This window comes from Klebsiella sp. GG_Kp173 (genome assembly GCF_040062415.1).
In the GTDB taxonomy this organism is placed as follows: domain Bacteria; phylum Pseudomonadota; class Gammaproteobacteria; order Enterobacterales; family Enterobacteriaceae; genus Klebsiella; species Klebsiella quasipneumoniae.
On record NZ_JBEAFZ010000020.1, the window covers coordinates 1 to 55509 of the forward strand.

Below are 55509 nucleotides of genomic sequence, written 5' to 3' on the forward strand. Positions count from 1 at the left end.
CTCGTCGGGCTCATAACCCGAAGGTCGTCGGTTCAAATCCGGCCCCCGCAACCAACATCATAAACACCCTCAAGGGTGTTTTTTTGTTTCTGCCGCCGGCAACACCTCTGTCGAAAACGGGAACGGCCATTGCCGCCCCCATCTCCTGCTTACCCCTTAGGTAACACAATATTGCTGGCCGCCAGCATGCCCATGCGATGGTACATCGCACAGGCCGCCTCGACGATCGGCATCGCCAGCGCCGCGCCACTGCCTTCCCCCAGCCGCATACCCATATTGAGATACGGTTCTAGTCCGAGGTGCGCCAGCGCGATACGCGCCCCCTTCTCCGCCGAATAGTGGGACGGGATCAGATACGGTTTTACCGCCGGCGCTATCCGGCACGCCGCCAGCGCCGCCGCGTAAGAAAGAAAGCCATCCAGCACCACCGGCAGCCCGCAGGACGCCGCCCCTAGCATGACGCCGGTCATCCCCAGCAGATCAAATCCACCGACTTTGCTCAGCACGTCGAGGCCATCCTTCGGGTCGGGCTGATTAAGGGCGATAGCCCGCCGCACGACCTCCACCTTGTTGCCAACCTTCGCCAGCGGCAAATTGGCGCCAATCCCGACCACCTCCTGCGCATCGCTGCCGGTCAGGACGCTGACCATCGCCGCCGCCGGCGTGGTATTGGCCATCCCCAGTTCGCCGACGCCAAACAGAGTCACGCCCTCCTGCGCCAGCGCGCGGGTGTAGCGCATCACCTCCAGCAGCAGCTCCTGCCCCTGCTCGCGGCTCATGGCCGGGCCGCGGGCAATATTGCCGCAGCCCCGCGCCATCCGCATATTCACCACGCCGGGCAGCGGTTCGCTATCGATCCCGACATCAATCACGTGCACTTGCGCCCCGGCCTGGGCGGCGAGCACGCAGACGCCGGTGGTGCCGCCGGTCATATTGGCGGCCTGGATGGCCGTGACCGCCTTCGGCGAAATCGCCACCCCTTCGTCCCACACCCCATGGTCGGCGCACATCACCAGCAGGGCCTTTTTCGCCACCTGCGGCTGGCCGCCCAGGCCGGGCATTCCCGCCAGCTGCACCGCCAGCGCCTCCAGACGCCCGAGGCTGCCGGGGGGCTTGAGTAAGCCGTCGATGTGTTGCTGTGCCCGCGCCATGGCGTCGGCGTCCGGCGCGGGGATCGCCCGCAGTACCTCGTTTACGCTTTGCATACAGAATCCCTGCCAGGGCTGGCCCGGTCGGCCAGCGATTGAGTTATTTGATTTTGACGCCGATGCCGGAGACCACCAGCCAGACCGCATCCGCCGCGGCCGCCAGGCGCTGATTGACCCGCCCGGCGATATCACGAAAATGTCGCGCCAGGCGGTTCTCCGGCACAATGCCCATCCCCACCTCGTTGGTCACCAGCACGACGTGTGCCGGGCAGCGCTGACAGGCGGCAATCAGCACGCCAATTTCGTCATCAATAGCCCGCTCCATGGCGGCGTAATCCCAGCCGTCGGGGTCGCTGTCGCCGCCGAGCGCGAACAGCAGGTTGGTGACCATGGTGGTAATGCATTCCAGCAAAATCGCCTCCTCTGGGGCGATATCCGGGGTGATCAGTTCATCAAGCTGCTGCCAGCGCTCGGCGGTGCGCCAGTGGGCGGGCCTGCCGTCGCGATGATGCTGGATCCTTGCGGCCATCTCGTCGTCAAAGATTTGCGAGGTGGCGATATATAAAACCTGCGGCGCATCGGCAATCAGCGCCTCGGCATGGCGGCTTTTGCCGCTGCGCGCGCCGCCGGTCACTAAAGTCAGCATAGGGGCTCCTGATGTTGGCGCATGATGGCGTAAATTTGATCGATGGCGATATGTTCGCGCATGGCATCGGCCAGCAGGTCAAACTGGCGGGTTTTATAGCGGGCATACTCCAGGGCGCTGTCCAGCGGCGCCAGCCCTTTGCGCTGACGCAGGCCGTTAACCAGCGCCCGGGTAAATGCATCGCTGTCGAACAGGCCGTGCAGATAGGTGCCGAACGCCAGGCCGTCGTCGCTGACCGCGCCGTCTGCCACTGACTGTCCCGCTTTATGCAGCTGCAGCAGCGGCGCGCAGCCTGCCTCACGGCGCGTCTCGCCCATATGAATTTCGTAGCCACTGACCCGCAGCCCCGCCGCGTCGGCTAACCAGTCCGGGAGGTTAGCCTCCAGGGTCGCCTGCACCTGAGTGGTGGTTTTGCGCTGGGCGAAGTGGGTCACGGTCTTCAGCACCCCCAGTCCGGGCTGGGTGCCAAGGCCAGACTCCACCTCATCGATAATGGTTTCGCCGAGCATCTGATAGCCGCCGCAGATCCCCAGCAGCGGCACCTTGCGCTGCCGGACCTGCTCGACCGCGTGCGCCATGCCGCTTTCACGCAGCCAGCACAGATCGCCGAGGGTATTTTTACTGCCCGGGAGAATGACCAGGTCGGCGTCGGCCAGCGCCTGCGGGTCGCGGACATAGCGCACCCGGACGTCAGGCTGCGCCGCCAGGGCGTTAAAGTCGGTAAAATTGGCGATATGCGGCAGGTGAACGACGGCGATGTCGATATCGCGCCGGTCGGTGCGGTGGTATTTCCCGGCCTGCAGCGCGACGCCGTCCTCATCCTCAAGGTCAACTTCAAGCCACGGCATAACGCCCAGCACCGGCACGCCGGTCAACGCCTCGATCTGCTCGATCCCCGAGCGCAGGAGCGCCACATCGCCGCGGAATTTATTGATAATCACGCCTTTCACCCGCGCTCGCTCCTCGGGCTGCAGCAGCGCCAGCGTGCCGTAAATCGCGGCAAATACCCCGCCGCGGTCGATGTCGGCCACCAGGATCACCGGGCACTGCGCCATTTCGGCCATGCCCATATTGACGATATCGCGGTCGCGCAGGTTAATTTCCGCCGGGCTGCCGGCCCCTTCCAGCACCAGCGCCTCATACTCCCCGGCCAGGCTCTGGTAGACCGCGAGGATCTGCTCGCGCAGGCGTGGCTTGTACTGGTGATAACTCACCGCGTCCATGCTGGTCGCCACCTCCCCCATCAGCACAACCTGCGCCTGACGGTCGCTGGTGGGCTTGAGCAAAATCGGATTCATGCGGACATCCGGGGCGATCCCGGCTGCTTCGGCCTGGAAAATCTGCGCCCGGCCCATCTCTTTGCCATCCGGCGTAATGCCGGAGTTCAGCGCCATATTCTGTGATTTAAACGGCGCGGTGCGCAGTCCATCCTGATAAAAAATGCGGCACAGTCCCGCCACCAGCACGCTTTTCCCGACGTCGGAAGCGGTGCCCTGTAACATAATCGCCAGCGTCATGACGCCTCCTTAATCGCGCCTATCGCATCGTTGCGCATCCGCTGAAAAAACTCCGCTTCGGTTTTACACAGCGGCAGCCCCAGTTCGCTATGAAGTTTCACCAGCCACGGCTGGGTCAATCCCGCCCGGGCCATGGTCTCCGCGCAGGCAAACACCTCGCCGGGCTCCCCTTCGGCCAGCACTTCGCCGTGCCGCAGAACGTAAACGGCGTCGCTCACCTCATAGATCAGATCGATATCGTGGCTGGAGATCACTACGCGCCGCCCCTGCCCGACAATGCGCCGGATGATGGCGATCATCTGCGCCCGCCCGCGGGGATCGAGGCCCGCGGTGGGCTCGTCAAGCAGCAGGTAGCGCGCCTGCAGCACCAGCGCCCCGGCGATCGCCACCCGTTTTTTCTGCCCATGACTGAGGCACTGGATCGGCTGCTGGCGAAATCCCTGGGCATCGACGAGGGTCAGCGCCTCATCTACCCGGCGGGCGATCTCCTCTTCCGCCACCCCGAGGTTACGCAGACTAAAAGCGATATCGCTGTCGATATCGGTATAGAAGATTTGCTGGTCCGGATCCTGAAACACCGTCGCCACCTGCTGGCGCAGCGCCAGTAGGCCGCGCTTGCTGTAGTCCAGCGGTTTTCCCTGCCATAGCACCGCCCCGCTCTGCGGGCGCAGCAGGCCGCTCAGGTTCATAAACAGCGTCGACTTTCCGCAGCCGTTGGCCCCCACCAGGCCGGTCACCGCATGGCGGGAAAAATCCAGCGTCAGCCCTTTAAGCACCGGCTCATCCTGATAGCGAAACCAGAGATCGGTTGTGGCAAGCATACTTATCCTTAGAGGTGAAAATCACCCTGGTACAATTTGATATCCAGCGCCGTGCTCATCTGCTGGTAGCGAATCATCACCCGGGTAAACAGCAGTCCCACCAGCATCGCCAGCGAGCGATAGCCCTGCGGCACGCTACCATAGCCAAAACGCAGGGTTTGCGCGCGGTGAATCGCCATCGCCTCGTCCAACAGAATAAAAATGAAGCGCCAGGTCAGCAGGATCTGCTCCGTCAGCAGCCGCGGTACGCGACCGCGCTTAAGTAAAATAATCAACTGCGGGAAAGGCAGATTGAGCACCAGCCAGAGCGTCGCCGCCATCGCCGCCAGGCTGCGCCAGAAAGTCTCCCCGGCCACGGCCAGCCCCTGGGCGGAAATCCCTATCGAGAAAGCGCCCAGCCGAAAGCTCGCTAACAGCATCTGCGGGTCGCGGCTGACGCTGAACAGAATGGTCAGCACGCCGACCAGCAAAAAGCCAAAGGGCAGCGCCATCCAGCGGCACCAGCGCCTGAATGAGACCCGTAGCAGCCAGCAGGTCAGCGCGGCGGTTAGCGCCAGCGTCAGCGCCTGGCCCCATGCCGGCAGCGTAAAGGCCAGCGCCATCAGCAGCAGCCAGAGCAGAAACTTCCGCTCTGGCGCCACCTGCAGCCAGCGGCTCTGGTAGCTGAGTCGGTCAAACCCGGTCATCACGGCGCTGTCTGCCCCTCGCATATCCGAGAATGTAAAAAATCACCGCCGCGCCCAGCGAGCCCTGCAGGGTAAACAGCAGGCTCTCAATCTCGCCGCTCGCCGGTTCATATAGCGGCTGGAACCAGGGTTGATAATCCGGCGCCACCGCCTGGATCTGGCTCTCCGCTTCGCCGTCCGAGCCGCCAAACTCGCCGCCGTGGTTAATAAAAAATGGCAGGATCATCAGGGCGACCACCATCGCCAACAGGATCAGGGTCTTTTTCATATTAATGTCCCTCCGCGGCGATCAGTCGCCGTTTGGTTAGCTGATCGTAGATCATCACGGTGAGCAACCCTTCCGCGATGGCGATCGGGATCTGCGTCAGGCAGAAGATGCCCATAAACTTGGCGATCGATCCACCTGCTCCGGTTGCCGGATCGGGAAAGGCCACCCCGAGCTGGACGGAGGTGACAAAGTAGGTCATCAGATCCGCCAGCATGGCGCAGAGAAAGACCCCGACATCGCGACGGATCCCCGCCCGACAGGCCAGCTTCCACACCAGATAGCCGACCATCGGACCGATCACCGCCATCGACATCCCGTTGGCGCCAAGGGTGGTCAGGCCGCCATGCGCCAGCAGCAGCGCCTGGAACAGCAGAACGATCGCCCCCAGCACCGCCACTACGCCCGGCCCGAAGAGGATCACCGCCAGACCAACGCCGGTGGGATGCGAGCAGCTGCCGGTCACCGATGGGATCTTCAGCGCCGAAAGAACAAAAATAAACGCCCCGCAGAGAGCCAGCAGCACCTTCTGATTGCTCTCTTCCTGGACGATACGCCGCAGGCGCACCAGGCCGTACCACAGGCAGGGTAAAAACAGCAGCCACCACGCCAGCGCCCACATCGGCGGCAAAAAGCCCTCCATGATATGCATGGCGAACGCCTCCTGTGGGACGATGATCAGCAGAACAGCAGCCGCCAGCCCCCCATACGAAAGCTGCTTCAGCGATTGCACCTGATTCATTACGCCTCCTCCCACTGTTTGTTAACCAGGATGGTCGAGAAATAGGGCAGCGGCTGGTCATCGCTGACCTCGCGCAGGCTGCGCCAGCACTGCTCACCCGGCAGGGTGGCCTCTGACATCATCAGCGCCGCATCCAGCAGCCCCGCCTGCGCCAGCAGCGCCCTTATGCGGGCGAAGCGGCCGTAGACTTTCATCAGAACCAGACTGTCATGCTGGCGCAGCGCCGCGGCAATGTCCGCTTCCGGCGCGGTGCAGGAGATCACCGCCAGCGACTGCTGCTCCATGGCCAGCGGGGTTTTCGCCCGCGCAGCAATGGCGGCGAAGGAGGTAACGCCAGGGACAATCTCCAGCCAGTCCGGGCAGCCAATCCGCTGCAGCAGAAAGACCCAGGTGCTGAACAGCATGGCATCGCCGAGGGTGATAAACCCGACCTGCCTGCCCGCCGCCACTTCCTGGGCCAGCGCCGCGGCGACATCGTTCCACACCGCCTCTTTTTCCGCGCTGTCGGCGCTCATCGGAAAATGGCAGCAGCGGACCTCCGTATGTGCGCCAAGGTACTCGCGCACGATGGAGAGGGCCAGGCTGTCGCCGCCTTTGCGACCGGCTGGCGCATACAGCACATCCAGCTGGCCAAGGATCCGCGCCGCACGCACAGTGATCAGATCGGCCGCCCCCGGCCCGGTGCTCAGGGCGTACAGTTTGCCGCTCATGCTGCTTTCTCCATCGCGTTATTCAGCGCCTGCTGCAGATGGGCGACGAACATCGCCCGCACCGCCGGATTTTCCCCTAACCCGCTCAGCCACGGCGTTGCCGTGATACCGGCGGCGTTGAACAGCGTTTTCCAGGAGTCCTCTTCGTCCGAGGCCATATCGTTAATGGCGTGATCGCCGGCCACCAGCATCAGCGGCATCAGGTGCACGCCGGTCACGCCCTGGCGAGCGAGTTCGTTAATCACGATGTCCACTTCGGGATAGCTTTCCACCGCCCCCACCCGCGCCGGAAACCCCTGCACCGCCATCATATGATCCAGACAGGCGTAGGCCGCGAAGGCGTGGTGGCTGGCGCCATGCCCCATAAATACCACTCGTTCCGTCGCCGCCAGCGGCGGCATCTGCTGGCGCAGGGCCTGCATTAGCTGCACGTAATCGCCATGACCGCTCAACAGCGGCGCGCCCAGCGTCAGACGCTGAAAGCGCGGGCGCATGCTCTGCACTTCGCGAACGATCTTCTCGTACTCGTCGCCGTTGATAATGTGCAGGGACTGGATCGCCACATCCTGGTACCCCTGCTCGGCCAGCTTTTGCAGGGCCTGCAGCGGGGTATCGATATGGATGCCGTCGCGCTGCTGCAGTTTGCGAATAATCATCCCCGAGGTGAAGGCGCGAAACAGCGTGCGGTCCGGGCAGCTGGCGGCCAGATCGCGCTCGCAGGCGGCGATGTTCTTCTCGCGGGTGTCGTGATAGCTGGTGCCAAAGCTCACCACCAGAAGTGCTTTTTTCATATCCTGTTCCTCAAGTCGCCGACAGCCAGCGCGTCAGCCGCGCAGCGAAATCGGCCTGGCTTTGCAGTAATTCATCGCCCGTCACCAGCGGCGCCGGACGGGTAATGACGATGCAGGGGATCCCCGCATCGAGACAGGGTTGTACTTTTTCCTGATAGCCCCCTTCCGCCCCCGAGGCTTTCGTCACCACGACGTCGGCCCGGCACTGGCGATAAAAGGCGGCGTTAAATTCAGCGCTGAACGGCCCGCAGAGGGCAAAGATCTCCCCCACGCCAAATCCCAGTTCGCTGCAGTGCTGAACTACCTCCGGCACCGGCAGCACCCGGGCAAGCAGCGTTTTATCCGCCAGCCCCGCCCGCCATGCCGCCAGATCTTTGCTGCCGGTGGTCAGCAGGATCCGCTCGCCGAGGCGATGGGCTACCGCGCAGGCCTCGTTCAGATCGCCGACGACGTGAAGAAGCGAATGGCGCAGATCGCTCAGCTGCTCCGGCCTTTGATAGCGGCTGAGCAAGACTCCGACGCTGGCGCAGGCGCGTACAATATTCTCGCTAACCACCTCGGCGTAGGGGTGAGAGGCATCGATCACCCAGCGGGTGCGTTGCGCCTTCAGCCACTCCGCCATCTGCTGCCACTCCATGCGCCCGCAGCGTATCTGGCCACGGATAGCGCCGGCCAGCCGCTCGCCGGTGGAGGTCGCCACCGACAGGGTGTAGCGCACGCCGGCGGCGTCCAGCTGCTGACAGATCGCCCGCGCATCGCTGGTGCCTCCGATAACCAGCACGTCGCCGTGGTTCACAGCGCGTAGCCTCGCGGGGTAATCATCAGACCGTTATCGATGTATGTCGCTTTGTTGCCGACGATCACCAGGCTGGTCATATCCACCGGGGCGAAATCCATCTCCCCGAGGGTGGTCAGCCATTTCTCCTGCTTTTTACGCCCGGCGGATTTGACCACGCCAACCGGCGTATCCGCGCTTTTGCTGGCCGCCAGCAGCGCAAAGGCGCGCGCCAGATGCCCTTCGCGGCCGCGGCTGCGGGGGTTGTAAAAACAGATAACGAAGTCCGCTTCCCCGGCGGCGACAATGCGTTTTTCAATCACCGACCACGGCGTCAGCAGATCGCTGAGGCTGATATGGCAGAAATCATGCATCAGCGGCGCGCCGAGCAGCGAGGCGGCGGCGATACTGGCCGTCATCCCCGGGATCAGGCGGACCTCAATGTCCAGCCGCTGCTTATTAACCAGCTCCAGCACCAACCCCGCCATGCCGTAGATGCCGGCGTCGCCGCTGCTGATCAGCGCCACGTTGTGCCCGGCCTGCGCCAGCTCGATGGCCGCCTGGCAGCGTTCAATCTCTTTGCACATGCCGGTTTTGATCACCTGCTTGTCACCGGTAAAGGCTTTTACCAGGTGGGTGTAGGTCTTGTAGCCCACCACAATCTCCGCCGCCTGCAGGGCCTCCACGGCTTCCATGGTCATCATCGCCTGCGAGCCAGGGCCAATTCCGATTACGCTTAACATCAGTGTGTCACTCCCAAAGTAATGGTCACGCCCTGCTCGCGCAGGGTTTCGCCGGACAGGTTTCCCTGACTCAGCAGCCAGGCCACCGGGCCGGAGACGCTGCCGACGCCGACCGTCTCCCGGACAAAAGACGAGGCCGGAAAGCGGTGCTCGTGCTCGCGCAGCGCCTCGGCGCTGAAGGTTTCGAACGGCACCCGGCAGCGATGAGCCAGCTGGCGGAGCCCCGGCTCGTTTGCCTTCAGGCTCACGCTGCCGATCGCTTTCAACGCCAGTGGGTCAAGGCGCTGGGCGGCAAGCTGTCGCTCCAGCAGCGTACTGAGCAGCGCGCAGGGGGTGTCGCGCCGGCAGCCGATCCCCGCCACCACCCGCTGGGGCACCAGCTTCCAGTGAGGTATCGGCAGCGGCGGCAGCGACCGGCGCAGGGTGATGCAGATCAGCGCGTCGAGCGACGGCAAGCGCGTAAGGTTCCTCACCGGAATAAAGCCGCGCTGGTCGCAGCGGCTTAGCGCCTCGGTAAATTCAGCGTCGCACCACAGTCCCACCCGCTTACCGCTCACCAGCATCTGATTGACGGTTTTCACCGTCGCGCGAAAATCGGTCATCCGGGCGTTCAGCTCAGCAGCCAGTGTGTCGAGGGCGGCCAACTCGTTGACGTCGGTTGCGGTGGTGATCACCGGGTCGGCGCCGAGCATCCCGGCGAGATAGCGGGTCAGGGCATTCGCCCCCCCGGCATGGCCGGAGAGCAGGCTGATGACGTGCCGGGCGCGCTCATCAATCACCACCACCGCCGGGTCGCTGAGCTTGTCATTCACCAGCGGGGCCAGCACCCGCACGGCAATCCCGGTGGCGCCGATAAAAATCAGCGCCGAAAAGCTGCTGAACGCCTCGCGGGCAGCGCTGGCAAAGCCGCCGTTGAAGGGGATAAACCCCTCCTCCTGCAGCGCCTCGCTGGTGTAGCAGGTGAGCGGCAGCATCGCCGCCAGCCTTTTTGCCAGCCGCACGCCGCCGGGCGTCAGGCAAAACAGGGCAATGGATTCAGGCTTTACGGTATTCATGGCTAAAATCCGCTGCGTACAGTTTGGAGTAGTGATACTCATCGCCGAGGAAGGGACCGACGAGGATCAGCGCCGTTTTGCGGATCCCGGCGTCGCGTACCTTATCGCCGATGTCCGCAAGGGTTCCGCGGACGGTCTGGCTTTCCGGCCAGGTGGCCTTATAGATCACCGCGACCGGGGTGGTCGCCGGGTAGCCGCCCTCCACCAGCCGCTCCGCCACCCGGTGAATACGCTGCACCGACAGGTAAATCGCCATCGAGGTCTGGTGGCTGGCAAAGGCCTCCAGCTGTTCGCGCGCAGGAACCGGCGTGCGCCCTTCCAGACGGGTAATAATCAGACTTTGCGATACCTCGGGCACCGTATATTCCACCCCCAGCTCTGCCGCCGCGCCGAGGAAGGCGCTGACGCCCGGCACCACCTGCCAGCGGATCCCGCGGCGGGTCAGCTCTTCGCCCTGCTCGCGCACCGAGCCGTACAGCGAGACGTCCCCCGTCTGCAGGCGCACCACCGTTTTTCCCGCCTTCACGCCCGCTTCCATCAGATCGAGGATCTGCTCCAGATGCAGCGCGGCGCTGTCGTGACACTCCGCCTGTGGCGGACAGTAGGCCAGCAGCTCGGTGTTGATCAGCGACCCGGCGTAGATCACCACCTGCGCCTGCTGCAGCAGACGGTAGCCTTTGAGAGTAATCAGTTCGCGATCGCCAGGACCGGCGCCGACGAACCACACGCAATGGGGATCAAAAGTCTCAGCCATGGTTTCCTTCCTTCTGACAGGCGATGACAAAAACGGGATTATGGGGTTTGAAGTAGTGGCCGCTGCCCAGCGTGGTCAGCGATGAGACGTTCAGCTGCAGGCAATCAATCTGTGTAATCCCCCGCTGCTGCAGATAGTCGAGAGCCGCATTCAGGTTCTCCTGCAGGATAAAAGTCATCACCAGACGGCCACCGGGATAGAGCTGCTGCCACGACCAGTCAATGAGCTCGTCGAGGCGGCCGCCGCTGCCGCCCATAAAAATGGCGTCGGCGCGTTCGGTCATCACCATCGGCGCTTCGCCGGGCAGGATCTCAATATTGCCGCAGGCGAAATGCTGGCGGTTTTCGTCCAGCAGCCGGAGAGCCGCGGGGTTGCGTTCGATGGCGGTTACCTGCAAAGAGGGATACTGCAGCGCCGCCTCAATCGACACGCTGCCGGTACCGGCGCCGATATCAATCAGGTGGCTTGCCCGGTGTAGTTCAAGTTTGGCCAGCGCCAGCGCGCGAACCGCCTCTTTGGTCATCGGCACCTTCTCGCCGCGCAGAAAAAGCTCATCTTTCATCGAGGATCACCACCGCGTTCATCTCATATTCGGCATCGACCTCACTGACCGGTAGCCAGTGGATCCGCTCGTTATCCATCGCCAGATTTTCGCCAATCACCATCCAGCGATACCCTTTACCCCGCGCCGCCAGCTGGGCGGCGATTTCCCGCGGCCCGCAGCGCCCGTCGGTCACCATCGCCACCTTGCGCTGGCGCGCCAGCTCATCAAAACAGACGTCCCGTCCGTGGCTGCTGGTCAGCCAGATATCGTTCATATCGATACCGGCCTTCGCGCAGAGATACTGCACCGCGCTGATGCCGGGGATAATGCGCACGCGCTCGATGCCAAAGTGGGCGATCAGCCGCGTGCCGATGCCGTAAAAGAGCGGGTCGCCTGAGGCCAGCACCACCACCTTCTGCGCTACGCGTTCGCCGAGCCAGACCAGCAGTTCGGCAATATTGGCGCCCAGCGCAAACCGTTCGCCGCGAAATCCGGGGAACTGCTCTAAATGCCGCTTACCGCCTACCAGCGCATCCGCGCTGGCGACCGCATCTTGCGCCGCCGGCGTCATCAAATGCAGGCCTGACGGCCCCATGCCGACCACCGTTAACATGACATCTCCCGCGCAATCTCGGCGATCGGCCGATTGCTGCCGAGAACCTTGTTATCAAAGGAGAACATGATGGCGTCGCAGACGGGCGGCGCTTTGGTAAAGCGCAGCATCTGCATCACCCGCAGACAGATGCGTTCAGCAAGATGGTTATAGATAGGCTGAAAACCGTACGCGTCGATGTGCTCCATCGCCGCTTCGGTGGTATCGCATTCGCTCACCAGCTGCAGCAGCGCCAGCGGTGCCCCCAGCAGCGCCAGATGCGCGACCAGCGTTTCCATGCGCGCATCGGCGATATGGCTGTGGGTATGGAAGATCCCGGCGGCGACTTTAATCAACTTGCCGGGATGGCCAATCAGCACGATCTGACGGAACCCGAGGCGCACGGCCTCTTCAATCATGTAGCCGACGAAGTTGCTCATGGTGACCACCACCTGCGAGTCGATGCCCATCTGCTCACGTACGAAGCGCTCGCCGTGGTTCCCCGGCACCAGCACCACGCGCTCCAGTCCGGCGGCGCGTTTGATCTCCAGCTCGAGGGAGAGCGAGCGCTTCCAGCTCTCTTCCGACATCGGGGTGACGATCCCGGTGGTGCCGATAATCGAAATCCCGCCGAGGATCCCCAGCCGCGCGTTATAGGTTTTTTGCGCCCGCACCTCGCCCTCCGGGGCGAAAATCTCTACCGTCGCCCCACGCGACGGACCAATCGCCTCGCGCACCGCCGACTCGATGGTGTGGCGCGGGGTGCGGTTAATCGCCGGGCTGCCGATGGGCAGGCCGATCCCTTTGCGGGTGACTGTGCCGATACCTTCGCCGCCGCGCAGGGTTATCTCGCCGGAGTCGTCGAGCGTCACGCGGGCGAAAATCAGCATCCCGTGGGTGGCGTCAACGTCATCGCCGCCGTCTTTACGGATGGCGGCGATCGCCTGCTGCCCTTCGACGTGCGGCGATTCGACGTTAAGGCACAGGGTCACGCCGGAAGGGGTGACAATGGAGACCTGATGAATGAGGTGCTGGCGCATCACCATCAGCGCCGCGACCTTAGCCGCCGCCGTCGCGCACGAGCCGGTGGTGTAGCCTTTACGCAGCGCTTTGCCGTTGTGCCACACCGGGGCGTCGAAGGATTGCTCGCTCATCGCGCCTCCCGCAGGTGGTACAGCAGGGCGTTAACAATTGCTGCCGCCACGTTGCTTCCCCCTTTGCGGCCGAGCGCAGCGATAGCCGGCAGGCCGCTCTCGCTGAGCGCCGCTTTCGACTCCGCGGCGCCGACGAACCCGACCGGCACCCCCACCACGCCGCCGATGGCCGTTTCGCGGTGTTCCAGCAGGCGAAACAACGCAGTTGGCGCATTGCCAAAGACAAACACTTTCTCCCCGGGCTCCTGCACCGCAATATCCACCGCCGCCATCGAGCGGGTCATCCCCCGGCTTTGCGCCTCGCGCACCACCCGCGGGTCGCTGATATAGCAGCGGCATTCGCCGCCAAAGCGGGCTAACAGGGTTTTGTTGATCCCGGACAGCGCCATGGTGGTATCGGTATACAGGGTACAGGGCCGGCTCAGCGCCTCGCTCAGAGCGATCAGGGCATCCGGAGAAAACCACAGAATATCCAGCCACTCGAAGTCAGCGGTGGTGTGGATCACCCGCTTGATAATCGCCTCGTGCAGCGGGCTGGCGAAACGGTAGTCCGGTCGCGTTTCGGCGATGATCTCGCTGATGATGTCGAAGCTTTTCGCCTCAATCGCCTGCGGTTGTTGTATGTACTGCATCAGGTTCTCCTCAGGCCGCGCCGACCAGCCAGTAGCGCAGGCCGATAAACAGCGCCAGCGCCAGGGTTGACGCCACCCACATCAATCGAATGGTTCGGGAAATATCGTCCACCGCAATGTCGCGGACGGCGTCGCCTATCCAGGGTTTTTCAACGCGCTGGCCGAAGTAGTCGTTCGGGCCGCCAAGGCGGATCCCCAGCGCGCCGGCGACGGTCGCTTCCGGCCAGGCGCAGTTAGGACTGCTGTGCTGATAGCGATCGCGCCAGCCCGTCCGCAGCGCCCGGGCGCCATCTTCCCGACATACCACGGCGGCGAGGCTAAGCAGCAGCCAGCTCAGCCGGGCGGGAAGAAAGTTGGCCACATCGTCAAGACGGGCGCTGACCATGCCGATCGCCCGGTATTTTTCGTGCTTATAGCCGACCATGGAATCGAGGGTGTTGACCGCCTTATAGGCCATGGCCAGCGGCGCGCCGCCCAGCAGCAGGAAAAAGAGCGGCGCGATAATGCCATCCACGGTGTTTTCCGCCACGGTTTCCACCACCGCACGGTTGATCTGCGCCGGCTGGAGCTGTGTGGTGTCGCGCCCGACAATCCACGAGAGCTTGCTACGGCTTTCCGCCAGATCCCCCGCGCGCAGCGGTCGCTCGACGTCCCGCGCCGACTGCGCCAGACAGCGCCCCGCCAGCACGGTGAAGATCATCCATACCTCCACCAGCCATCCCAGCCAGGGGTGGATCCCGCGCGCCAGCGCCAGTACGCCCCAGGCCACAGCCCACGTCAGGCCGGTCACCACCAGCCACATCACCCCGCCGCCAATGCGCAGCGCCCGCTCGCTATGGCAGACCCGCCGCACCACGCACTGGCTGATGTTAATTAGACGACCTATCCAGCGCACCGGATGCGGCCAGTGCGGCGGATCGCCAATGACGACATCGAGTATCCAGGCCACACACCAGGCGAGAAGAGTCATAGCGTCCTCCTTGCCGCCTGCAGCCAGTGGTTGAGCATGGTGGGTCGCTGGGCAAAATGGACATGGAGATAGCTGGCAAAGGCGCTGCCGGACTGCCATCCTCCCTGCCACTGCTGAAGCGTCTTGCCATCCCGCTGTTTACGGCAGGCCAGCACGGCGGCGGTGGCGGGAGTAAAATCGGAGTAATGAAATTCATGGCCGCGCAGCCACTCGCCGGGGGCGGCCAGCAGCGTCTGCTGCTGCGCCTGCGCTTCGCAGTAGCCGAACCGGGTCAGACGCGTCCCCATCCGGCTGTAGCCGGGAATGATATCCGCCATCGCATAGCGCTCGCCGCCGGTGACCTCCAGGGCGGAGCCCAGATACATCAGGCCGCCGCACTCGGCGTAGATCGCCACCCCACGCCGGTGCGCCGCGCGGAGCTGCGCCAGCATCTCCTGGTTGGCAGACAGGCCGGCCGCGTGCAGCTCCGGGTAGCCGCCGCCAAGCCAGATCATCTGGCAGGCCGGCAGCTGGCGATCGCGCAGCGGGCTAAAGCGCACGATCTTCACGCCGCAGCGGGCCAGCAGCGCCAGGTTATCGGGATAATAAAAATTGAAGGCCTCGTCGTCGGCGAGGGCCAGCGTCAGCCCTTCGCCGGCGTCGGCGGCAAGCTGCTCCCCCCACTCGCCGGCCGGCAGGTTCGCCAGTTCGCTGAGGGACAGCAGCCGGTCGATGTCGAGGGTGCGCCCCAGCAGGCTGGCAAAATCCCGCCATGCCTGTTGATTAACCACCGACTCGCGGGCGGTCACCAGCCCCAGATGCCGCTCGGGCAGCGCCACGCCTTCCACGCGCGGCACATAACCGAGCACCGGCGCCTGGCAGTAGCGCTCAATGGCGCTTTTCAGCAGCTGGAAGTGAGTGTCGCTGTTGACGCGATTAACGATCACGCCGGCGATATTGAGGGCCGGATCAAAATGTTGAAAGCCCATCACCGTGGCGGCGATGGAGGTCGAGACCGCTTTGCCATCCACCAGCAAAATCACCGGGCAGCCAAGCTGTTTGGCCATCGCCGCGCTGCTGCAGTAGTTGGGGTCGGTGCCGTAGCCGTCATAGAGGCCCATCACCCCTTCAATGACTGCGATATCGGCCTGCTGCAGCTGGTCGGTAAACAGCGCGTTGAGTATCGGGGCGGGAAGCATAAAGCTGTCGAGATTGCGGGAGGCGACGCCGCTGATGGCGGTGTGCCAGGCGGTGTCTAAATAGTCTGGCCCCACTTTACAGGGTTGCACCCGCAAACCGCGCTGTTGGAGCAAGCTGAGCAGGCCGAGCGTCACGGTGGTTTTGCCACAACCGCTACCGGTACCCGCAAGAATGAACGCACGCCTGGTTGCCATACCCTGTCCTGTTCAGGTGGTCAGAGTATAGCTGCGCGCATGCCTGGTCCTGCGACCACGCACCGCTAAGCCACCCACTTCCCACCGAAGTTGTTGGTCTGTTACCGGCAGGCAGGTCTTCTGGCTTAGCTTCGTTCTCGCCCGCCCTTCCCAATCTTACGATCAGTGGTTTTTACGGGGTCGTCAGCATCACAGCAGCGGGGGCTGCGGGGGATTGACACCCCCTTCCCTGACACCAAACTGGTGTCGAACCTGTCGGTTTTATTCGCCGATGCGCCCTGCATCGGCGGTTAATGTTTCAAGCTTACTTTTACCGCCTTATCCCCCGCCAGAATGACGCCTGCGGAGTGAAGCGGTTTTGAATAATCATCGGTCTCGTATTAACGGACACTCTATCCCATCACAAAAATAAAAACTGGTGTAGTTTATCCCTCGAATATCATTATTTTGTTGCGCTATGACAATTTATTGCTCTACTGTCGTTTTTTTCATTTTATAATGATGAAGATACTCCGGGATATCAAAAATCGGCAATAGCAAAATATTGTCATTTAAAATGACTCAGTTTGTGATCCGGCATTAATTTGCTGACGAAACGCCTGCGGCGTTACCTGATAGGTCTGGCGAAACACTTTACAAAAATAGCTGGTTTGCGAAAAACCTAAATTCCGCGCAATGCTGGCAATGCTCCAGTCGCTGTGGCAAAGCAGCTCTTTTGCGCTCGCCATCCGCTGCTGATTGACCCAGGCGTTAAAGCCGATCCCCTGATATTTTTTAAACAATTTGCTGAAGTAGTACGGGCTGAGATAGACGTGCGCCGCCACCTCCTCCAGACGCAGTTCATCAGAGAGATGCGCGTCGATATAGCGCAGCGCCTTCTTCATTTTGCCATCGTGCGGCGAGGCCGCCCGGCTGCTCTGCGCCGGGTCGTTCTGCGGCGGGTTATCCTTGATAACCACGAAGTTAAGCTGTTTTTTCAGGCAATTCTCGACGATCAGCTTGAGCAGATCCGCAGAGGCGATAACCCGCGAATAGTCCATCTCAGGCACATCGCGGAACGCCTGAACCAGCGCCGGATCGTCCTGCCAGCGGTCATCCACGTTAAGGATGTCCACCAGTTCGATATCGTTGCTCAGACGAACCTGGCCGCAGAGCACAAAGCCCACAAGGTGCCCGGCGATAACCAGCGGAATGGAAAAATCGGTTAACCCGGCGTGGCAGCGGTAGATACAGAGCGCATCGGTTTTCGAGGCCTCGAGGCCGCCGCAGCGGTCGCTCATGCGACAGCGGGAGCTGTGCTGGGGGTGCTGGCGCATCAGTTGGCAGAAAGGGGTGAAGTTAAACAGTTCAGATATTTCATCACCGTGAATATTGACAACCACAACCGCCAGACTGGTGGCCTGCGCAAAATCCTGTGCGATTTTATTAATGAGTTCTGAGTTCAGTGTGCTCGCAGAAATCATGATAAAACCTCTCAGTTAATTTTTTGTTATAAATAAAACATTTCTTTAATATTCACTTCCTTTCATCATCATTTACCGCCAACGATAAAAGAATATTACGATAGCAAAAGTCTCCCATCCGTGGGAGACGTTTTTAGCCAGTTCGTGATACCGGTTCATGAAAATTTTTCGCTATTTCAGCGGATGCATTAATCCTCTAATTTACAGGTATTACACGGTAGATTATTACCAATCAGATAACGATAGATGGCCGCGCCGAGACAGGCGCCGATCAGCGGCGCAATAATCGGCACAATAAAGTACGGTATATCCCTTCCGCCGGTCATCGCGATATCGCCCCAACCCGCCATCCACGTAAACAGCTTCGGCCCAAAATCACGCGCCGGATTCATCGCAAAGCCGGTCAGCGGCCCGGTTGAAGCGCCAATGACCGCCACCAGCAGGCCGATCAGCAGCGGGGCCAGCGGCCCTTTCGGTACGCCGTTGCCGTCGTCGGTCAGCGCCATAATCATCCCCATCAGCATGGAGGTGATCACCACTTCAACCAGCGCCGCATGCCAGATGCTCAGCGATGCCGCCGGGTAGGTGCTGAAAATACTCGCCAGCTGCAGGCTCTCTACGCTGCCGCGCGCGATATGATGGGCGGATTCAAACTCGGTAAACATCGTGCTGTACAGCACATAGGCCAGCACCGCGCCGCCAAAGGCGCCCGCAACCTGTGAAACGATATAGGGGAAAACTTTTCGTCCGGGAAAGCAGGCAAACAGCCATAACGCGACGGTCACCGCCGGGTTGAGATGGCCGCCGGAGATCCCCGAAGTCAGATACACGGCAAGCGAGATCCCCAGCCCCCAGATAATGCATATCTCCCACAGTCCGAGGCTGGCTCCCGCCACCTTTAACGCGCTCAGGCAGCCGATGCCGAAAAACAAAAATAGCCCGGTGCCCAAAAACTCGGCGGTACATTGCGCTTTTAACGAATCATTCATTATGACACCTTCTTAGCAGAGTTCGTGTCCTGACCAGCCAACATCCTGCTGGCAGTAGAGTACAACGGGCACCACTATATGAACTCCCGTCCGCAAATTGTTGGCAACCTGCTGACGGCAGCCTCCGGAAAATTCGGGCATCAATAACAAATTATTGTCATTAAATAACGCAGAATTGCATTGCTCACGCGCGGCTTTCGCCATTATGCCACCACCATGGCATGCAAAAATATTGCTAAAACCAGCTCATCGTTTTCCAACAAACATCACAAATCAGTTTCTCGCGCATAGCAGATAAAATTGAAATCGTCATGAACAAATTTGTAAATATGGAATATACAAAACAAGATAATCACATCAACACAAATAAAAATATTAATTAACATCAAACACTTAAATAAATAAAAGACAATTTTATATTATCCAATACCCACTATTTTTTCACCATCACATTGAAGTCAGCCATTCTTTTTCCTCGCATCTTCTTATAGTCCCCACTATCGGAACACTCCATGCGAGGTCTTTATGCAACAAGAAGCACTAGGAATGGTAGAAACCAAAGGCTTAACCGCAGCCATAGAGGCCGCTGATGCAATGGTTAAGTCAGCAAATGTGATGTTAGTGGGCTATGAAAAGATTGGCTCCGGGCTGGTCACCGTCATCGTGCGCGGCGACGTTGGCGCGGTGAAAGCGGCCACCGATGCCGGTGCCGCCGCCGCACGTAACGTGGGAGAAGTGAAAGCCGTACACGTCATCCCACGCCCTCACACCGATGTAGAAAAAATCTTACCGAAGGGAATTAGCCAATGAGCAGCAATGAGCTGGTTGAACAGATCATGGCTCAGGTGATTGCCCGTGTGGCAACGCCGGAACAGCAGGCCATCCCTACTGAAAACCATCCAATACGAGAGACGGCTATGGCAGAAAAAAGCTGCAGTTTAACGGTATTTGTCGGGACCGCCATTGGCGACACCCTGGGCCTGGTGATCGCCAACGTCGATACCGCCCTGCTGGACGCGATGAAGCTTGAAAAACGCTATCGCTCCATCGGCATTCTCGGCGCCCGCACCGGCGCAGGCCCGCACATTATGGCGGCGGACGAAGCGGTGAAAGCCACCAACACCGAAGTGGTCAGCATTGAGCTTCCGCGCGATACCAAAGGCGGCGCGGGCCACGGTTCGCTGATTATTTTAGGCGGCAACGACGTTTCCGACGTTAAGCGCGGTATCGAAGTCGCCCTGAAAGAGCTCGATCGCACCTTTGGCGATGTTTACGGCAATGAAGCCGGACATATAGAGCTGCAGTACACCGCCCGCGCCAGCTACGCCCTGGAAAAAGCCTTCGGCGCGCCGATTGGCCGCGCCTGCGGCATTATCGTCGGCGCGCCGGCCTCCGTTGGCGTGCTGATGGCCGATACCGCCCTGAAGTCAGCCAACGTAGAAGTCGTGGCGTATAGCTCTCCGGCGCACGGCACCAGCTTCAGTAACGAAGCCATCCTGGTGATTTCCGGCGACTCCGGCGCGGTCCGCCAGGCAGTCACCTCCGCGCGCGAAATCGGTAAAACCGTCCTTGCGACCCTCGGTGCTGAACCGAAAAACGATCGCCCCTCCTACATCTGATACCCGCGAGGCTGATTCATGAGATCGAAAAGATTTGAAGCGCTGGCGAAACGCCCTGTGAATCAGGACGGCTTCGTTAAGGAGTGGATCGAAGAAGGCTTTATCGCGATGGAAAGCCCGAACGATCCGAAACCGTCGATAAAAATCGTTAACGGCGCGGTGACCGAGCTGGACGGGAAACCGGTGAGCGATTTTGACCTGATCGACCACTTTATCGCCCGCTACGGTATCAACCTGAATCGCGCCGAAGAAGTGATGGCGATGGATTCGGTCAAGCTGGCCAATATGCTCTGCGATCCGAACGTCAAGCGTAGCGAAATCGTCCCTCTGACCACCGCGATGACCCCGGCGAAAATTGTCGAAGTGGTTTCGCATATGAACGTGGTTGAGATGATGATGGCGATGCAGAAAATGCGCGCCCGCCGCACCCCGTCTCAGCAGGCGCACGTCACCAACGTTAAAGACAACCCGGTGCAAATTGCCGCCGACGCCGCCGAAGGCGCATGGCGCGGATTCGACGAACAGGAAACCACCGTTGCGGTAGCGCGCTATGCGCCATTCAACGCCATCGCCCTGCTGGTCGGTTCTCAGGTAGGCCGTCCGGGCGTGCTGACCCAGTGCTCGCTGGAAGAAGCGACCGAACTGAAGCTCGGCATGCTGGGCCACACCTGCTACGCCGAAACCATCTCCGTCTACGGTACCGAACCGGTCTTTACCGACGGTGACGACACCCCGTGGTCAAAGGGCTTCCTCGCCTCTTCCTACGCCTCTCGCGGCCTGAAAATGCGCTTCACCTCCGGTTCCGGCTCTGAAGTGCAGATGGGCTACGCCGAAGGCAAATCCATGCTTTATCTGGAAGCGCGCTGCATCTACATCACCAAAGCCGCTGGCGTGCAGGGGCTGCAAAACGGCTCGGTAAGCTGCATCGGCGTGCCGTCTGCGGTGCCGTCAGGCATTCGCGCGGTGCTGGCGGAAAACCTGATCTGTTCGTCGCTGGATCTGGAGTGCGCCTCCAGTAACGACCAGACCTTCACCCACTCCGATATGCGTCGTACCGCGCGCCTGCTGATGCAGTTCCTGCCGGGAACCGACTTCATCTCCTCCGGTTATTCCGCGGTGCCGAACTACGACAACATGTTCGCCGGTTCCAACGAAGATGCCGAAGACTTTGACGACTACAACGTTATCCAGCGCGACCTGAAGGTCGACGGCGGTCTGCGTCCGGTTCGCGAAGAAGATGTTATCGCCATCCGTAACAAAGCCGCCCGCGCGCTGCAGGCCGTGTTTGCCGGAATGGGGCTGCCGCCGATTACCGATGAAGAAGTGGAAGCCGCGACCTACGCCCACGGTTCGAAAGATATGCCGGAGCGCAATATCGTCGAGGACATCAAGTTCGCCCAGGAGATCATCAATAAAAACCGCAACGGCCTGGAAGTGGTGAAAGCACTGGCGCAGGGCGGCTTCACCGACGTGGCCCAGGACATGCTCAACATCCAGAAAGCCAAGCTGACCGGGGACTATCTGCATACCTCCGCCATTATCGTCGGCGACGGACAGGTGCTATCAGCCGTCAACGACGTTAACGATTATGCCGGTCCGGCAACGGGCTATCGCCTGCAGGGCGAACGCTGGGAAGAGATTAAAAACATCCCTGGCGCTCTTGATCCCAACGAGATTGATTAAGGGGTGAGAAATGGAAATTAATGAAAAATTGCTGCGCCAGATAATTGAAGAAGTGCTTAGCGAAATGAAGGGCAGCGATAAACCGGTCTCGTTTCATGCGCCGGCGGCCTCGACTGCGCCGCAGGCAACCGCGCCTGCTGCCGACGGCTTCCTGACGGAAGTGGGCGAAGCGCGTCAGGGCACGCAGCAGGACGAAGTGATTATCGCCGTCGGCCCGGCTTTCGGCCTGGCGCAGACCGTCAATATCGTCGGCATACCGCACAAGAGCATTCTGCGCGAAGTGATTGCCGGTATTGAAGAAGAAGGCATTAAGGCGCGCGTAATTCGCTGCTTTAAATCCTCCGACGTGGCCTTCGTCGCCGTTGAAGGCAATCGCCTGAGCGGTTCCGGCATCTCTATCGGCATCCAGTCAAAAGGCACCACCGTTATCCACCAGCAGGGCCTGCCGCCGCTCTCTAACCTGGAGCTGTTCCCCCAGGCGCCGCTGCTGACCCTGGAAACCTACCGCCAGATTGGTAAAAACGCCGCCCGCTATGCGAAACGCGAATCGCCGCAGCCGGTCCCGACGCTGAACGACCAGATGGCGCGGCCAAAATACCAGGCGAAATCGGCCATTTTGCACATTAAAGAGACCAAGTACGTGGTGACGGGCAAAAACCCGCAGGAACTGCGCGTGGCGCTTTGATAAAGGATAACTCCATGAATACCGACGCAATTGAATCGATGGTGCGCGACGTATTAAGCCGTATGAACAGCCTGCAGGGCGAGGCGCCAGCGGCGGCTCCGGCGGCTGGCGGCGCGCCCCGTAGCGCAAAGGTCAGCGACTACCCGCTGGCGAATAAGCACCCGGAATGGGTGAAAACCGCCACCAATAAAACGCTGGACGACTTTACGCTGGAAAACGTGCTGAGCAACAACGTTACCGCCCAGGATATGCGTATTACCCCGGAAACGCTGCGCTTACAGGCTTCTATCGCCAGGGACGCGGGCCGCGACCGTCTGGCGATGAACTTCGAACGCGCCGCCGAACTGACCGCGGTACCGGACGATCGCATTCTTGAAATCTACAACGCCCTCCGCCCCTATCGCTCGACGAAAGAGGAGCTGCTGGCGATCGCCGACGATCTCGAAAGCCGCTACCAGGCGAAGATCTGCGCAGCTTTCGTGCGTGAAGCGGCAACGCTGTACGTCGAGCGTAAAAAACTCAAGGGCGACGATTAATTACAGGGGCATGTGATGCGATATATAGCTGGCATTGATATCGGCAACTCATCGACGGAAGTCGCCCTGGCGACCCTGAATGAGGCTGGCGCGCTGACAATCACCCACAGCGCGCTGGCGGAAACCACCGGGATCAAAGGCACGTTGCGTAACGTGTTCGGCATTCAGGAGGCCCTCGCGCTGGTCGCAAAGCGCGCGGGGATCAGTGTCAGCGATATTTCGCTCATCCGCATTAACGAAGCCACGCCGGTGATTGGCGATGTGGCGATGGAAACCATTACCGAAACCATCATCACCGAATCAACCATGATCGGCCATAACCCGAAAACGCCCGGCGGCGCGGGGCTTGGCGTGGGCATCACCATTACGCCGCAGGAGCTGTTAACCCGCCCGGCGGACGCGCCCTATATCCTGGTGGTGTCGTCGGCGTTTGACTTTGCCGATATCGCCAGCGTGATTAACGCTTCCCTGCGCGCCGGATATCAGATTACCGGCGTCATTTTGCAACGTGACGATGGCGTGCTGGTCAGCAACCGGCTGGAAAAACCGCTGCCGATCGTTGACGAAGTGCTGTACATCGACCGCATTCCGCTGGGGATGCTGGCGGCAATTGAGGTCGCCGTCCCGGGGAAGGTCATCGAAACGCTCTCTAACCCCTACGGCATCGCCACCGTATTCCACCTCAACGCCGAGGAGACGAAAAACATCGTCCAGATGGCGCGAGCGCTGATTGGCAACCGTTCCGCCGTGGTGGTCAAAACGCCATCCGGTGACGTCAAAGCGCGCGCGATACCCGCCGGTAACCTTGAGCTGCTGGCCCAGGGCCGGAGCGTACGCGTGGATGTCGCCGCCGGTGCCGAAGCCATCATGAAAGCGGTCGACGGCTGCGGCAAACTCGATAACGTCACCGGCGAGTCGGGGACCAATATCGGCGGCATGCTGGAGCACGTGCGCCAGACCATGGCCGAGCTGACCAACAAGCCCAGCAGCGAGATTTTTATTCAGGATCTGCTGGCCGTTGACACCTCGGTTCCGGTGAGCGTCACCGGCGGTCTTGCCGGGGAGTTCTCGCTGGAGCAGGCCGTGGGCATCGCCTCCATGGTGAAATCTGACCGTTTGCAGATGGCGATGATTGCCCGCGAGATCGAGCAGAAGCTCAATATCGACGTACAGATCGGCGGCGCAGAGGCCGAAGCCGCCATTCTCGGCGCGCTGACCACCCCCGGCACCACGCGTCCGCTGGCGATCCTCGACCTCGGCGCAGGCTCCACCGATGCCTCCATCATCAACCCCAAAGGCGAAATCATCGCCACTCACCTCGCCGGAGCTGGCGATATGGTGACGATGATCATTGCCCGCGAGCTGGGGCTGGAGGATCGCTATCTGGCGGAAGAGATCAAGAAATACCCGCTGGCGAAGGTGGAAAGTCTGTTTCATTTACGCCACGAGGACGGCAGCGTGCAGTTCTTCTCCACGCCGCTGCCCCCCGCCGTATTCGCCCGCGTCTGCGTGGTGAAACCGGACGAACTGGTGCCGCTACCCGGCGACTTAGCGCTGGAAAAAGTGCGCTCCATTCGCCGCAGCGCCAAAGAGCGCGTCTTTGTCACCAACGCCCTGCGCGCGCTGCGCCAGGTCAGCCCGACCGGCAACATTCGCGATATTCCGTTCGTGGTGCTGGTCGGTGGCTCGTCGCTGGATTTCGAAGTTCCTCAGCTGGTCACCGATGCGCTGGCGCACTACCGGCTGGTGGCCGGGCGAGGAAATATTCGCGGCAGCGAAGGCCCAAGAAACGCGGTGGCCACCGGTCTGATTCTCTCCTGGCATAAGGAGTTTGCGCATGGACAGTAATCACACCGCCCCGGCTATTGTGATCGCCGCCATCGACGGCTGCGACGGCTTGTGGCGCGAAGTGCTGCTGGGTATCGAAGAGGAAGGCATTCCTTTCCTGCTCCAGCATCACCCGGCCGGGGATGTCGTGGACAGCGCCTGGCAGGCGGCGCGCAGCTCGCCGCTGCTGGTCGGCATCGCCTGCGACCGCCATACGCTGGTCGTGCACTACAAGAATTTACCCGCATCGGCGCCGCTTTTTACGCTGATGCATCATCAGGACAGTCAGGCCCACCGCAACACCGGTAATAACGCGGCACGGCTGGTCAAAGGGATCCCTTTCCGGGATCTGAATAGCTAAGCAACAGGAGAACAGCAGTATGAATAACGCACTGGGACTGGTTGAAACAAAAGGGTTAGTAGGCGCCATTGAAGCCGCCGATGCCATGGTGAAATCGGCCAACGTGCAGCTGGTCGGCTACGAAAAAATTGGCTCGGGTCTGGTGACCGTCATGGTTCGCGGCGATGTCGGCGCGGTCAAAGCGGCGGTGGATGCGGGCAGCGCGGCGGCAAGCGTGGTGGGTGAAGTGAAATCCTGCCACGTGATCCCGCGTCCGCACAGCGACGTTGAGGCCATTTTACCGAAATCAGCCTGATTGATGGCGAATAAGGAGCACCGCGTGAAGCAATCACTGGGATTACTTGAAGTTTGTGGTCTGGCACTGGCTATTAGCTGCGCCGATATCATGGCGAAATCCGCTTCTATCACGCTGGTCGCCCTCGAAAAGACCAATGGTTCAGGCTGGATGGTCATTAAAATTACCGGTGATGTGGCCTCAGTACAGGCGGCCATCACCACCGGTGCACAGTTTGCCGAACAGCGAAACGGTCTGGTGGCTCATAAAGTCATCGCCAGACCCGGAGAAGGGATCCTGCCAGCAGAGGCTCCCCCACCCTCCGTCATGGAACCTGAGCCTGAAGAGTCAGAGACGGCTGATGTCGTTTCTGAAGCGCCAGCAGAAGAGCCCCTCCAGCAACAAGGCGTGGTGAGCTGCAACCTGTGCCTGGATCCAAAATGTCCACGCCAGAAGGGCGAGCCACGCACCCTTTGCATTCATCCCGGCAAGCGAGGTGAAGCGTAATGGATAAACAGCTTCTCGAATCAACGGTCAGTAAAGTCCTCGACGAGATGCGTCTGCGGCCCATTCCGCTGGGGGTTTCAAATCGTCATATCCACCTGTCGGCGTCGGATTATGAACGCCTGTTTCCCGGTCATCCCATCAGCGAGAAAAAAGCGCTGCTGCAGCCGGGACAGTACGCTGCGGAGCAAACCGTCACCCTGGTAGGGCCGAAGGGGCAGCTTAAAAATGTTCGCCTGCTCGGCCCACTGCGTTCGGTAAGCCAGGTGGAAATATCGCGTACCGATGCCAGAACCCTGGGGGTGGCGGCGCCGCTGAGAATGTCCGGCGATCTGAAGGGGACGCCGGGCATTCGCCTGGTCAGCTCTTTTGGCGAACTGGAGCTACCTTCCGGGGTTATCGTCACACAGCGGCATATCCATATGTCGCCGCTCGATGCGCTGATCCTGCGGGTCTCGCACGGCGATATGGTTTCGGTGGCGATTGAAGGCGACGATCGCGGGCTGATCTTCAACAACGTGGCGATTCGCGTGTCACCGGACATGCGCCTTGAAATGCACATTGATACCGATGAAGCCAACGCCGCCGGCGCTGATAACCCGCAGGCCTTTGCCCGGCTGGTAGGCCCGCGATGAACGGCGCAGTTTTGCAGCGCATTGTGGAGGAAATCGTCTCCCGGCTGCAGCGTCGCGCCCATAGCACGGCGACGCTGAGCGTTGCGCAGCTGCGTGATGCCGACTGTCCAGCGCTGTTCTGTCAGCACGCCTCGCTGCGCATCCTGCTCGTTGACCTGCCGCTGCTGGCTCAGCTTGCGGATGCGGAAACCGACGATGCCGCGGCGCGGAAAATTCACGAGGCGCTGGCTTTCGGCATCCGCGTGCAGCTCACCCTGCACAGCCAGCTGCTGCCGGTTATCCCGCTCAAAAAACTGGCGCGCCTGCCGGTGATATTCACCGACGAGCGCGGACTGCCGCTGATCCTGCATGCAGGTTCAGTGCTGAGCTATCGCGACGTCGCGCAGCTGGGCCAGGGGCGTCTGGTTATCCACCGCAAATGCATCGTGACCGCGCTGGCGCGCGAAGCGGCACAGGCGCGGCATATTCAATTCATTAAGCAGGAGTAAATCATGCATCTGGCACGAGTCACGGGCGCGGTTGTCTCCACGCAAAAATCGCCTTCCCTGATCGGCAAAAAGCTGCTGCTGGTGCGGCGGGTCAGCGCCGATGGCGAACTCCCCGCCTCCCCCACCTCCGGCGATGAAGTCGCCGTGGATTCCGTCGGCGCAGGGATCGGCGAGCTGGTTCTGCTTAGCGGCGGCTCCAGCGCCAGGCACGTTTTTTCCGGGCCAAACGAGGCCATCGACCTCGCCGTTGTCGGCATTGTCGATACGCTTTCACGTTAAGGAGCGAATATGGCGATTTATACCCGAACGGGCGACGCTGGCACCACCTCACTCTTTACCGGCCAGCGGGTGAGCAAAACGCACCCGCGGGTTGAAGCCTACGGCACGCTGGACGAACTGAACGCCGCGCTGAGCCTGTGCGCCTGCGCCGCCGCGGATAAAAAACACCGCGCCTTACTCGAGGCCATCCAGCAGCAAATATTTTGGTTTAGCGCAGAACTGGCCAGCGACAGCGAACGGCCGTCGCCGAAACAGCGCTACATCAGCAGCGAAGAGATTTCCGCTCTGGAAGCCGCCATCGATCGGGCCATGGCCCGCGTCGAACCGCTGCACAGCTTTATTTTACCCGGCCGCTGCGAAGCCGCGAGCCGCCTGCATTTTGCCCGCACGCTGGCCCGCCGCGCCGAACGCCGGCTGGTTGAGCTGGCGGCGGAAGTCAACGTGCGCCAGGTGCTGATGCGCTACATCAATCGCTTATCAGACTGCCTGTACGCCCTGGCGCGCGCGGAAGATAGCGATGCGCACCAGAACAACATCATCCGCGAAGTGAGCCGGCGCTATCTGGCCGCCAGCCAGCCGAGCCGCAGCAAGGAGACGACGCCCGTGGCGCTCTCATTCCATGATCTGCACCAGCTCACCCGCGCCGCGGTTGAGCGCGCGCAGCAGCTGCAGGTTCCGGTGGTGATCAGCATCGTTGACGCGCACGGTACGGAAACCGTGACCTGGCGGATGCCGGACGCTCTGCTGGTCAGCAGCGAGCTGGCGCCGAAAAAAGCCTGGACCGCGGTGGCGATGAAAACGGCGACTCATGAGCTGAGCGATGTCGTTCAGCCAGGCGCCGCGCTTTATGGCCTCGAAACGCATTTACAGGGAAAAGTCGTCACCTTTGGCGGCGGTTACGCCCTGTGGCGCGACGGCTCATTAATTGGGGGTCTTGGCATCAGCGGCGGCAGCGTTGAACAGGACATGGATATCGCACAGACCGCCATTGCGGCCATTAACGTGGGAACACATCAATGAATACTTCTGAACTCGAAACCCTGATTCGCACCATTCTTAGCGAGCAATTAACCACGCCAGCGCAAACGCCGGTCCAGCCGCAGGGCAAAGGGATTTTCCAGTCCGTCAGCGAGGCTATCGACGCCGCGCACCAGGCGTTCTTACGTTATCAGCAGTGCCCGTTAAAAACCCGCAGCGCCATCATCAGCGCAATACGTCAGGAGCTGACACCGCTGCTGGCGAGCCTGGCGGAAGAGAGCGCCAATGAAACGGGGATGGGCAACAAAGAGGATAAATTCCTGAAAAACAAAGCCGCGCTCGACAACACGCCGGGCGTGGAAGACCTCACCACCACCGCGCTGACCGGCGACGGCGGCATGGTGCTCTTTGAATACTCGCCGTTTGGCGTTATCGGGTCGGTCGCGCCGAGCACCAACCCGACGGAAACCATCATCAACAACAGCATCAGCATGCTGGCGGCGGGCAACAGCGTTTACTTCAGCCCGCATCCGGGGGCGAAAAAGGTCTCTCTGAAGCTCATCAGCCAGATAGAAGAGATTGCCTTCCGCTGCTGCGGCATCCGCAACCTGGTGGTCACCGTGGCTGAGCCGACTTTCGAAGCAACCCAGCAGATGATGGCCCATCCGCGCATTGCGGTGCTGGCCATTACCGGCGGCCCGGGTATTGTGGCGATGGGCATGAAGAGCGGTAAGAAGGTGATTGGCGCTGGCGCGGGCAACCCGCCCTGCATCGTTGATGAGACCGCTGATTTGGTGAAGGCGGCGGAAGATATCATCAACGGCGCCTCGTTCGATTACAACCTGCCGTGCATCGCCGAGAAGAGCCTGATTGTGGTGGAGAGCGTAGCTGAACGTCTGGTGCAGCAAATGCAATCCTTCGGCGCGCTGCTGCTGAGCCCCGCCGATACCGACAAACTCCGCGCCGCCTGCCTGCCTGAAGGCCAGGCGAACAAAAAACTGGTCGGCAAAAGCCCGTCGGCCATGCTGGAAGCGGCCGGGATCGCCGTGCCGGCGAAAGCGCCGCGTCTGCTGATTGCTATCGTCAACGCCGATGACCCGTGGGTCACCAGCGAACAGCTGATGCCGATGCTGCCGGTAGTGAAAGTCCGCGATTTCGATAGCGCGCTGGCGCTGGCCCTCAAGGTTGAAGAGGGGCTGCATCATACCGCCATTATGCACTCGCAGAACGTGTCGCGCCTGAACCTTGCGGCCCGCACCCTGCAAACCTCGATATTCGTCAAGAACGGCCCCTCCTATGCCGGGATCGGCGTCGGCGGCGAAGGTTTTACCACCTTTACCATTGCCACGCCAACCGGTGAAGGGACAACCTCGGCGCGCACCTTTGCCCGCTCCCGGCGCTGCGTGCTGACCAACGGCTTTTCCATCCGCTAACCGAGGTCGGGATGAATACTTTCTCACTACAAACGCGGTTGTACAGCGGTCAGGGCAGTCTGGCGGTGCTCAAGCGCTTTACCAATAAGCACATCTGGATAATCTGCGATGGCTTTCTGGCGCGTTCGCCGCTGCTGGATACCCTGCGTAACGCGTTGCCCGCAGATAACCGCATTAGCGTCTTTAGCGAGATAACGCCGGACCCTACTATCCATACCGTGGTGCAGGGGATTGCGCAAATGCAGGCCCTGCGTCCGCAGGTGGTCATCGGCTTCGGCGGCGGTTCGGCAATGGACGCGGCGAAAGCTATCGTCTGGTTCAGCCAGCAGAGCGGCATCAACATCGAAACCTGCGTGGCCATACCAACCACCAGCGGCACCGGCTCGGAAGTGACCAGCGCCTGCGTGATTAGCGACCCGGATAAAGGCATTAAGTACCCGCTGTTCAACAATGCGCTGTATCCGGATATGGCGATCCTGGCCCCGGAGCTGGTGGTCAGCGTACCGCCGCAGATTACGGCCAACACCGGTATGGACGTGCTGACCCATGCGCTGGAGGCGTGGGTTTCGCCGCACGCCAGCGACTTTACCGACGCGCTGGCGGAAAAAGCCGCCAAACTGGTGTTCCAGTATCTGCCCACGGCGGTGGAAAAAGGTGACTGCGTGGCGACGCGCGGGAAAATGCATAACGCCTCAACCCTCGCCGGGATGGCCTTCAGCCAGGCGGGACTGGGGCTTAATCACGCTATTGCCCACCAGCTTGGCGGGCAGTTTCATCTGCCGCATGGCCTGGCAAACGCGCTGCTGTTAACCACGGTTATCCGCTTTAACGCCGCTGTTCCCCGCGCTGGCAAACGCTATGCGCGGCTGGCCAAAGCCTGCGGCTTTTGCCCGGCAGAGGCCAACGACGTCACAGCGATCAATGCGCTGATTCAGCAGATCGAACGACTCAAGCAACGCTGCGCGCTGCCGTCACTGGCGATCGCGCTGAAAGAAGGACGCTCTGAGTTTTCCGCGCGTATTCCGGCAATGGTGCAGGCCGCGCTGGCGGACGTCACGCTACGCACCAACCCGCGCCCGGCCAGCGCCGAGGAAATTCGCGAACTGCTGGAGGAACTGCTATGAGCGCCGCCATCAACAGCGTTGAAATCTCCCATAGCGCCGATGAAATCCGCGAGCGCGTGCGCGCAGCGGGCGTCGTCGGCGCGGGCGGCGCGGGGTTTCCCGCCCACGTTAAGCTACAGGCGCAGGTAGAGATTTTTCTGGTCAACGCCGCCGAGTGCGAACCGATGCTCAAAGTTGACCAACAGCTGATGTGGCAGCAGGCAGCGCGCCTTGTGCGCGGCGTGCAGTACGCCATGACGGCAACCGGCGCGCGCGAAGGGGTCATTGCCCTGAAAGAGAAATACCGCCGGGCTATCGACGCCCTTACCCCGCTGCTGCCTGCCGGTATCCGTCTGCATATTCTGCCGGACGTCTATCCCGCGGGCGATGAAGTACTGACCATCTGGCTGGCAACCGGTCGCCGGGTCGCGCCCGCCGCGCTGCCGGCCAGCGTCGGCGTGGTGGTCAATAACGTGCAAACGGTCCTCAATATTGCCCGTGCGGTTGAGCAGCAGTTTGCGGTGACCCGCCGCACGCTGACCGTTAACGGCGCGGTCGCCCGACCGCTGACCGTCACGGTCCCCATCGGCATGTCGCTGCGCGAAGTGCTGGCGCTGGCGGGCGGCGCGACGGTCGATGACCCCGGTTTTATTAACGGCGGTCCGATGATGGGCGGCCTGATCACCTCTCTCGATAACCCGGTGACCAAAACCACCGGCGGCCTGCTGGTGCTGCCGAAAAGCCATCCGCTTATTCAGCGGAGAATGCAGGACGAACGCACGGTGCTTTCCGTGGCTCGCACCGTCTGTGAGCAGTGCCGGCTGTGTACCGATCTCTGCCCACGGCATCTGATCGGCCACGAACTCTCTCCGCACCTGCTGGTGCGGGCAGTGAACTTTCATCAGGCCGCCACGCCGCAGCTGCTGCTTAGCGCCCTCACCTGCTCGGAGTGCAACGTCTGCGAAAGCGTGGCCTGCCCGGTCGGCATTTCGCCGATGCGCATCAACCGCATGCTGAAACGCGAGCTGCGCGCGCAAAACCAGCGCTATGAAGGGCCGCTGTATCCTGCCGACGAAATGGCGAAATACCGCCTCGTACCGGTGAAGCGATTGATCGCCAAACTGGGTTTAAGCCCCTGGTACCAGGAGGCGCCGCTGGTTGAAGACGAACCATCGGTAGAAAAAGTGACTTTGCAGCTGCGCCAGCATATCGGCGCCGGCGCGGTGCCCAACGTTGCGGTTGGGGAGCGCGTAACGCGCGGACAATGCGTTGCCGATATTCCGGCAGGTGCATTAGGCGCGCCGGTTCACGCCAGCATTGATGGCGTTGTTACGGCCATCAGCGAACAGGCCATCACGGTGGTAAGAGGTTAACCATGTCTCAGGCTATAGGAATTTTAGAACTCACCAGCATTGCCAAAGGGATGGAACTCGGCGATGCGATGCTGAAAAGCGCCAACGTCAATCTGCTGGTCAGTAAGACCATCTGTCCGGGGAAGTTTTTGCTGATGCTCGGCGGCGATATCGGCGCTGTCCAGCAGGCCATTGAAACCGGTACGTCCCAGGCCGGCGAGATGCTCGTCGACAGCCTGGTGCTGGCGAATATTCATCCCAGCGTCCTTCCGGCCATCAGCGGCCTGAATATCGTCGATAAGCGCCAGGCGGTAGGTATCGTCGAAACCTGGAGCGTGGCGGCCTGCATCAGCGCCGCTGACCGGGCGGTAAAAGGCTCAAACGTCACCCTGGTGCGGGTGCATATGGCCTTCGGCATCGGCGGTAAATGCTACATGGTGGTGGCGGGCGACGTTTCTGATGTCAACAACGCCGTGACGGTTGCCAGCGAAAGCGCGGGCGAAAAAGGGCTGTTGGTTTACCGCTCGGTGATCCCGCGCCCGCATGAAGCGATGTGGCGACAGATGGTGGAGGGATGATGGAAAGGCAGCCGACAACGGATCGCATGATTCAGGAATATGTTCCCGGAAAACAGGTGACCCTCGCGCACCTGATTGCCAATCCAGGGAAAGATCTCTTTAAGAAGCTGGGCCTGCAGGATGCGGTATCCGCCATTGGCATCCTCACCATTACGCCCAGCGAGGCGTCGATTATCGCCTGCGATATCGCCACCAAATCCGGCGCGGTAGAGATTGGTTTTCTTGACCGCTTTACCGGCGCCGTGGTGCTGACCGGCGACGTTTCCGCCGTCGAGTATGCCCTCAAGCAGGTGACGCGCACGCTGGGCGAAATGATGCAGTTCACTACCTGCACGATCACCCGGACGTAGCGCAATGAAACGTCTGATGCTTATCGGCCCCAGCCAGTGCGGGAAAACCTCGCTCACCCAGGGTCTGCGCGGCGAAGCGCTCCATTACAAGAAAACTCAGGCGATTGAATGGTCGCCGATGGCCATCGACACGCCGGGCGAATATCTGGAGAACCGCTGCCTTTATAGCGCCCTGCTGACCAGCGCCTGCGAGGCCGACGTTATCGCGCTGGTGCTGAATGCCGACGCCCAGTGGTCGCCTTTTTCTCCGGGTTTTACCGTCCCGATGAACCGTCCGACGATTGGCCTGGTCACCAAAGCTGACCTCGCCGACCCGCAGCGGATATCGCTGATCGGCGAGTGGCTCAGGCAGGCTGGTGCCCGGCAAATTTTTATCACCAGCACGCTGAATAACCTGGGTCTTGATGCCGTGCTGAATTTTCTGAATTCGAAGGAACCTTTATGATGTCTTACAAAATCATGGCCATTAACGCCGGCAGTTCATCGTTAAAATTCCAGCTGCTGGAGATGCCGCAGGGCGACATGCTCTGCCAGGGATTAATCGAACGTATCGGCATGGCAAACGCCCAGGTGACTCTCAAAACGCCGGAGCAGAAATGGCAGGAGACGGCGCCGATCGCCGATCACCGTGAAGCCGTCACCCTGCTGCTTGAAAAGCTCCTCAACCATCGGATTATCCAGAGCTTGCAGGATATCGATGGCGTCGGCCACCGCGTGGCGCACGGCGGGGAGCGCTTTAAGGATTCGACGCCGGTCACCGATGAAACCTTAGCGGAAATCGAGCGCCTGGCAGAGCTGGCCCCGCTGCATAACCCGGTAAATGCCTTAGGCATCAAAGTGTTCCGCCAGCTGCTGCCCGACGCGCCGTCGGTGGCGGTGTTTGATACCGCTTTTCACCAGACGCTGGATGAGCGCGCGTTTATCTATCCGCTGCCGTGGCGCTACTACAGCGAGCTGGGCATTCGCCGCTACGGCTTCCACGGCACCAGCCATAAGTACGTCAGCGCGACGCTGGCGGAAAAGCTGGGCGTACCATTGAGCGCTCTGCGCGTAGTGTGCTGTCATCTCGGCAACGGCAGCAGCGTTTGCGCAATCAAAGGCGGGCGTTCGGTTAACACTTCAATGGGCTTTACGCCGCAGTCTGGGGTGATGATGGGCACCCGCAGCGGCGATATCGATCCGTCGATTCTACCGTGGCTGGCGCTGCATGAGGGTAAAACGCCGGAGCAGCTGAATCAGCTGCTGAATAACGAGTCCGGCCTGTTGGGCGTTTCCGGCGTCTCGCACGATTATCGCGATGTCGAGCAGGCGGCGGACAGCGGTAATCGTCAGGCAGCCCTGGCGCTCACCCTGTTTGCCGAGCGCATTCGCGCCACCATCGGCAGCTATATTATGCAGATGGGCGGCCTCGACGCGCTGGTCTTTACCGGCGGCATCGGCGAAAACTCCGCCCGAGCCAGGAGCGCCATCTGCCATAACCTGAATTTCCTCGGGCTCTCGGTCGATGAAGAGAAAAACCAGCACAACGCCACCTTTATTCAGGCCGAAAATGCGATGGTCAAAGTGGCGGTGATCAATACCAATGAAGAGCTGATGATCGCCCGCGATGTGATGCGCCTGGCGCTGCCGCAGGCGCGCGAGCTGGCGGTACCAGCCTAAACGACGCCTCTCCCCTTTGCGGAGAATCATGGTAACCGGCGGGTCGCCGTGCCACTATGCGCCCTGGCGAAGGTAAGCGGAAAGGTGAAAACGTGGCCGTTGCACAATGTCCCGCCTCGTGCGGAGAACTTATCCAGGGCTGGATCCTCGGCAGCGAGAAGCTGGTCTCCTGCCCGGTGGACTGGTACAGCACCGTCGAGGTCGAGACCGGCAAACCGCGCAACGATGAGCGGCCGCTGTCGCGGGCGATGGTCGACCAGCTGCTGGCCCACTGGGGCTACCCGGCGGCGCTGAGTCAGCAGATCCGCATCACCCTGCACTCGACTATCCCGGTAGCCAAAGGGATGGCCAGCAGCACCGCCGATATCGCCGCCACCGCGGTGGCCACCGCCCAGCATCTGGGCCACGCGCTGGATGAGCCGACGCTGGCGCGCCTGTGCGTCGCGCTGGAGCCCACCGACAGCACCCTGTTCCACCAACTGACGCTGTTCGATCATAATACCGCCGCTACCCAAATCGCCTGCCCTGCGCCGCCGGCGCTCGACCTGTTAGTGCTGGAGAGCCCGCTGACGCTGCGTACCACCGACTACCATCAGCTGCCGCGCGAGGCGGGTCTGCTGGCTAACGCCTCCCGGCTGCAGCTGGCGTGGGAGAAAGTGCAGCAGGCCTGCCAGCATGGCAGCCCGCAGCTGCTGGGCGAAGCGGCCACTATTAGCGCCATCGCCAGCCAGCGGCTGTTGCCCAAGCCGGGGTTTGACGCGCTGCTGGAGCTGGTGGAAAGCGCAGGATTGTATGGCCTCAACGTGGCGCACAGCGGCAGCGTCGTCGGCCTGCTGCTGGACCGCCGTCGTCATGACGTGGATTTTTTGCAATGGCGGCTGGCAGAGCGCGGCATCGCCGCCCACTGGCCGCAACAGCATCTGCTGGCGATGGTGCCGGGCGGCGTCACCCTGCAGTAGGGCTCAGGCCAGCGCCCGGCGCAGCGCCGCCAGCAGCTGGTCGTTTTCGCCGGCGCTGCGGATCGCCACCCGGAAATAGCGGCTATCCAGCCCCGGGTAGTTGGCGCAGCTGCGGATCAACATGTGCTGGCGCAGCAGGGCGTATTGCAGGTCAAGATCGGGTCTGTCACAGCGCAAGAACAGGTAGTTGGCGCGCCCGGGCCACACGGTCAGCCCGGCCATCTCCTGAAGCTGCGCGTAGAAACGCGCTCCCTCCTCCTGCAGCCACTGCCAGGTGGCCCGCTGATACGCCCGGTCCTGAAGAATGATCTCCCCGGCCAGAGCGGCATAGGCATTGATGGACCATGGCATTTGTCGCTCGCGCAGCCGGGCCACCGCCCGGGCGTCAGCGTTGAGCAGGTAGCCTAGACGCAGCCCCGGAATAGCATAAAATTTGGTCAGCGAGCGCAGAACCCAGACGTGCGGATACTGCGCCAACAGGGGAATAAACCCCGGCTGATCGGGAATAAAGTCGAGGAAGGCTTCATCGAGGATCAGGCTGATATTTAGCGCCCGACAGCGTTGCGCAATGGCTTCCAGCAGGCCACGCTCCGGCAGCAGACCAGTGGGGTTGTTCGGGGTGCAGAGAAACAGGCAGTCCAGCGCCGGCGTGAGAGCATTGAGGATCCCATCGGTCAGCTGCCAGCCATCGCGCTCCTGCAGGGCATACTCCACCACCTCGCAGTCCACAGTCTGCAGCGCGCGCCGGTACTCTGCGAATCCGGGAATGACGATCATCGCCCGCCGCGGCTTAAGGCCGTGGACAAGGGTGAAGATCGATTCAGTTTCGCCGTTACCGGCGAGGATATGCGCCGCCGGCAGCCGATGGTGGGCCGCCAGCGCCTGATGCAGCTGTTGATACTCAACGTCAGGGTAGCGCTCGGCGCAGCCGGGATTGTCGACGATCGCCTGCCTGAGCGAGGCGGGCATTCCCAGCGGATTGATGTTGGCGCTAAAGTCCAGCAGTTCGCCGGGCGCAATGCCCAGCAGGGCGGCGGCCTCGCGGATATTGCCGCCATGGGCGCTTTTCAGTAAGGCCATGTCCCTTTCCTGTGTGGTTATCCGCGGCGGGCCAGCGTCGCGCCGTCGGCGAAGTAGGCTTTAATCCCGGCGAGGATCGACTCGGCCACCTGCTGCTGGAATTTGGCCGTTTTCAGCTTCCGCTCCTCTTCCACGTTACTGATAAACGCCGTCTCTACCAGAATGGAGGGGATATCCGGCGCCTTCAGCACCGCAAAGCCCGCCTGCTCTACCCGGTTCTTGTGCAGGTTATTAATATTGCCCATTTTCTCCAGCACTGCCTTACCAAATTTGAGGCTGTCGGCGATGGTGAGGGACTGCACCATATCGAACATGGTGTGGTCGACATAGCGATCGCCGCTCTTGCTGACCCCACCGATCAGATCCGAGGCGTTCTGCGTCTGGGCGAGATATTTTGCCGCGGTACTGGTGGCCCCCTTGGTGGAGAGCGCAAACACCGAGGAGCCGCTGGGCTGGCGGCTGGTAAAGGCGTCGGCGTGAATCGAAACGAACAGGTCGGCGCGCTGCTTCTGCGCCTTGGCGACACGCACCTTCAACGGGATAAACACGTCTTCGTTGCGGGTCATATAGGCCTTCATATTGCCTTCTTTGTCGATCAGCGCCCGCAGGCGGCGGGCAATTTGCAGCACCACGTCTTTCTCGCGGGTGCGATACTTGCCCACGGCGCCGGAGTCTTCGCCGCCGTGGCCGGGATCGAGCATGATGACAATCGGCCGGTCGCGCCCGGCTTTGCCCGGCTGCGGCCCGCTTTGCGCCGGCGGCACCTGTCGCTCCAGATCGCCTTTGTTGTAATCCTCAAGCAGCGCCAGTAGCGGATCCTGAACATCGGTGGCGTTGGCGGGGTAGAGATCCATCACCAGACGCTCTTTAAAGCCAGCTACCGGCGCGAGGGCAAACAGCTGCGGCTTAACGTTCTGCTTGAGCTCGAAGACCATGCGCACGGTTTGCGGATCAAACTGGCCCACGCGGGCGGACTTAATAAAGGGATCGTCATCGCGGATCTGCCCCCCCATGCCTTTCAGCACCGAGTTGAGATTAACCCCTTCCAGATCCACCACCACCCGTTCCGGATTACTGAGGGCAAACTGCCGGTATTTCAGCACATGATTCGATTCCACCGTGACGCGCGTGTAGGTCGATGCTGGCCAGACGCGAACAGCGACCACCCGCGCGGCGGCGGCCAGCCCAACGGGGCTCACGCTCATTAACCACATGGCGCCCGCGCCCTGCAGCAGACGGCGACGGCTTAATCCAGAGTTGTTTCCCGACATGCCACTCCCAAGCAATAAAAACGCATTTATACCCAAAACAAACAGATTGACCAGAAACTTTAACGAAAGGCATATAACCTGTCATCTATAAAAGGGTAAACATTCATTGACACCCTGCGCCGGGTCACATGTTTTTCGTGGCTTAGCCTCAAATTGGGGCTTGCGTTTAACGGCAAAACAGAATAAAAATACAATAATTACGAATAATCATGCATTGAGGGTTTGTCATGGTGAAGGAACGTCGCACTGAACTGGTAGAAGGATTCCGCCATTCTGTTCCCTATATAAATGCCCATCGGGGAAAAACGTTTGTCATCATGCTGGGCGGCGAAGCCATTGAGCATGAAAATTTTTCAAATATTGTCAATGACATAGGACTATTGCATAGCCTGGGCATTCGCCTGGTGGTGGTCTATGGCGCCCGCCCGCAGATTGACGCTAATCTCGCCGAGCACCACCACGAGCCGGTCTATCACAAGCAGACGCGAGTGACTGACGCCAAAACGCTGGAGCTGGTTAAGCAGGCGGCGGGGATGCTGCAGCTGGAGATCACCGCCCGCCTGTCGATGAGCCTCAACAACACCCCGCTGCAGGGGGCCCATATCAATGTCGTCAGCGGCAACTTTATCATCGCCCAGCCGCTGGGCGTCGATGACGGCGTCGATTATTGCCACAGCGGGCGCATTCGCCGTATTGACGAAGAGGCGATTCATCGCCAGCTCGACAGCGGCGCCATAGTCCTGATGGGGCCGGTCGCAGTATCGGTCACCGGCGAGAGCTTTAACCTGACTTCGGAGGAGATCGCCACCCAGCTGGCCATCAAGCTGAAGGCGGAGAAAATGATCGGCTTCTGTTCGTCGCAAGGGGTTTACAACCAGGCCGGGGAAATTGTCTCTGAACTGTTCCCCAATGAAGCGCAGGCCCGCGTCGAAGAGCTGGAAGCGGACGAAGATTATAACTCTGGCACCGTGCGCTTCCTGCGCGGGGCGGTGAAGGCCTGCCGCAGCGGCGTGCGGCGCTGCCACCTGATCAGCTATCAGGAAAATGGCGCGCTGCTGCAGGAGCTGTTCTCACGCGACGGCATCGGCACCCAGATCGTCATGGAGAGCGCGGAGCAGATCCGTCGGGCGACCATCAACGATATCGGCGGTATTCTTGAGCTGATAAGCCCGCTGGAGCAGCAGGGCATCCTGGTGCGCCGCTCCCGCGAACAGCTGGAGATGGAGATCGACAAGTTCACCATTATTCAGCGCGATAACACCACCATCGCCTGCGCCGCCCTCTATCCTTTCCCGGAAGAGAAGATCGGCGAAATGGCCTGCGTGGCGGTGCATCCGGATTACCGGAGCTCGTCGCGGGGAGAGGTGCTGCTGGAGCGTATTGCCGCCCAGGCCAGACAGATGGGCCTGAGCAAGCTGTTCGTGTTAACCACCCGCAGCATCCACTGGTTCCAGGAGCGCGGCTTCACGCCGGTGGATATCGACCTGCTGCCGGAGAGTAAAAAGCAGATGTATAACTATCAGCGCCGGTCGAAGGTGCTGATGGCTGACCTCGCTTAGCTCCTTCTCCCCCTTTCTAACGGCCCGGGATAGCGCGACGCTCATCGCGTTATCCCCGGGGCCGGTATCCCCCTCTTCGCGCCGATCTGACGTGCGGCTCGCGGGCTAAATTCCTGGTTTCCGCGCAGACCATATCTTTCTCGCTGGCTCACCGATATGCTACTGGCTGTCGACAGGATATCGACTGGCGCCACGGCCACCACCCGCCCTGCAAGGATCGCTTAACGAATGGAAACCCAACCGAACTGGCTGATCAGACATATCAACCTCATTACCGCCGCGGTCGCCCTCTATCCGTGGTTGCTGTTGATTTTGTTGCTCTGGGACAACCAGCGCCATCATCAGAATGGCTATGCCGCGCTTGGCGCCGCCGTGGCGGTATTATTTCTGCTGGCCGTGTCATCCGGGATTAATCTCCTCATCTCCTCGCTGGTGATTTTTATTGCCCGCAGTTCCTCTTCACCGCTGGCCAGCGGCGCAGCAGTCCGCTTTTTCGCCATGAACTCGATCTCGGCGCTCTGGCTTATCCCTCTGTTCTTCAGTTACTGATTTTTCCGCCAGCCCGGGCAACGGCTGCAGCATTTTCCATCGCCCGGACCCGGCGTCTCAGGGGGCTTCGCGCCCGGCGAAAATCTCCGCCAGGCCGCTGCGCCGCTCGGTGCGGGTCACAATGGCCTGGGAGAGCACCTGCTCGTCGGCATAGAGCGACAATCGCCGTTTTGCGCGGGTGATCGCGGTATAAACCAGTTCGCGTGTCACCAGAGGAACGCTGCGCGCCGGCAGGATCAGCGCCGCATGGTCGAACTCGGAGCCCTGCGATTTATGCACGGTCATCGCCCAGGCGGTGTCATGCTCCGGCAGGCGGCTCGGCTGCACCGACTTGATGGCGCCGTCGGGCATCAGGAACCATACCCGCAGCTCGCCGTTGCGCTCCAGGGCGATGCCGATATCGCCGTTAAACAGCCCCAGCGCGCTGTCGTTGCGCGCGATCATAATCGGCCGGCCGTCATACCAGCGGGAGTGGCGCGGCAGGGCGATCGCCCGCTGGCGGTTGAGCCGCTGCTCCAGCCGCTCATTGACGCCGCTCACGCCGTACGGCCCTTCCCGCAGCGCGCACAGCAGCTGAAATTCGCTGAAGGCGGCCAGCATGGCCTGCGGTTCCGCCCGCTCGCGGCGCAGCTGCAGGTAGCGCTCATAGCCCTGCTGGGCCGCGCCGAGCATGGCTTCGTACTCTTCGGTCGTACTGAGGGGATGAAGCGCGATATCGTCAAACGGCTGGCGCAGCGTGGCCTTCACCGCCGCGCGCGCGCCAGCGTTCACCGCCCGCGCCAGGCTCCCGATGCCGGAGTGACTGCCGAAGCGATAGCTCTTTTGCAGCAGGCACAAGCTGTCTCTCAGCGCGCCAGCGATAGCCCCCTCGCCCGCTGGTACCGGCGAACCGGTCAGCCGGGTCAGCTCCTGCGCCCGCGCGGCGGTGTAGCCCGAGCTCGCCCAGGCGCAGATATCGCCCAGCACCGCCCCCGCTTCTACCGAGGCCAGCTGGTCACGATCGCCGAGGAAGATCACCCGCCCGTGAGCCGGCAGCGCGTCGATGAGCCGCGACATCATCGGCAGGTCGATCATCGAGGCTTCATCCACCACCAGCACGTCGAGATGCAGCGGGTTGCCGGCGTGATAGCGCATGCGCTGGCTGCCTGGCTGGGCGCCCAGCAGACGATGCAGCGTGCTGGCCTCGGTGGGAATCAACGCTTTCTGCGCGTCGGTCAGCGGCAGTTTTCTCAGCGCCGCGCCCAGTGATTCGGTCAGGCGCGCCGCCGCTTTCCCCGTCGGCGCCGCCAGACGAATACGACAGCGCGGACTATCTTCAATCTGGATCAGCGCCGCCAGAAGTTTGGCCACGGTGGTGGTCTTCCCGGTCCCGGGACCGCCGGAGATCACCGAGATGCGGCGGGTCAGCGCCACCGCCGCGGCCACTTTTTGCCAGTCGGTTTCGCCGGTGGCAGGGAACAGGGCATTGAGGGTTGCCGCCAGCCGGGCCTCATCCATCTCCAGCACCCGGTTGGCTTCGTTGAAGAAGCGGGCGACGGTCAGTTCGTTGCGCCACATCCGGTTCAGATAGAGCCGGTCGCCGCATAAAATCATCGGCGCCGGGGCATCGCCGCAGCTCACCGCCGACGAAGCGAGCAGCAGCGAGGGCCAGTCCTCCGGCGCGCCGGCGTCGGCCAGCAGCCGATCGCGGATCTCCCCCGCTTTCCCGCTTAGCGCCTCGTCGCCGCTCAGCCGCGAGAGCGGCAGGCACACGTGCCCCTCTCCGGCATCACGGCTCAGCAAGGCCGCCGCCAGCTTGACCGCCGGCGGGTCGTTTTGCGCCACCATCAGGGCAAACTGGACGTCCAGCGGCCGCAGCAGACGCTGCTCCACCGCCGCCAGCAGTAGTTGATCAAAAGTCATGAGGCCTCCTCCTGAGTTTCTCCGGCAAAAAGCTGATCCAGACCGTCAATCAGCGGTCGCACCGGCCGGGTAGTGAAGATCCCCTGCCCCCCCTCCTGACCGTCCATGCCGCGCAGGAAGAGATAAATCACGCCGCCGAAGTGGCGGTCATAGTCGTAATCGGCCAGCCGGTGGCGCAGATAGCGGTGCAGCGCCAGGCTGTACAGCTGATACTGCAGATCGTAGCGGTGGGCCCGCATCGCCTGCTCCATCGCTGGCCGGGTATAGGCCTCGCGATCTTCTCCCAGCCAGTTGGATTTGTAATCCAGCAGGTAATAGCGGCCTTCGTGGCGGAAGACCAGATCGATAAAACCCTTCAGCATGCCGCGCACCTGGCGGAAATCCAGCGGCGGCGTGTCGGCGGAAAGGGGATCGTACTGGCGGATAAGCGCATCAAGGCGCTCCGCCGTCAGCAGCTGCGCGATGGGCAGGTAAAATGCCATTTCCACCTGTTTATCCCGCGCCGCAAGCTGATTGAGCGCGATATCCGGCCCCGGCAGGCGGGTCTTCAGCACGCCCCCCAGCCAGTCGGTCAGCACCGGCGCCCACTCTGCGTCAAACCCGCTCAGCTGCAGTTTCTCCGCCATCCATCCGTCCGGCACCGGCTGGGTAAAGTCCAGTTCCTCAAACAGACTGTGCAGGAAGGTCCCCGGCGCAGCGCCGCGCGGGAACTGGTGCGGGGTCAGCTGCGGCTCTTCCACCACCTCGCCGACGCCGACGGCATCGATATCCAGACGTGGCAGCAGATCCTGCCCGCTGCTGAAGCCATGCTGCTGCAGACCGGAATAGCTGGTTACCCGCCAGTCATCGGCGATGCGGCGCTGCAGCTCGCGCGCCGACAGCGGGGGGATGCTCGCCGCCGGCGCCTGCCACGGGGTCAGATCCAGCTCGCCCGGCCTCTGCAATGCAGTATCGCCATGGCAGAAGTCCGCTAAGCGCGCGGCCAGCCCGGCGGCATCCATGGCTTCGCCCGCCTGCAGCAGCCGCCCTAGGGCGCTCAGATGAAAATCGCTGTTGCCGGACTTTCGGCTGCTGAGGGGCGCTACGCCGAGGCTGCAGTGCCAGACCGAGCGGGTCAAGGCGACGTACAGCAGGCGCAGATCTTCCGCCAGCCGCTCCGCCTCCGCCAGTTCGAGGCTGGCCTCATCCTGGCCCAGATCCAGCACCGCCGCGAACGTCTCGCGATCGTGATAGAACGCCTGGTCCTGTTTGCGAAACCGGGCGATAAACGGCAGCCAGACCAGGGGATATTCCAGCCCTTTTGACTTATGAATAGTGACGATTTGCACCAGGTGCTTATCGCTTTCCAGACGCATCTGCTGGCTGGCAGCGTTGCTGTCCGGCTCGGCGATATGCTGCGTCAGCCAGCGCACCAGGGCATGCTCGCTTTCCAGCTGGCTGGCCGCCTCCTGCAGCAGTTCGCTGATGTGCAATATGTCGGTTAAGCGCCGCTCGCCGCCCCGGGTCGCCAGCAGGTTCTCGGCGATATGCCGGGCCGTCATCAGCGCCCGCAGCATCGGCATCACCCCGCGCTGACGCCAGATCTGGCGGTATTCACTGAACTCCTCCACCAGCGCGTCCCACGCCTGCTCATCCTGATTGAGATTTTCAATATCCCGCGCGGTCAGGCCAAACATCGAGGTCGCCAGCGCGCTGCGCAGGGTATTTTCCCGCTCCGGGGACAACACCGCCTGCAGCAGCCAGAGCAGCTCCTGGGCCTCCAGCGTCTCAAAAACGCTGTCGCGGTTGGAGAGGTAGACCGAAGGGATGCCCAGCGTCTGCAGCGCTTCACGCACCTGCGCCGCCTCCAGCCGGTTGCGCACCAGCACGGTAATATCCGAAGCCTGCACCGGGCGCGAGGTTTCCCCACGCCACAGCAGCGCGCGCCCCTGCTGGCCGGCGCTCAGCCAGTCGCGGATCTGCGTGGCGCAGAGCTGCGCCATAAACGTCTGATAATCGCCGGCGCCCACGGTGTCGCCGGGCATCAACCAGACGTTCATCGCCGGTACGTCCGCCGCGTCAACGGTAAAGCGCAGCCCCTGGTTCTTCGCCGCCGCCTTCACCGGCAGGAACGGGATCTCGCGAAACATGAAGGGGTTATCGCTGAGGCTGAACAGCCGGTTGACGCTGCCCACCATGCCCGGCGAGGAGCGCCAGTTGGTGTCTAGCGTGTAGTGCGCAGCAACGTCGCCGCGCGCTTTCATATAGGTAAAGATATCGGCGCCGCGAAAGGCGTAGATGGCCTGCTTCGGATCGCCGATCAGCAGCAGCGCCGTCTCCGGCTGCTGGCGCCAGATACGGCGGAAAATCCGGTACTGCTGGGGGTCGGTGTCCTGAAATTCGTCGATCATCGCCACCGGAAAACGCTGGCGAATGGCGCTGGCCAGCGCCTCTCCGCTGTCGCCGCGCAGCGCCTCGTCAAGCCGACTGAGCATATCGTCAAACCCCAGCTCGCCGCGGCGGCGCTTTTCGCGCGCGACCGCATCGCGGATCTCGACCATCGCTCTCGCCAGCACCAGATCGGTGAGCGTCAGCGACGAGGCCAGCAGCGATTCTACGGCGCTAAACAGAGGATGTACGGGCGGTTCGCCACCGGCCTTGGTACGCTCAAGCAGAAACGACTGGGCAAATTTCTCCAGCGCGTCGGGTAACTGATAGCTCAACGTCTCTTCCTGCGCCCAGGCGGTCACTTTCTCAAGCCATTTGCCCTGGTTGCCGCGATTGAACTTCCGCCGGTCAAGACCAGAATCTTCAAGCACGCCTTCGATCTCGCCCACCTGCTCGCGCCACTGTTGCTTGAGCGAGTCAATGCGGTCGATGATTTGCTGATGGCGTTCGGCCAGCGTCTCGTCGGCGGCTGGCGGCGACTTAAGCTGCGGCGCTTCGCCCTGCAGCCAGCGGTCAAGGGACTTCAGCAGATCGCGCGGCCCTTTCCAGACGTCATGGATCACCGCCGCGATATCGCGGGTCAGCGGATAACAGTGACGGCGCCAGAAGTCGGCGCAGGCCTGATAGCGCAGGCGGGATTCATCCTCTATCAGCTGCTGCTCGAACAGCATGCCCGATTCGAAGGCGTTAAGGCTCAGCATCCGCTGGCAAAAACCGTGGATGGTGAACACCGCCGCCTCGTCCATCTGCCGTTCAGCCAGCAGCAATGTCTTTACGGCGTCGTCTTTGTCGACGATCTCCGCCAGCAGCGCGCTGTAGAGCGGGTTATCGGATTCACCGCGCATACAGGCGATGCGCAGCTCGTGGATGTTGCTGCGGATACGCCCGCGCAGCTCTTCAGTCGCCGCCTCGGTAAAGGTCACCACCAGCAGTTCTTCAACGCTGATGGCGCGGGGATAGGCGGCCTCGCCGCCCAGCCCCAGCAGCAGCCGCAGATACAGCGCGGCGATGGTAAAGGTTTTTCCGGTGCCCGCAGAGGCTTCTATCAGGCGCTCGCCCCTCAAGGGCAAGCGCAGGGGATCCAAAGACTCAGCGGTGTCGGTCATTCATTCTCTCGCATCAGGGGTAAGGATTGCTGCAATGCGCTGACGTTTTCCCACACTTTGCCGCCTGCCGGCTGGGCATAGTCCGCTTTGCCATTCTGGCTACCGGAAATCTGGGACAATATCGTCATGCCCTGCGGCTCCACCACCGTCTGATGGAAGAAGTCAGCAAGTTTTTGCGGCGTCAGCAGTTTAATCTGAGCCACTACTTTATCACGTGAATCAAAACGCATATTACCGCGATCGAAATCTTTGCTCAGTTTCGATGCCTCTTCGCCCAGCGTCTGCGGCGCCTGCAGCATCTGGCTTATCACCGCCTGCTGGAGCTGGGCAAACTCTTCCGGCTTCATCGCCCGCAGCTTCGCCTCCGCGGTGGGGAAGAAGGCCTGGAACCGCTGCCAGAGGAAAGCCGGCTGCTTATCGCTACTTTGCAGCAGGAAGCCCATGCCCCACTGACGTCCCACGTTCATCGGGAAGGCAAAGACCGCGTAGCCGAGCTGCTCTTCGGTACGCAGCTGGTTATAGAACCACGGCTGAATAATCTGTCCCAGCAGGGTGCTGGCGGCGGTGCTGCTGAACTCATCCACGTTGGGCGGCGCGAACACCGCGGCCAGCGCAGAGTCGGTGCTGTTGCCCGCTTTGTTGAAGATCGCCAGCTGCTGCCGGTTCACCACCACATCTTTATTGCGACACCATTCGTTGCCGTCAGCGCCCAGCTGCTGCTGGATCTGGCGAGCCAGCGTCGTGGCGGCATCGGCGGACATATTGCCGATCACCATCAGTTCAGGGCGCCCCTTGGTTTTCAGGTTGGCGCGGTAGTCGAGCACCTCCTGCAAAGTGATGGAAGGCAGCAACGCCCGGCGTACTTCGCGCTGGAAATACGGTACCTGGGAGACCATCTGGATCGGCATTATCGCCTGATCGTAGGCTTTGCCCTTCTCAGCGGAATCCATCATTTGCGCATACCACGATTTGGCCTGCTCCAGCTGCTCCTCGGTCGGCGTATAGCTGAAGTATCCCTGCAGCAGGTCGCTGAACAGCGCCGGCAGGTGCTGGGTGTAGCCGTTGGCATTGACCATTAACCCGTTATTGGCGCCGGTGGAGAACGAAATGCCGCCGACCGCCGCCTGGTTACTGAGCTGATCGAGGGCGATGCCGGCGAGATAATCGTTGAGGGCAAACATCACCTGCCGGCGAGCGCTGTCCATCGCCTGGGGATTACGCAGCACCAGGGAGATATCCGCCTTCGGCTCGCTGGCGAAATACTGGCTCGGGGCATAAACCACCCGCAGCGTCGGTTCATCGAGGATCAGCTGCGGGTGCGGCCAGGCTTTATCGCTTTTGATGAGGGTGAAATCATCCGGAATATAGGGGTTGAGCACCGGCAGCTGCAGCTTGATGGCCTGCGCTTTTTGCTGCCAGTCAGCGAAGGTCTGCTCGCTAATCTTATCCACCTGATACGGCGCATCGACAAAATAGGCGGTCTTGTTATGCGGTTCCTGCGGGCTGATATACCAGATGCGCGCGTTCTGCGGGGTCATCATCGCCAGCCGGTCTTTGATCGCCTGCGGGTCGTACCGATCGGCAATGTTGACCACGTCCAGCGCATGCTCGACCGGCACCCGGATCATGGTATCCGCCAGCCATTCCACGTAATCCATATCACGGTTGATCGACGGATAGCGGAAATCCAGCGCCAGCACATGCGCCAGCTCGTCAAAGTAACGTTTGTCGACGCCCTGGGTACGCAGGAGGTCGAGGTAGCTGAATATGGCCGCCGTCACTTCGTCGCGGTGCGCCAGGCCTTTATCGGTGAGGGTGGCAGAGATCGCCAGCACGCCGCTGTTGCCGTTCACCACCGGGTCAGAATCCGCGCGGATGCCTTCCGCCAGTCCCTGCTTTTGCAGCCAGTCGGAAAGCGTCCCCGGGCTACGGTTGCCGATCAGGTAAGTGACCAGCTCATCGGTTTTACTGCGGAAGCGATCGCTGTTGTTGTCGATGCGAAACTCGACGCGCAGCACTTTACGCGGCATCGCCGGCACATAGTGAATAATGATGCCTTTTTGCGCATCGGTTACCACCGGCACGCTTATTTCCGGCCTGCTGATTTGACGATTCGGCACGCGGCCAAAGGTGTCAGCGGCCATGCGCGCCAGCTCCGGCAACGGCTTGTTGCTGTAGATCACCGCCTTCATCAGATTGGCGGAGTACCAGCTATCGCGGAAGGTATGCAGCGCATCAAGTACCGGGCTGCCGGGCTTATCGCTGAGCGTCTCGAGGTTGCCGCCAGAGAAGTGGGCCGCCGGGTGAGCCGGGTTAATGGTTTCTGCGCTGACCTGGGCCATGCGCATCCCGTCTCGCGTCCGGGCCATGGTTAGCTCGGCGTTGACCGCGTTACGTTCGCGGTCGGCATATTTTTTATCCAGCAGCGGCGCGGCAATGGCATCCGCCAGGCGGTCTACGGCCCCGTCCAGCGCATTATTCTCCACTTCGAGATAGAACGCGGTGCGGTAGGGCGCGGTGCTGGCGTTATGGCTGCCGCCGTGCAGTTTAAGAAACTCTGCCAGACTGTCAGGCTGGGGATATTTTTGTGACCCCATCAGCGTCATATGTTCCAGAAAATGCGCCAGCCCCTGATGATCGGCCGGATCCTGCAGGGATCCCACCGGTACCACCAGCGCCGACAGCGATTTCACCGCCTGCGGATCGGAAACCAGCAGCACGACCATGTCGTTATCAAGACGGATCGCCTGATACTGACGCGTATCTTTTTCGCTTTTGCGGATCGTCTCCTGAACAGGCTGCCATCCGGTGTCGGCCTGACTAAACGGCGCCCAGAGGGCGGCCAGCACAACAAAAATCTTGAACCATAAACTGCGGGGCATTCACGAACCTCATCATTAACAAACTTGCGCTGCACAGCGTGCAGCCTTTTATGTCCATCAGTCCGTGATACGTTGCGCATAATAAATGAACCGCCATTCACTGCGCAATTTTTATACTATTTAAATTTGTGTGGACTGATGGTAACGATATAGCGGTAACAGATAACGCTGCGTCTGGGCAATGATTTCTTCGTAATGCGCCGGCTCCAGCGAACGCCACAGGCGTTGATACCAGATATCGGCCCCCTCCCCGCTGACCACCATGTTACCTTCGTAGGTCTGCAGGAATTTGCTCCGCGCTTTCTGCTGCGTCTCTTCGTCCATTAAAATGACATCCTTTTCGGCGTCATAACAGGCTTTCAGCCAGGCGCCACCGCTTTCCGGCAGCAGCAGCAGCGGCTGCGACATCCCCAGCAAATAGCCATCCACCAGCTCATTCAGGTACGCCTGCGCCTCGGCGGACGCCAGCGGCGGAAAACGCCACTCTCCCTCTTTACGCACAAACAGCCGGCTCTCGCCGGTACCGCCGCTGGCACAGTAGACAAGGTGTTCCAGCCAAAGTTGCATCCCCTGGGAGACGCTCAGCAGCGAAGGCCGCCAGCGCAGCAGCCCGTCCGGCTGCACCTGCTGCAGCCAGCCGGTCAGATTTACGCCGCCGCACTGGAGATCGATCTCCATGCTCTGCGCCTGCTGGCGCTCGGCCATCACCCGCTCGGCCAGGGCCTGCATCTCCAGTCGCTGCGTCTCCCACACCAGTTCGCCAAAGGCGCCATACGGCAGCTCGCCGGCGGCGCGGAAGCGGCGGAACATGGCCGAGACGTCCTGCTCCTCGATAAGGGTATTAAGCAATTGCTGGTTCAGTTGATAACGGCTCAGCCCTTCCAGGGTGAAGGGCTCGTCATCGGGAATATCATCCTCTTCCGCACGGAAATTGACCCGCAGACGCTGCTGAAAGAACGCGCGAACCGGGTGCTGCCAGAAGCGCAGGAGCTGCTCGAACGGCAGGCTGTCTATCGGCGGCGGGGTAAGCGGTTGTATGAAGTCGCTATGCGCCTCACCCTGCTGGCCGGCGGCAGCCAGCCATTCCCGGGCGTAGCTCTTATTCTCGTTATCCTGGAAATTGGCGACGTCGAACGGCATGCGGGTATGCAGATGGGTGATGTGGGCTTTAACCCGCGCCTCGCTGGCGTCGCAATCAAGCTCCTCATCGCCGGCGAGACAGTGGCTCTGGCCGACGTAATCCACCAGCTCCTGCACCAGCACCGAGGGAAAGCGCTCGCTGTTGTCCTGGATAGAACGGCCGATGTAGCTGATATACAGCGTCTGTTCGGCGGACATCAGCGCCTCCAGGAACAGGTAGCGGTCATCATCGCGCCGGCTGCGGTCGCCGCGCTGCGGCTTCTGGCTCATTAAATCAAAACCCAGCGGCGGCAGCGTTCGCGGATAAACCCCATCGTTCATCCCCAGCAGGCAAACCACTTTGAAAGGAATAGAGCGCATCGGCATCAGGGTGCAGATATTGACCGGGCCGGCGAGAAAGCGCTGGCTGATCCGTTGCTGATCGAGGCGCTGGGCCAGCTCATCGCGCAGCAGCGTCAACGGCACCTGGTCGCCATACTGCGCCTCCAGACCGCTATCAATCACCGCCAGCCACTGCTGCTCAATCAGCGCCAGCGCCGCTTCGGTCTCGCTGTCCGGCAGGAAAAAGTCATTCAGCAGATCGCGACAGACCGGCAGCCACTCCGCCAGCGGCCGCTGTTGGGCGAGACCGCGTCGCCACAGGTTAAGCTGCATCAGCAGCGATGCGAGGTTACCTACCAGCTCGGCGATCAAACCGCTGGATTCGTCATAGGGCAGCACCGACTGCCATTCGCCCTCCCGGCTGTCCATCGCGTAGCCCAGCAGCATGCGGGTAAGGCCGAACCGCCAGGTGTGCTGGCCGGTCGCCGGCAGGTCCAGCTCACGGACGTTGTCGTCATCCATTCCCCAGCGGACCCCGGACTCGTTGACCCACTGGCGCAGGTAGCGCAGACCCTCTTCATTGATGTTAAAGCGCGCCGCCAGCACCGGCACGTCCAGCAGCGCCAGCACATCTTCGCTGGCGAAGCGGCTGTCGGGCAGCGAGAGCAAAGTGATAAACGCCTGCAGCACCGGGTGCGACTCGCGGGCGCGGCGATCGGAGATCGCCCACGGCAGCCAGCGGTCGCCGCTGGCGGCGCCAAACACCGCCTGTATATAGGGGCTGTAGCTGTCGATATCCGCCACCATGACGATGATATCCCGCGGCGTGAGCGTCGGGTCCGCCTCCAGCATCGCCAGCAGCCGATCGTGCAGAACCTCCACTTCACGCTGCGGACTGTGGCAAACATGAATGCTCAGGCTACGGTCATCCTGCGCCAGCGGACGTTTGTCGCGACTGTGGGCGAAAGCCTCCGCGCTCTGCCCGTCCACCGCCGCGTTGCGCAGTTCGAGGATATCCGACTGCAGATTATGCAACAGGTTATCGGGAACGATATCGACAAAGGCGTCCAGCTCCTCATAGCGCTCCAGCCCCGCCAGCAGGTAGATATAATCGCGCCCCAGTTTGCCCCAGGAGGCGAGCAACGGGTTGCCGACATCCTGCTCCCCGGCGTCATTAAACAACCCCGGCGCCTGCTCGGTGTCGCGAAACAGGGGTAGCGCGCGCGCCTCGCGGTGATGGCGCCGCTGACGCGATAGCAGCTTCGCCAGGAATGCCGGATCTTTAATATCACCCCAGTAATAGCGGCAGGGGTTGGTGAACAGCACATAGACATCGACATGCTTACCCAGCGCCTGCAGCGCCTGTAGGTAGACCGGCGGCAGCGCGGAAATTCCACAGATAAAGACGCGCGACGGCAGCCCGGCGGGCGGTTCATCCGCCTTTTCCAGGGCGCTGATAAAGCGCTGATAGAGATTGGCGCGGTGCCACTGCGGCTGCCCCAGCTCGGCGGTATAGCGCACCAGCGCTTTCCACAGCGGCGCCTGCCACTGCTGGGCGTCGCCGAGGCCGTCAACCCGCTGGTCGGCCTCCCAGCGCATCAGCCATTCCGGGCGATAAACCAGATACTGGTCATAGAGGTCCGCTACCCGGGCGGCCAGCTGAAACAGCTTGCGCTTGTCGCCGTCATCGCTCAGATACTGGCGCAGCAGGATAAAATCGTCCTCTTCCAGGTGCTGCGGCAGGAGAGTCATCAGCTTCCAGCTCATGCTCTGCTTGCTGAAGGCGCTTTCGCCAGGGATATCCTTCAGGACGCGCACGAACATATCCCAGATAAAGCTCGCCGGCAGCGGGAACTCGATGTTGGCGGCAATGCCGAAGCGCGAGGCCAGGGTCATCTGCAGCCACTGCGCCATACCGGTACTCTGCACCAGCACCATTTCAGCCTGAAAAGGGTCATCCAGCCGCTGGCGCTCGACGATAAACTCCATCAACGCCTCGAGAACATCCAGCCGGTTTGAGTGGTAAACCCTTAACATAATTGCTCCTGACTACTGGCTGACCGGGCAATGCAGCCGGGTCATCTGCGCCCGCTTTGCAACGGGCATACTGATCGTTACCGTGATGCTGACACATCTTTGCGCCGATGTCTGCATACGGCTTACCTGTCCGCCTGCCGGCGGAGACGGCGCAGAGAGCTGACTATAGCGCCAGGCGTCGCGCCATAGCTGACGCGTCTGGTTGAGCTGGTGGACCCCTTGCGCCATTCCGCGCTGATAGCCGCCCAGCGCGGTGACCGTTAGCACCATCAGCGCCATCGCCAGAACGGTCTCCGGCAGGCTAAAACCCCGCTGGCGCTTCATGGCATTTGACATAGGCTCACCTCCCTGAGCGGGCAAAAATCGCTCCAGCCATGGGCGGAGAAATGCACTTGCCCGCCGCGCACCTCGCCGGACTGCCAGACCTGCACCTCGCCGCTGGCGCTGCTGAGCAGCAGCGAACCATCGTCGAAGATGCGCAGACAGGCGCGCCAGCCCTGCTGCGCCTGCTCGCGGCAGGCCAGCGGCGCCTGCGCCGACCAGGCCTGCTGTTTTCCCCACTGTAGCGCCGAATGGGCCACCGCCGTATCGCGGATCGCCTGCGTTTCGCTGATGGTTTGCGCCAGCAGCGCCCGCTGCTGCAGGTTAAGCCCCTCCAGGAGCAGGCTGCCGAGAGTCAGCAACAGGAGCACCATCAACAGCGACGACATTCCACGCTGGCGGATCACAGGTTATACCCCGTCACCCGCTGCTCCACCTCGGCCGCCAGACCCATCTGCCGGGCAGAGCGCGCTGTCAGCGTCACGCTCAGCTCCGGCGCGAAGCCCTCGGTCAGCCGACGCTGCACCGCAAAGCGCGTCACCACGATAGCGGCCGGATTGGTGATTTTCTCCCATCCGCTGCCGCGGCAGTCGCTGGCTCCGCGCAGAGTCTCCAGCGCGCCGTCGCGCAGGCGAAAGCCGGTGCTCTCCGCCGCTGCCGCGGGGGAGGTTTCCCATGTCCCATTGCTGTTCGCGTCCCAGCGCACAATCAGGCACTCGCCGTCGGCGGCAAGCTCCAGCCCGGCTCCGCCGCACACTCCCCGGCAGTATCCGGCGCGCTGCAGATGCTTCCCCACGGCATGCACCCGCTGCCACAGTTCATTCTCCAGGGCCAGCTGTTCGCCCTGACGCAGAATATGGCGCTGCAGAGCGGGTAGAAAGCGGCAGGCGCCGATCAGCAGCAGCGAACCTATCGCCATGGCAATAAGCGCCTCCGCGAGGGAAAATCCGCGGCGGCTCACTGACATCCTCCTGCGCTGTCACTGCGGCATAAACGAATCCGCCCCCAGTGTGAAATCACAATGCTCCAGCTGCCGGCCTCGCTCTGCAGACGCAGATTCCCCGCCCAGGCAGTGCTGCGCAGGCCATAGAATCCCAGGCCAGGGGTGACGCCTGCCAGCGAGATCCCCGGCCAGCGCGGGCGCAGCGTCAAGGGCGACCCGGAGGCGCACGCCGGCCCCTCCCCCTGGGCACTCAGGCACCATCCCTCTTCATCCTGGCCGACGCGAAGCACGCGGTCCCGGTTGTAGGCGTTGGCGTCATCGCGCAGGAAAACCAGGAAATCCCGCACCTGGACGGCGGTTTGCCACAGTCGTTGCTGCTGCTGCCAGCGCTGCCAGCCGTACAGGCCGCCGACGCTGAGGATCATCATTAACGTCAGCGTCACCAGGGTTTCCATCAGGGTATAACCATGTTCTCTGTTCATGGCGCAGAGTATGCCGCTGCGGTTAGCCCTGGCGCGACGACGGAAAATGGCTTTCCCGGCCAGACACGCAAAAAAGGTTTGCATGACCAACAGCAGAACATTTTTTTGCGAGCCTCTTTCCAGCTTTCCCGCCCACCAACGCCTGCGGCCAGCGGGCGGGATGAAGCGTTCCTATCGTAATGGCAACGAGGGTAGCCACCCCTATGCAGGTGGTGAAAACGGCATAAAAAAACCGGCGCCATCGGACGCCGGTTGGTCATATCTGCAGAGGGGGTTAAATCGCCACCGGCGCTTTGATTCCCGGGTGCGGATCGTAACCTTCAATCTCGAAGTCTTCAAAGCGGTAGTCGAAGATCGACGCCGGCTTGCGTTTGATAACCAGCTTCGGCAGCGGACGCGGTTCGCGGCTCAGCTGCAGATTGGTCTGCTCGAGATGGTTGCTGTACAGATGAGTGTCGCCACCGGTCCAGACGAAATCGCCGACCTGCAGATCGCACTGCTGCGCCACCATATGCACCAGCAGCGCGTAGCTGGCGATGTTGAACGGCAGGCCGAGGAATACGTCGCAGGAGCGCTGATACAGCTGGCAGGAGAGCTTGCCGTCAGCGACGTAGAACTGGAAGAAGGCGTGGCACGGCGCCAGGGCCATTTTATCCAGCTCGCCGACGTTCCACGCCGAGACGATGATCCGGCGGGAGTCCGGGTCGTTTTTCAGCTGGTCCATCACCGTGCTGATCTGGTCGATATGACGACCGTCCGGCGCAGGCCAGGAACGCCACTGTTTGCCGTAGACCGGTCCCAGGTCGCCATTTTCATCTGCCCACTCGTCCCAGATGGTGACGTTGTTGTCGTGCAGATAGGCGATGTTGGTGTCGCCCTGCAGGAACCACAGCAGTTCATGGATGATGGAGCGTAAATGACAGCGCTTGGTGGTCACCAGCGGGAAGCCTTCCTGCAGGTTAAAACGCATCTGATGGCCGAAAATAGAGATCGTGCCAGTGCCGGTGCGGTCATTTTTTGGCGTGCCCTCGGCGAGCACTTTCTGCATCAAATCAAGATACTGTTTCATGGTTCCTCAAGAATTCAGTTGCTGCGGACGGTGGCGGTAAGCCCAAACCATCATGATGATACCCGCAAGCACCATCGGGATCGAAAGAATCTGCCCCATGCTGATGTACTGCACCCAGCCGCCGGTGAACTGGGCGTCGGGCTGGCGGAAGAATTCCACGATAATGCGGAACAGGCCGTAGCCAATCAGGAACAGGCCGGAAACGGAACCGGTCGGGCGCGGTTTACGGATAAACAGGTTCAGGATCAGGAACAGCACCACGCCCTCCAGCGCCAGCTCGTACAGCTGCGACGCGTGGCGCGGCAGCGCGCCGTAGGTATCAAACAGCGATTGCCATTCCGGATGGGTCGGCAGCAGCGCCAGGTCTTCGGCACGGGAGCCCGGGAAAATCATCGTGTAGTGGAAGCTCGGGTCCACTCGGCCCCACAGCTCGCCGTTGATAAAGTTGCCCAGACGCCCGGCGCCAAGGCCAAACGGGATCAGCGGCGCGATAAAATCGGAGACCTGGAAGAAGGTGCGTTTGGTGCGTCTGGCGAAGATAATCATCACCAGGATCACGCCGATCAGGCCGCCGTGGAACGACATGCCGCCGTCCCAGACGCGGAACAGATACAACGGATCGGCAAGAAATACCGGCAGGTTGTAGAACAGCACGTAACCGATACGGCCGCCCAGAAAGACGCCGAGGAAGCCCGCGTAAAGCAGGTTTTCCACTTCATTTTTCGTCCAGCCGCTGCCCGGACGATT

Annotated in this window: 56 protein-coding genes and 1 riboswitch (1 of these 57 only partly in view); of the genes, 23 read left to right on the plus strand and 33 right to left on the minus strand. The window is 61.4% G+C overall.

Annotated elements, in window-relative coordinates; genetic code table 11:
- Positions 1 to 149: 149 nt before the first annotated feature.
- The 21 genes from cobT to pduF all read right to left on the minus strand — a co-directional run bounded on the left by cobT (position 150) and on the right by pduF (position 18370).
- Positions 150 to 1205, minus strand: a complete 1056-nt coding sequence (gene cobT / locus ABLU50_RS10160; protein ID WP_087833236.1) for a nicotinate-nucleotide--dimethylbenzimidazole phosphoribosyltransferase — start codon at positions 1203 to 1205, stop codon at positions 150 to 152.
- Positions 1206 to 1248: 43 nt separating this feature from the next.
- Complete coding sequence (gene cobU / locus ABLU50_RS10165) at positions 1249 to 1794, minus strand: bifunctional adenosylcobinamide kinase/adenosylcobinamide-phosphate guanylyltransferase (RefSeq protein ID WP_004205511.1); 546 nt, start codon at positions 1792 to 1794, stop codon at positions 1249 to 1251.
- Entirely contained in the window at positions 1788 to 3311 is a 1524-nt protein-coding gene (locus ABLU50_RS10170; RefSeq protein WP_069602801.1) for a cobyric acid synthase, read from the minus strand. The genes cobU and ABLU50_RS10170 overlap by 7 nt, the downstream gene beginning before the upstream one ends.
- A complete protein-coding gene (locus ABLU50_RS10175; RefSeq protein WP_017899203.1) occupies positions 3308 to 4132 on the minus strand; it encodes an energy-coupling factor ABC transporter ATP-binding protein in 825 nt (274 codons plus the stop codon). Before ABLU50_RS10175 ends, ABLU50_RS10170 begins: the two co-directional genes overlap by 4 nt.
- A gap of 8 nt (positions 4133 to 4140) precedes the next feature.
- Positions 4141 to 4818 (minus strand): energy-coupling factor ABC transporter transmembrane protein, encoded by a 678-nt coding sequence (locus ABLU50_RS10180; RefSeq protein ID WP_087833235.1) that lies wholly within the window; start codon positions 4816 to 4818, stop codon positions 4141 to 4143.
- The gene (locus ABLU50_RS10185; protein WP_004205507.1) at positions 4805 to 5086 is read right to left on the minus strand and encodes an energy-coupling factor ABC transporter substrate-binding protein; all 282 of its coding nucleotides are present in this window, start codon (positions 5084 to 5086) and stop codon (positions 4805 to 4807) included. Before ABLU50_RS10185 ends, ABLU50_RS10180 begins: the two co-directional genes overlap by 14 nt.
- Before the next feature lies 1 nt (position 5087).
- Positions 5088 to 5825 carry a cobalt ECF transporter S component CbiM gene (gene cbiM, locus ABLU50_RS10190; RefSeq protein WP_004205506.1) on the minus strand — a complete coding sequence of 246 codons (738 nt, stop codon included), beginning with the start codon at positions 5823 to 5825 and terminating at the stop codon, positions 5088 to 5090.
- Positions 5825 to 6535 (minus strand): cobalt-factor II C(20)-methyltransferase, encoded by a 711-nt coding sequence (locus ABLU50_RS10195; protein ID WP_023319043.1) that lies wholly within the window; start codon positions 6533 to 6535, stop codon positions 5825 to 5827. Before ABLU50_RS10195 ends, cbiM begins: the two co-directional genes overlap by 1 nt.
- Positions 6532 to 7326, minus strand: a complete 795-nt coding sequence (locus ABLU50_RS10200; protein ID WP_017899205.1) for a sirohydrochlorin cobaltochelatase — start codon at positions 7324 to 7326, stop codon at positions 6532 to 6534. Before ABLU50_RS10200 ends, ABLU50_RS10195 begins: the two co-directional genes overlap by 4 nt.
- Positions 7327 to 7336: 10 nt before the next feature.
- Entirely contained in the window at positions 7337 to 8122 is a 786-nt protein-coding gene (locus ABLU50_RS10205) for a cobalt-precorrin-6A reductase (RefSeq protein WP_087833234.1), read from the minus strand.
- Entirely contained in the window at positions 8119 to 8844 is a 726-nt protein-coding gene (locus ABLU50_RS10210) for a precorrin-3B C(17)-methyltransferase (protein ID WP_023319046.1), read from the minus strand. Before ABLU50_RS10210 ends, ABLU50_RS10205 begins: the two co-directional genes overlap by 4 nt.
- Positions 8844 to 9899 (minus strand): cobalt-precorrin 5A hydrolase, encoded by a 1056-nt coding sequence (cbiG, locus tag ABLU50_RS10215; RefSeq protein WP_087833233.1) that lies wholly within the window; start codon positions 9897 to 9899, stop codon positions 8844 to 8846. The genes ABLU50_RS10210 and cbiG overlap by 1 nt, the downstream gene beginning before the upstream one ends.
- The gene (locus tag ABLU50_RS10220; protein ID WP_004149602.1) at positions 9880 to 10653 is read right to left on the minus strand and encodes a cobalt-precorrin-4 methyltransferase; all 774 of its coding nucleotides are present in this window, start codon (positions 10651 to 10653) and stop codon (positions 9880 to 9882) included. Before ABLU50_RS10220 ends, cbiG begins: the two co-directional genes overlap by 20 nt.
- Positions 10646 to 11215 (minus strand): decarboxylating cobalt-precorrin-6B (C(15))-methyltransferase, encoded by a 570-nt coding sequence (locus ABLU50_RS10225; RefSeq protein ID WP_023319048.1) that lies wholly within the window; start codon positions 11213 to 11215, stop codon positions 10646 to 10648. Before ABLU50_RS10225 ends, ABLU50_RS10220 begins: the two co-directional genes overlap by 8 nt.
- On the minus strand, positions 11205 to 11810 hold the full coding sequence (locus ABLU50_RS10230; protein WP_023319049.1) for a cobalt-precorrin-7 (C(5))-methyltransferase: 606 nt from the start codon (positions 11808 to 11810) through the stop codon (positions 11205 to 11207). The genes ABLU50_RS10225 and ABLU50_RS10230 overlap by 11 nt, the downstream gene beginning before the upstream one ends.
- Positions 11804 to 12943, minus strand: coding sequence for a cobalt-precorrin-5B (C(1))-methyltransferase CbiD (cbiD, locus tag ABLU50_RS10235; RefSeq protein ID WP_069602798.1), 1140 nt, complete (start codon positions 12941 to 12943; stop codon positions 11804 to 11806). The genes ABLU50_RS10230 and cbiD overlap by 7 nt, the downstream gene beginning before the upstream one ends.
- Positions 12940 to 13575 (minus strand): cobalt-precorrin-8 methylmutase, encoded by a 636-nt coding sequence (locus tag ABLU50_RS10240; RefSeq protein WP_069602797.1) that lies wholly within the window; start codon positions 13573 to 13575, stop codon positions 12940 to 12942. The genes cbiD and ABLU50_RS10240 overlap by 4 nt, the downstream gene beginning before the upstream one ends.
- A gap of 10 nt (positions 13576 to 13585) precedes the next feature.
- Complete coding sequence (gene cbiB, locus ABLU50_RS10245; RefSeq protein WP_087833232.1) at positions 13586 to 14545, minus strand: adenosylcobinamide-phosphate synthase CbiB; 960 nt, start codon at positions 14543 to 14545, stop codon at positions 13586 to 13588.
- Positions 14542 to 15918: a cobyrinate a,c-diamide synthase gene (locus ABLU50_RS10250; protein ID WP_057213097.1), complete on the minus strand. Its 1377-nt coding sequence runs from the start codon at positions 15916 to 15918 to the stop codon at positions 14542 to 14544. Before ABLU50_RS10250 ends, cbiB begins: the two co-directional genes overlap by 4 nt.
- 92 nt (positions 15919 to 16010) lie before the next feature.
- Positions 16011 to 16189, minus strand: a riboswitch (cobalamin riboswitch).
- Positions 16190 to 16469: 280 nt separating this feature from the next.
- Complete coding sequence (gene pocR / locus ABLU50_RS10255; RefSeq protein ID WP_004205486.1) at positions 16470 to 17381, minus strand: regulatory protein PocR; 912 nt, start codon at positions 17379 to 17381, stop codon at positions 16470 to 16472.
- 188 nt (positions 17382 to 17569) lie between these two features.
- Positions 17570 to 18370 (minus strand): propanediol diffusion facilitator PduF, encoded by an 801-nt coding sequence (pduF, locus tag ABLU50_RS10260; RefSeq protein WP_004105118.1) that lies wholly within the window; start codon positions 18368 to 18370, stop codon positions 17570 to 17572.
- A gap of 525 nt (positions 18371 to 18895) precedes the next feature.
- Between pduF and pduA the strand changes: the two genes are divergently transcribed.
- The 21 genes from pduA to ABLU50_RS10365 all read left to right on the plus strand — a co-directional run bounded on the left by pduA (position 18896) and on the right by ABLU50_RS10365 (position 35673).
- Positions 18896 to 19180 carry a propanediol utilization microcompartment protein PduA gene (gene pduA / locus ABLU50_RS10265; protein WP_001183618.1) on the plus strand — a complete coding sequence of 95 codons (285 nt, stop codon included), beginning with the start codon at positions 18896 to 18898 and terminating at the stop codon, positions 19178 to 19180.
- Entirely contained in the window at positions 19177 to 19989 is an 813-nt protein-coding gene (gene pduB / locus ABLU50_RS10270) for a propanediol utilization microcompartment protein PduB (RefSeq protein WP_348864709.1), read from the plus strand. The genes pduA and pduB overlap by 4 nt, the downstream gene beginning before the upstream one ends.
- A gap of 18 nt (positions 19990 to 20007) precedes the next feature.
- Positions 20008 to 21672, plus strand: a complete 1665-nt coding sequence (gene pduC / locus ABLU50_RS10275; protein ID WP_004105132.1) for a propanediol dehydratase large subunit PduC — start codon at positions 20008 to 20010, stop codon at positions 21670 to 21672.
- A gap of 10 nt (positions 21673 to 21682) precedes the next feature.
- Entirely contained in the window at positions 21683 to 22357 is a 675-nt protein-coding gene (pduD, locus tag ABLU50_RS10280) for a propanediol dehydratase medium subunit PduD (RefSeq protein ID WP_043520824.1), read from the plus strand.
- 14 nt (positions 22358 to 22371) lie between these two features.
- Positions 22372 to 22893, plus strand: a complete 522-nt coding sequence (gene pduE, locus ABLU50_RS10285; protein WP_023319055.1) for a propanediol dehydratase small subunit PduE — start codon at positions 22372 to 22374, stop codon at positions 22891 to 22893.
- A 15-nt stretch (positions 22894 to 22908) separates the two neighbouring features.
- Entirely contained in the window at positions 22909 to 24741 is a 1833-nt protein-coding gene (gene pduG, locus ABLU50_RS10290) for a propanediol dehydratase reactivase alpha subunit PduG (protein WP_087833231.1), read from the plus strand.
- Positions 24731 to 25081, plus strand: a complete 351-nt coding sequence (gene pduH, locus ABLU50_RS10295) for a propanediol dehydratase reactivase beta subunit PduH (protein WP_048295506.1) — start codon at positions 24731 to 24733, stop codon at positions 25079 to 25081. The genes pduG and pduH overlap by 11 nt, the downstream gene beginning before the upstream one ends.
- Before the next feature lie 19 nt (positions 25082 to 25100).
- On the plus strand, positions 25101 to 25376 hold the full coding sequence (gene pduJ, locus ABLU50_RS10300; RefSeq protein WP_001057755.1) for a propanediol utilization microcompartment protein PduJ: 276 nt from the start codon (positions 25101 to 25103) through the stop codon (positions 25374 to 25376).
- A 3-nt stretch (positions 25377 to 25379) separates the two neighbouring features.
- The gene (locus ABLU50_RS10305) at positions 25380 to 25862 is read left to right on the plus strand and encodes a BMC domain-containing protein (protein ID WP_085955473.1); all 483 of its coding nucleotides are present in this window, start codon (positions 25380 to 25382) and stop codon (positions 25860 to 25862) included.
- A complete protein-coding gene (locus tag ABLU50_RS10310) occupies positions 25862 to 26494 on the plus strand; it encodes a phosphate propanoyltransferase (RefSeq protein WP_087833230.1) in 633 nt (210 codons plus the stop codon). The genes ABLU50_RS10305 and ABLU50_RS10310 overlap by 1 nt, the downstream gene beginning before the upstream one ends.
- Positions 26491 to 26982 (plus strand): microcompartment protein PduM, encoded by a 492-nt coding sequence (gene pduM, locus ABLU50_RS10315; protein ID WP_023319060.1) that lies wholly within the window; start codon positions 26491 to 26493, stop codon positions 26980 to 26982. The genes ABLU50_RS10310 and pduM overlap by 4 nt, the downstream gene beginning before the upstream one ends.
- Before the next feature lie 3 nt (positions 26983 to 26985).
- Positions 26986 to 27261, plus strand: coding sequence for a propanediol utilization microcompartment protein PduN (pduN, locus tag ABLU50_RS10320; protein ID WP_000549823.1), 276 nt, complete (start codon positions 26986 to 26988; stop codon positions 27259 to 27261).
- 9 nt (positions 27262 to 27270) lie between these two features.
- Positions 27271 to 28281: a two-domain cob(I)yrinic acid a,c-diamide adenosyltransferase PduO gene (gene pduO / locus ABLU50_RS10325; RefSeq protein WP_087833229.1), complete on the plus strand. Its 1011-nt coding sequence runs from the start codon at positions 27271 to 27273 to the stop codon at positions 28279 to 28281.
- Positions 28278 to 29672, plus strand: coding sequence for a CoA-acylating propionaldehyde dehydrogenase PduP (pduP, locus tag ABLU50_RS10330; protein ID WP_087833228.1), 1395 nt, complete (start codon positions 28278 to 28280; stop codon positions 29670 to 29672). The genes pduO and pduP overlap by 4 nt, the downstream gene beginning before the upstream one ends.
- Before the next feature lie 11 nt (positions 29673 to 29683).
- The gene (gene pduQ, locus ABLU50_RS10335) at positions 29684 to 30796 is read left to right on the plus strand and encodes a 1-propanol dehydrogenase PduQ (protein WP_087833227.1); all 1113 of its coding nucleotides are present in this window, start codon (positions 29684 to 29686) and stop codon (positions 30794 to 30796) included.
- Positions 30793 to 32148, plus strand: coding sequence for a cobalamin reductase PduS (pduS, locus tag ABLU50_RS10340; RefSeq protein ID WP_087833226.1), 1356 nt, complete (start codon positions 30793 to 30795; stop codon positions 32146 to 32148). Before pduQ ends, pduS begins: the two co-directional genes overlap by 4 nt.
- Positions 32149 to 32150: 2 nt before the next feature.
- Positions 32151 to 32705, plus strand: coding sequence for a propanediol utilization microcompartment protein PduT (gene pduT, locus ABLU50_RS10345; protein ID WP_004205470.1), 555 nt, complete (start codon positions 32151 to 32153; stop codon positions 32703 to 32705).
- Entirely contained in the window at positions 32705 to 33055 is a 351-nt protein-coding gene (gene pduU / locus ABLU50_RS10350) for a propanediol utilization microcompartment protein PduU (RefSeq protein WP_004205469.1), read from the plus strand. Before pduT ends, pduU begins: the two co-directional genes overlap by 1 nt.
- A 4-nt stretch (positions 33056 to 33059) precedes the next feature.
- Positions 33060 to 33500 carry a propanediol utilization protein PduV gene (gene pduV, locus ABLU50_RS10355; protein WP_060656712.1) on the plus strand — a complete coding sequence of 147 codons (441 nt, stop codon included), beginning with the start codon at positions 33060 to 33062 and terminating at the stop codon, positions 33498 to 33500.
- Positions 33500 to 34714 (plus strand): acetate/propionate family kinase, encoded by a 1215-nt coding sequence (locus tag ABLU50_RS10360; protein ID WP_060656732.1) that lies wholly within the window; start codon positions 33500 to 33502, stop codon positions 34712 to 34714. Before pduV ends, ABLU50_RS10360 begins: the two co-directional genes overlap by 1 nt.
- A 92-nt stretch (positions 34715 to 34806) precedes the next feature.
- Positions 34807 to 35673, plus strand: a complete 867-nt coding sequence (locus ABLU50_RS10365; protein ID WP_128335990.1) for an L-threonine kinase — start codon at positions 34807 to 34809, stop codon at positions 35671 to 35673.
- Between the two features lie 3 nt (positions 35674 to 35676).
- On the opposite strand, the gene cobD is transcribed toward ABLU50_RS10365, so the two are convergent.
- Together cobD and amiC are read right to left on the minus strand one after the other, a co-directional pair.
- Positions 35677 to 36753 carry a threonine-phosphate decarboxylase CobD gene (gene cobD, locus ABLU50_RS10370; protein ID WP_087833225.1) on the minus strand — a complete coding sequence of 359 codons (1077 nt, stop codon included), beginning with the start codon at positions 36751 to 36753 and terminating at the stop codon, positions 35677 to 35679.
- Between the two features lie 17 nt (positions 36754 to 36770).
- Positions 36771 to 38024 (minus strand): N-acetylmuramoyl-L-alanine amidase AmiC, encoded by a 1254-nt coding sequence (gene amiC / locus ABLU50_RS10375; RefSeq protein ID WP_017899228.1) that lies wholly within the window; start codon positions 38022 to 38024, stop codon positions 36771 to 36773.
- 227 nt (positions 38025 to 38251) lie between these two features.
- On the opposite strand from amiC, the gene argA reads away from it, so the two are divergent.
- Entirely contained in the window at positions 38252 to 39583 is a 1332-nt protein-coding gene (gene argA, locus ABLU50_RS10380; RefSeq protein ID WP_004149616.1) for an amino-acid N-acetyltransferase, read from the plus strand.
- A gap of 228 nt (positions 39584 to 39811) precedes the next feature.
- A complete protein-coding gene (locus tag ABLU50_RS10385; protein WP_087833224.1) occupies positions 39812 to 40132 on the plus strand; it encodes a hypothetical protein in 321 nt (106 codons plus the stop codon).
- Between the two features lie 57 nt (positions 40133 to 40189).
- Here the strand turns inward: ABLU50_RS10385 and recD are convergent, their stop codons facing one another.
- From recD to lgt, 10 genes are all read right to left on the minus strand, one after another.
- Complete coding sequence (recD, locus tag ABLU50_RS10390; protein WP_060656717.1) at positions 40190 to 42034, minus strand: exodeoxyribonuclease V subunit alpha; 1845 nt, start codon at positions 42032 to 42034, stop codon at positions 40190 to 40192.
- Entirely contained in the window at positions 42031 to 45567 is a 3537-nt protein-coding gene (gene recB / locus ABLU50_RS10395) for an exodeoxyribonuclease V subunit beta (RefSeq protein ID WP_087833223.1), read from the minus strand. The genes recD and recB overlap by 4 nt, the downstream gene beginning before the upstream one ends.
- Positions 45564 to 48449, minus strand: coding sequence for a pitrilysin (gene ptrA, locus ABLU50_RS10400; protein WP_087833222.1), 2886 nt, complete (start codon positions 48447 to 48449; stop codon positions 45564 to 45566). The genes recB and ptrA overlap by 4 nt, the downstream gene beginning before the upstream one ends.
- A 120-nt stretch (positions 48450 to 48569) precedes the next feature.
- Positions 48570 to 51947 carry an exodeoxyribonuclease V subunit gamma gene (gene recC / locus ABLU50_RS10405; RefSeq protein WP_087833221.1) on the minus strand — a complete coding sequence of 1126 codons (3378 nt, stop codon included), beginning with the start codon at positions 51945 to 51947 and terminating at the stop codon, positions 48570 to 48572.
- Positions 51948 to 51959: 12 nt separating this feature from the next.
- Positions 51960 to 52283 (minus strand): prepilin-type N-terminal cleavage/methylation domain-containing protein, encoded by a 324-nt coding sequence (locus ABLU50_RS10410; RefSeq protein WP_023319073.1) that lies wholly within the window; start codon positions 52281 to 52283, stop codon positions 51960 to 51962.
- Positions 52268 to 52675: a DUF2509 family protein gene (locus ABLU50_RS10415; protein WP_057213048.1), complete on the minus strand. Its 408-nt coding sequence runs from the start codon at positions 52673 to 52675 to the stop codon at positions 52268 to 52270. The genes ABLU50_RS10410 and ABLU50_RS10415 overlap by 16 nt, the downstream gene beginning before the upstream one ends.
- Positions 52672 to 53229 carry a prepilin peptidase-dependent protein gene (locus ABLU50_RS10420; protein ID WP_072140377.1) on the minus strand — a complete coding sequence of 186 codons (558 nt, stop codon included), beginning with the start codon at positions 53227 to 53229 and terminating at the stop codon, positions 52672 to 52674. Before ABLU50_RS10420 ends, ABLU50_RS10415 begins: the two co-directional genes overlap by 4 nt.
- The gene (locus ABLU50_RS10425; protein WP_004205447.1) at positions 53226 to 53777 is read right to left on the minus strand and encodes a prepilin peptidase-dependent protein; all 552 of its coding nucleotides are present in this window, start codon (positions 53775 to 53777) and stop codon (positions 53226 to 53228) included. The genes ABLU50_RS10420 and ABLU50_RS10425 overlap by 4 nt, the downstream gene beginning before the upstream one ends.
- Before the next feature lie 190 nt (positions 53778 to 53967).
- Entirely contained in the window at positions 53968 to 54762 is a 795-nt protein-coding gene (gene thyA, locus ABLU50_RS10430; RefSeq protein WP_023319077.1) for a thymidylate synthase, read from the minus strand.
- Positions 54763 to 54768: 6 nt separating this feature from the next.
- On the minus strand, positions 54769 to 55509 hold the 3' portion of the coding sequence (gene lgt, locus ABLU50_RS10435; RefSeq protein ID WP_004205445.1) for a prolipoprotein diacylglyceryl transferase. Its footprint extends 135 nt past the window's final position; 741 of the gene's 876 nt are visible here — the last part of the coding sequence; the start codon falls outside the window, past its right edge — the gene reads right to left on this strand; it ends in the stop codon at positions 54769 to 54771.

What these genes read in the sequence shown, in the direction of transcription:
- pduD (WP_043520824.1), top strand. Translation starts at nt 21,683, where the DNA reads ATGGAAATTAATGAAAAATTGCTGCGCCAGATAATTGAAGAAGTGCTT.
- cobU (WP_004205511.1), bottom strand. Translation starts at nt 1,794, where the DNA reads ATGCTGACTTTAGTGACCGGCGGCGCGCGCAGCGGCAAAAGCCGCCAT.
- pduT (WP_004205470.1), top strand. Translation starts at nt 32,151, where the DNA reads ATGTCTCAGGCTATAGGAATTTTAGAACTCACCAGCATTGCCAAAGGG.
- ABLU50_RS10240 (WP_069602797.1), bottom strand. Translation starts at nt 13,575, where the DNA reads ATGCAGTACATACAACAACCGCAGGCGATTGAGGCGAAAAGCTTCGAC.
- ABLU50_RS10170 (WP_069602801.1), bottom strand. Translation starts at nt 3,311, where the DNA reads ATGACGCTGGCGATTATGTTACAGGGCACCGCTTCCGACGTCGGGAAA.
- cbiD (WP_069602798.1), bottom strand. Translation starts at nt 12,943, where the DNA reads ATGAGCGAGCAATCCTTCGACGCCCCGGTGTGGCACAACGGCAAAGCG.
- pduM (WP_023319060.1), top strand. Translation starts at nt 26,491, where the DNA reads ATGAACGGCGCAGTTTTGCAGCGCATTGTGGAGGAAATCGTCTCCCGG.
- ptrA (WP_087833222.1), bottom strand. Translation starts at nt 48,449, where the DNA reads ATGCCCCGCAGTTTATGGTTCAAGATTTTTGTTGTGCTGGCCGCCCTC.
- cobD (WP_087833225.1), bottom strand. Translation starts at nt 36,753, where the DNA reads ATGGCCTTACTGAAAAGCGCCCATGGCGGCAATATCCGCGAGGCCGCC.
- recC (WP_087833221.1), bottom strand. Translation starts at nt 51,947, where the DNA reads ATGTTAAGGGTTTACCACTCAAACCGGCTGGATGTTCTCGAGGCGTTG.
- pduN (WP_000549823.1), top strand. Translation starts at nt 26,986, where the DNA reads ATGCATCTGGCACGAGTCACGGGCGCGGTTGTCTCCACGCAAAAATCG.
- pduC (WP_004105132.1), top strand. Translation starts at nt 20,008, where the DNA reads ATGAGATCGAAAAGATTTGAAGCGCTGGCGAAACGCCCTGTGAATCAG.
- ABLU50_RS10310 (WP_087833230.1), top strand. Translation starts at nt 25,862, where the DNA reads ATGGATAAACAGCTTCTCGAATCAACGGTCAGTAAAGTCCTCGACGAG.
- ABLU50_RS10210 (WP_023319046.1), bottom strand. Translation starts at nt 8,844, where the DNA reads ATGTTAAGCGTAATCGGAATTGGCCCTGGCTCGCAGGCGATGATGACC.
- pduB (WP_348864709.1), top strand. Translation starts at nt 19,177, where the DNA reads ATGAGCAGCAATGAGCTGGTTGAACAGATCATGGCTCAGGTGATTGCC.
- pduU (WP_004205469.1), top strand. Translation starts at nt 32,705, where the DNA reads ATGGAAAGGCAGCCGACAACGGATCGCATGATTCAGGAATATGTTCCC.
- pduS (WP_087833226.1), top strand. Translation starts at nt 30,793, where the DNA reads ATGAGCGCCGCCATCAACAGCGTTGAAATCTCCCATAGCGCCGATGAA.
- ABLU50_RS10200 (WP_017899205.1), bottom strand. Translation starts at nt 7,326, where the DNA reads ATGAAAAAAGCACTTCTGGTGGTGAGCTTTGGCACCAGCTATCACGAC.
- pduJ (WP_001057755.1), top strand. Translation starts at nt 25,101, where the DNA reads ATGAATAACGCACTGGGACTGGTTGAAACAAAAGGGTTAGTAGGCGCC.
- pduP (WP_087833228.1), top strand. Translation starts at nt 28,278, where the DNA reads ATGAATACTTCTGAACTCGAAACCCTGATTCGCACCATTCTTAGCGAG.
- ABLU50_RS10195 (WP_023319043.1), bottom strand. Translation starts at nt 6,535, where the DNA reads ATGAGCGGCAAACTGTACGCCCTGAGCACCGGGCCGGGGGCGGCCGAT.
- pduA (WP_001183618.1), top strand. Translation starts at nt 18,896, where the DNA reads ATGCAACAAGAAGCACTAGGAATGGTAGAAACCAAAGGCTTAACCGCA.
- ABLU50_RS10425 (WP_004205447.1), bottom strand. Translation starts at nt 53,777, where the DNA reads ATGCAAACCTTTTTTGCGTGTCTGGCCGGGAAAGCCATTTTCCGTCGT.
- pduV (WP_060656712.1), top strand. Translation starts at nt 33,060, where the DNA reads ATGAAACGTCTGATGCTTATCGGCCCCAGCCAGTGCGGGAAAACCTCG.
- pduF (WP_004105118.1), bottom strand. Translation starts at nt 18,370, where the DNA reads ATGAATGATTCGTTAAAAGCGCAATGTACCGCCGAGTTTTTGGGCACC.
- recD (WP_060656717.1), bottom strand. Translation starts at nt 42,034, where the DNA reads ATGACTTTTGATCAACTACTGCTGGCGGCGGTGGAGCAGCGTCTGCTG.
- thyA (WP_023319077.1), bottom strand. Translation starts at nt 54,762, where the DNA reads ATGAAACAGTATCTTGATTTGATGCAGAAAGTGCTCGCCGAGGGCACG.
- ABLU50_RS10230 (WP_023319049.1), bottom strand. Translation starts at nt 11,810, where the DNA reads ATGTTAACGGTGGTCGGCATGGGGCCGTCAGGCCTGCATTTGATGACG.
- ABLU50_RS10250 (WP_057213097.1), bottom strand. Translation starts at nt 15,918, where the DNA reads ATGGCAACCAGGCGTGCGTTCATTCTTGCGGGTACCGGTAGCGGTTGT.
- ABLU50_RS10185 (WP_004205507.1), bottom strand. Translation starts at nt 5,086, where the DNA reads ATGAAAAAGACCCTGATCCTGTTGGCGATGGTGGTCGCCCTGATGATC.
- pduG (WP_087833231.1), top strand. Translation starts at nt 22,909, where the DNA reads ATGCGATATATAGCTGGCATTGATATCGGCAACTCATCGACGGAAGTC.
- cbiB (WP_087833232.1), bottom strand. Translation starts at nt 14,545, where the DNA reads ATGACTCTTCTCGCCTGGTGTGTGGCCTGGATACTCGATGTCGTCATT.
- ABLU50_RS10220 (WP_004149602.1), bottom strand. Translation starts at nt 10,653, where the DNA reads ATGGCTGAGACTTTTGATCCCCATTGCGTGTGGTTCGTCGGCGCCGGT.
- amiC (WP_017899228.1), bottom strand. Translation starts at nt 38,024, where the DNA reads ATGTCGGGAAACAACTCTGGATTAAGCCGTCGCCGTCTGCTGCAGGGC.
- pduE (WP_023319055.1), top strand. Translation starts at nt 22,372, where the DNA reads ATGAATACCGACGCAATTGAATCGATGGTGCGCGACGTATTAAGCCGT.
- ABLU50_RS10385 (WP_087833224.1), top strand. Translation starts at nt 39,812, where the DNA reads ATGGAAACCCAACCGAACTGGCTGATCAGACATATCAACCTCATTACC.
- ABLU50_RS10175 (WP_017899203.1), bottom strand. Translation starts at nt 4,132, where the DNA reads ATGCTTGCCACAACCGATCTCTGGTTTCGCTATCAGGATGAGCCGGTG.
- pocR (WP_004205486.1), bottom strand. Translation starts at nt 17,381, where the DNA reads ATGATTTCTGCGAGCACACTGAACTCAGAACTCATTAATAAAATCGCA.
- cobT (WP_087833236.1), bottom strand. Translation starts at nt 1,205, where the DNA reads ATGCAAAGCGTAAACGAGGTACTGCGGGCGATCCCCGCGCCGGACGCC.
- ABLU50_RS10410 (WP_023319073.1), bottom strand. Translation starts at nt 52,283, where the DNA reads ATGTCAAATGCCATGAAGCGCCAGCGGGGTTTTAGCCTGCCGGAGACC.
- pduQ (WP_087833227.1), top strand. Translation starts at nt 29,684, where the DNA reads ATGAATACTTTCTCACTACAAACGCGGTTGTACAGCGGTCAGGGCAGT.
- pduO (WP_087833229.1), top strand. Translation starts at nt 27,271, where the DNA reads ATGGCGATTTATACCCGAACGGGCGACGCTGGCACCACCTCACTCTTT.
- recB (WP_087833223.1), bottom strand. Translation starts at nt 45,567, where the DNA reads ATGACCGACACCGCTGAGTCTTTGGATCCCCTGCGCTTGCCCTTGAGG.
- ABLU50_RS10225 (WP_023319048.1), bottom strand. Translation starts at nt 11,215, where the DNA reads ATGAAAGATGAGCTTTTTCTGCGCGGCGAGAAGGTGCCGATGACCAAA.
- cbiM (WP_004205506.1), bottom strand. Translation starts at nt 5,825, where the DNA reads ATGAATCAGGTGCAATCGCTGAAGCAGCTTTCGTATGGGGGGCTGGCG.
- ABLU50_RS10305 (WP_085955473.1), top strand. Translation starts at nt 25,380, where the DNA reads ATGGCGAATAAGGAGCACCGCGTGAAGCAATCACTGGGATTACTTGAA.
- ABLU50_RS10360 (WP_060656732.1), top strand. Translation starts at nt 33,500, where the DNA reads ATGTCTTACAAAATCATGGCCATTAACGCCGGCAGTTCATCGTTAAAA.
- pduH (WP_048295506.1), top strand. Translation starts at nt 24,731, where the DNA reads ATGGACAGTAATCACACCGCCCCGGCTATTGTGATCGCCGCCATCGAC.
- cbiG (WP_087833233.1), bottom strand. Translation starts at nt 9,899, where the DNA reads ATGAATACCGTAAAGCCTGAATCCATTGCCCTGTTTTGCCTGACGCCC.
- argA (WP_004149616.1), top strand. Translation starts at nt 38,252, where the DNA reads ATGGTGAAGGAACGTCGCACTGAACTGGTAGAAGGATTCCGCCATTCT.
- ABLU50_RS10180 (WP_087833235.1), bottom strand. Translation starts at nt 4,818, where the DNA reads ATGACCGGGTTTGACCGACTCAGCTACCAGAGCCGCTGGCTGCAGGTG.